A 57,389-nucleotide genomic window follows, 5' to 3' on the forward strand; every position below is an offset into this window, starting at 1 on the left:
GCGAAAGGTTTCCTGCTGCGGGACACCCGCCCGGAGGAGCTGCTCGCCGGCATCCGGGCCGTCGCCGCGGGGGACGCGGTGATCGCGCCGGCACTGACCCGGCGGCTGCTCGACGAGTTCGCCGACCAGCTCGGCGACGACCTCGGCGTGCCCGCGCGGGAGGATCCCCGGCTGAAGTTCCTGACCGGCCGCGAGCGCGAGATCCTCGTCGCCATCGGCCAGGGCCTCACCAACGGCGAGATCGCGCGCCGGTTCACGCTGTCGGAGTCGACGGTGAAGACCCACGTCGGTCGGGTCCTCGCCAAGATCGGCGCACGGGACCGGGTCCAGGCCGTCATCCTCGCCTACGACCTGAGGCTCACCCGGCCGGTCTAGCGCTTCGGCTCGCGCGTCCGTCCGGGGGCGTGACCGTGGTTCCCGGCCGCACCGCTCCGGGCGGATCGGTGCGGCCGGGCTGGGTCCGGCTATGCGGTGGTGACCTGCCCGTCGATGACGTGCACCGGCACCTTGACCAGGGGTTTCGTCGCCGGCCCTGCGGTGACCTGGCCGTTGCCGTCGAAGGCGGAGCCGTGACACGGGCAGCTGAAGCCGGAGTCCGCGGGCGTGACGGGGCAGCCTTGGTGCGTGCAGGCGGCCAGGTATGCCAGGAACGTGTCGGTCGAGGGCCGCAACAGGTAGGCGGCGGACCCGTCCGGTGTGGTGAAGCTCGTGGACGAACCGACGGCGACGGCAGCGACCTCAGCGATCACTGTCGGGGAGCTCGTTCCTGAGGCAGTTGGCCGGCCGGGTCTCGGGTCGGTGGTGGTGCGCCGGGTCAGGGCGACGACGGCGGCGCCGAGGGTAGCGGTCGCGGCGGCGATCAGGCCGCCCCGGAGCACGGTGCGTCGTTCGGCACCGGTCCCTTGCTCGGGGGCGGGGTTCGGCCGGCGACTGCGTATCGCGCCGCGCAGGAGGGTCGTCGTGGAGAACAGGCCCGCGTCGCCGGCGATCAGCAGCGGGGTCCAGGCGGCCGCGAAGACGATGTCGGCGCCGACGTAGTACGGGTGGGTCGTCCAGCTGACGGTGAGGAAGAAGCTCAGTGCGAGGAGATACCCGCCGAGTGCGGCGATCCGGGTGAACAGCCCGAGCAGGGTACCCAGCCCGACGGCGACCTCGCCGAGGGCGATGGCAAGGCCGGTGACGGTTGGTTGCTCGGCCGCGAACGACACCAGCGGGCCGATCGGCGAGGTCGCCGCGGCGTGCAGCATCTGAGCCTGCACCCCGAGGGGTGAGGCGTGGTCCAGGTAGTTGGCGTCGAGAAGCTTGGAGAGGCCCGCGTAGAGGAACGTGCCGCCGAGGAAGACGCGGAGCGGCAGGAGCGCCCAGACCGGTATCCGTGGTGGCGCATCAGCCGGGATCCCGGTCATGACGTGCGGGGGGAGACCGTCATGATGCCGATGCACATCTCGTCGCCGGTGCCGTCGCCCCACACCACGTAGCGCGGCGGCAGCTTGCTCAGCTGCGGCATCTGCTTGCGCAGGCCCGCGTCGTGCGTGCACGTCACCCGCAGCGTGTCCCCGGGATCGACCTCCACCGGCGACGGCAGCTTCTCCATCCGCTGGTTGTCGAAGTCGAACTGCGGCACGTCCAGCAGGATCTGGGCCTTCGGCGTGCCCGGGTTGAGCTCGACCCTGATCGACCGCCCGAGCATGTGCATGTGGCCGAAACCGGCGAACACCGTCACCGGCTCCTCCACCTCGTGGTCGCAGGTCTGGGTGTCACCGGGCTTCGGCACGCCGCCCTCGTTGCACTCCTCCACCTGCTCGTCCGCGAACTCGCCGACCTCTGACCCGAAGCGCTTCGTCACGTCGGCGATCGAGGCCGCCCGGTCACAGAGCGGACCCGACTCGTCGGCGGTGCAGGGCAGGTCGGTGGGCGCGCCGAGCGACCACGTCTCGAGCTCCCGGGTCCGCGGTGTGCCGTCCGTCAGCCGCAGCCGCACCGCCGAGCGGTCCGACCCGGCCGCCTTGCCGTCGGTCGCGAGCAGGTTGTAGTGCATCTGGAAGACGATCAGGCTGCCCGGCTCCAGCGTGAAGCCTGCGTCCTGGTCGAGCAGCGTCTCCGCCGCGCCCGGCGCCCAGGTGTCGACCCACGCCGCGCCCGGGTCGGTGCTCTCCTCGTCGTCGTCCTCCACGTCGGCGCCCTCCACGCCGGTCCCGCCGAAACACTGCCACCCGGGGCCGGGAGTCTTCGCGTCGTGCTCGCGCACCGCCGCGGCGTCGCCCGGCTGCACCGCGTACACGATGCCGTGGTGCGCGATGGCGACGTTCTCCGGCATGACCTGCGTCCCGGTCAGGAAGGCCTTCTCGGTCAGGCCCGGGTCGAGCACCTGGCACCGGTACTCGTCCACGGCGCCCTCGGGCGGCGCGGGCGTGTAGGCCTCGGTCATCGTCAGGTCGACGAACCGCTCGCCGTCGCGCAGCGGCTGCGGTGGAGCCGACGACGCGCCCGCGTGCGCGCCGTGCGAGCCGGCTGCGGTGGGCGTCGCACCGTCGTCGGCGGCGTTGTCTGTGGGCGGCCCGCAGGCCGCGACAGCCAGCACCGTCGCCAGCGCGATGGCGGCCGCTCCGAATTTCCGCAGTGGACTCTCAGGTTTTGTCATGGCCTGAACGCTAGGCAGGATCATGTCCTGTTTCGTCGTACCGCGGTCGTCACTTCTGGGAGACGGGTGGTACCACGGTACGTCTCGCCGGAGCGTCGTCCGGGGCTGGTGAACCCGCAGCCGGAAGCTCCACCCGAAGCAGCGCGCCACCGCGCGCGGACCGGGCGACGGTGACCCGGCCGCCGTGGGCGTCGACGACCCGCTGCACGATCGACAGCCCCAGACCCGACCCCGGCAACGCCCGGGCGCTGTCGGCACGGTAGAACCGGTCGAACACCCGCGGCACGTCGTCGGCGTCGATGCCCGGCCCGGCGTCGTCGACCTCGAGTACCGCCGACGCGCCCTCGGCGCGGAGCCGGACCTGGACCGGCTGGTCCGGGGGAGACCACTTGCCGGCGTTGTCGATGAGGTTGAGCACCGCCCGTTGGAGGCCGGCGGGACGCCCGCTCACCCACACGGAGGTCACGTCGAGCGCTACCTCGATGTCGGGCACCCGGGAACGCGCCCGGGTCGCGGCGGCCCCCACGACGTCGGCGAGGTCGAGCACCTCGGTGCTCTCGTCGCTGACGTCACCGCGCGCCAGGTCGGTCAGCTCGGCTGCAAGGGTGCTCAGCTCGGCCACCTGGGCGCCGAGATCGTCGAGCAGCCGGGTCCGGCTTGCCGCCGGCAGTGCGCTGTCCAGGGTGCCGCGGCGATCGAGCCGGATCAGGAGCTCGACGTTGAGGCGCAGGCTGGTGAGCGGGGTCCTGAGCTCGTGGGCGGCGTCCTCGGCGAGCAGCCGCTGGGCCTGGCGGGAGTCCCGGAGCGCGGCGAGCATGTCGTTGATCGACTGGATCAGCCGCCGGATCTCCCCACCGCCCTCGTCCGGGATGTCGGCGTCGAGATCCCGGGTGTGCGCGACCCGGACCGCTGCGGCGGTCAGCCGGTCGATCGGTGCCAGCCCGGTCCGCGCCACGGCCCGCCCGACGAGGGCGCCGCCGACCACGCAGAGCAGCCCGATCAGCAGCATGCCCAGCCCGAACTGGTTGACCGGGCCGTCGTCGGCGGCGCGGGCCACCTGGACCGCGCCGCCGCCCGCCCGCAGCGTGTAGACGAGGTAGCCGCCGTCGTCGATGTCGCCCGACTCCATCAGGTCGGTCGACGCGCCCCGAGCCACCCGCCCGGCGTGGTCGCTGACCGGGGGCAGCGCGGGCTGGCCGTCCGGCGTCCGGGTCGAGCCGTCGGGCAGGACGACCCGCACCAGCCGGCCGGATCCGGGATACGGCGGTAGCCGGACCTGCGCCAGTCCGGCGCGTTCCGCGTCCGTCGCCAGGACGCGGGAGTCGGCGCGCAGCTGGTCCTCCGCGGCGTCCTGCAGCTCCGATTCGAGCAGCTGGCTGGCTACCTGGAAGGCCAGGAACACGCAGACCGCGATGGCCGTCGCCGCGATCACCGTCAGCCTGGTCCGCAGGGACCGCAGGCGCCACCAACGGGTCAGCCGGCGCGAGCCCCGGCCGGCGGTCCTGCTCACGGAGGAGTCTCCCGCAGCGTGTACCCCAAGCCGCGCAGCGTGTAGATCAACCGCGGCTCGCCCTCGGCCTCGAGCTTGCGGCGCAGATAGCTCACGTACACCTGGAGGTTGTTGGCGGTGACGCTCATGTCGAATCCCCAGATCGCCTCGAACAGCGCGTCCCGGGTCAGCACCCTGGTCGCGTTGCGCACGAGGACCTGGAGCAGGGAGAACTCGGTGCGGGTCAGGCGGAGCGGCCGCTCGCCTCGCCACGCCTCGAACCTGTCGGGATCGACCCGGACGTCGGCGAAGACGAGGATCTGCGACTCGTCGCCGCCCGGCGCGCGGCGGCGCAGCAGGGCCCGCACCCGCGCCAGCAGCTCCTCGGTGGCGAACGGCTTGGGCAGGTAGTCGTCGGCGCCCGCGTCCAGCCCCGCGACCCGGTCGAAGACCTGGTCCCGGGCGGTCAGCATCAGCACCGGCAGATCCTGGCCCGCCGCCCGCAACCGCCGGCACGTCTCCAACCCGCCGAGGCGGGGCATCATCACGTCGAGGATCAGCAGGTCCGGCGCGTCGCCACGGACCCCGTCGAGCACGGCGAGTCCGTTGGCGACGGTATTGGTGTCGTAACCCTCGACCTGGAGCACCCGCTCCAGCGACTCGCGGATGGCCGCCTCGTCGTCCGCGATCATGATCCGCACGCCGGCCGCCTCTCCAGTCGTGGCTTGTGCCGCTCAGTGTCTCCGATCAACCTGAGACCAGGATTAAACGTCGCCGCTCAGGGTCGGTCGGTTTGCCGCACAAGTCAGCGAGCGGGCGGCAGGACACTCCCACGGGCGACGACCTGCGGCGGCGGATCGCTGATGACGCCGAGCTGCGTGGGGGCGCCGGCGAGCAGGGCCGAGACCTGCTCCACCGCCCTCACCCCTAGTGCTCGCATCGGCAGCCGGACCGTGGTCAGTCGCGGTCGGACCAGCTCAGCGACCTCGGCGTCATGAATTCCTACCACCGAGAGCTGCTCGGGTACCGCGATGCCCGCGTCGGCCGCAGCCCCGAGCAGGCCGACCGCCGACATCACGTTGTTCACCACGATCGCCGTCGGCATGGATTCGCCCGCGCGGAGCATCGCCAGCCCGGTTGCGCCGGCCTGAGCGCCGAAGCCGGTGAACAGCGGGGGGCGCGGTTCCAGGTGCGCCTGCTGCATCGCGCTCAGGTAGCCCTGATGCCGCGGGTTCGCGGGCTGGGTGTCGAAGCCTCCGACGAAGGCGACCTCGGTGTGCCCGGCCTCGATGAGGTGGCCGGTGGCCGCGCGTCCCGCGGCGACATCGTCCACGGAGACCCACGGATCGTGGTCGTCCGACTGGTACTCCACGAGCATGACCGGGGTCGGACGGGAGCGCAGCACGCCCAGCACCTCCTCGTCCATCAGGCCGCCGTGCCGCAGCACGATGGCATCGACGAGCCCTTGGCCCAGGAGCCGCGCAAGGAAGGGGCTGCCGGACCGCATCCACATCGTGTCACCCACCACCACCGCCAGGCCACGCTCCTCGGCAGCTTCGTAGATGCCGCGGAACAGCTCCTGGTACACCGGGTTCTCGAGGTTCTCCACGACGACCGCGATGGTGCCGGCCTGTTGACGGCGAAGGGCGCGGGCGGCGGTGTTGGGTATGTAGCCCAGCTCGGCGATCGCGGCCTCGACACGGGCGCGAGTCGCCTCACCCATGCGCGTGTGCTTGGTGCCGTTGAGAACGGCAGCGACGGTCGACGGCGAAACGCCCGCGACGCGCGCAATATCCTTCTGTGTCGCCATCCGGCCCACCCTAATCATCGTTCGGTCATCACGTGGCTGCCGCCTCGAGGCCCCGGCCAATTCGGCTACTTCAGACCGGTCGTTGCGATACCCCGGACGAGGTAGCGCTGGCCCAGCAGGAAGATCAGGAACAAGGGGACGAGGGAGACGATCGACATCGCGAACATGGCGCCCCAGGACGACTGGCCCGTGGAGTCGAGGAACGCGCGCAAGGCGATCGGCACCGTGTACAGGTCTGGCTCGGTCAGGAAGATGAGCTGCGAGAAGAAGTCGTTCCAGGTCCAGATGAACGTGAAGATCGCCGTCGTGGCCAGGGCAGGTACTGCCAGCGGCAGCATGATCTGCACGAAGATCCGTGCGTGACCCGCGCCGTCGATGCGTGCGGCCTCGTCGAGATCCCTGGGGACCCCGCGGAAGAACTGGACCATGAGGAAGACGAAGAACGCATCGGTCGCCAGCAGCTTGGGAACGATGAGCGGAAGAAAAGTGTTGAGCCAGCCCAGCTCGGAGAAGAGCACGTACTGCGGAACGATGATCACGTGGATCGGCAGCATGATCGACATCAGCATGATCGCGAACCACAGGCGCCGGAACCGGAAGTTCAGCCTCGCGAAGGCGTAGGCAGCGAGCGAACAGGACGCCAGGTTCCCCACCACGGAGCCGGCCACCACCATGAAGGAGTTCATCAGGTAGTGGGTGAACGGGTGGCTGAGCGCATTCCAGCCCAGAGAGTAGTTCTCGGTCGTGAAGTCGGTGGGGATCAGGCCGGGTTCCCTGAAGATGAGCGCATCGGGCTTGAACGACGAGGCCAGCATCCACAGCAGCGGGTAGATCATGACGATCCCGACCGCGATCAGGACGATATGTCTGGCCAGCCCGCGTACTCGCACTCGCCGGGGCTCAGTCATCGTAGAAGACCCAGTACTTCGAGGCGAAGAAGTTGATGGCGGTCATCGCGCCGATGATCGACAAGAGCAGCCAGGCCATGGCCGAGGCGTATCCCATGTTGAAGTTGCCGAAGCCTTGCTGGTAGAGGTAGAGCGTGTAGAACAATGTCGAATCGACCGGCCCGCCTGTTCCGCCCGAGACGATGAATGCCTGCGTGAAGGTCTGGAACGCGTTGATGACCTGAAGCACGAGGTTGAAGAAGATCACCGGGGTCAGCATGGGCAAGGTGATGCTGGTGAACTGCCGCAGCTTCGAGGCGCCGTCCAGGCTGGATGCCTCGTAGTACATCTCCGGGATCTGCCGCAGTCCCGCGAGGAAGATGACCATGGGTGAGCCGAACGTCCAGACGTTCAGGAGCATCAGGGTGCTCAGCGCGTGGTCGGGATGTGACACCCACCCCTCGGTGCCCACCTGGATCAATGGCTGGACGCCGTTGAACCATTCGATGCCTCGATTGATCAGCCCCTCCGCGCCGAACAGCTGCCGCCACAGGATCGCGACGGCCACCGAGGCCCCGAGCAGGGACGGCAGGTAGAAGACCGAACGATAGAAGGCCAGTCCGCGCACGCCTTTGTCCAGCACCATGGCCAGGCCCAGGGCGGCGGCGAGCTGCAGCGGCACGGACACGAAGACGTAGGTGAAGGTCACCGCGAGCGACTGAGCCAGTCGCGGATCCTCGAACAGCTTCCGGTAGTTCTCCAGTCCGGCGAACACCGGATCCGAGAACAGGTCGTAGTCGGTGAAGGAGAGGTAGAGCGACGCGAGCAGGGGGCCCGCCACGATCAGGAGCAGGCCGAGGAACCAGGGAAGCAGGAAGACCATCGCCGCTCTGCCGTCGCCGCGCTCGGACGGAGCCCTGGAAGCGGGTCTGGCTACCTTGCGGAGTCTTGAGAGTTCACCAGCAACGGCCATGGCGCGCCTCCGTAGGTGTCGGTCCGCCGGCGCGCCAAGGCTCGCCGGCGGACCGTGAGGACTAGTTGGTGGCGGAGATGCTCTGGTCGAGCTCGTTCGCGAACCCCTCCGCGGCCTCTTCGGGCGTGATCCGCTTGAAGAGCATCTGCTCGGCATAGCGTTGCAGCATCTGCTCCGCCGTGTCGGCGCCCGGCGGCGGGGGCATCGGCGGGGCCTCGGGTGCGGTCGCTTCGACGACGGCGACAAAGTCCGCCATCAGCTGCTGCTCGGGGGAGAGGCCGTCCCTGATGTGCTGCACGACGTCCTGGTTCGCCGGGATGCCGCGCTCGGCCTGCAGGATCTCGGCCGCGTCCAGGTTGCCCTGGAGGCAGTCCAGCAGCTGTGCCGCCTCGGCCGGGTGCTCAGTGGCTGAGGTGATCGCCCAGCTCATCGGCCGGAAGCTCTGCCCCGTCTCGCCGTCCTCGTGGACCGGGAGCTGCAGCAGAGCGAACTCTGAGCCGGTGCCTGCCTGCAGGGCGGTGATCTCGTTGATCGGCCGGACCGCCAGCAGTGCGCCACCGGTACCGATCATCGTCTGCTCGATCCCCACGCCCTGATGCTCGATCGAGATCGAGGCGGGTGCGGACCCGTCGGACTCCTGCAGGTCGAGGCCGTACCGCAGGAACGAGGCGATGACGTCGGTGTCCAGCCCGACCCCGGTCTCCGTGTAGAGACCGTCGAGGTGGCCGAGCTGCCGGGCCCAGATGTTCAGCAGGCGGATGTCCTCGCTGGGCTGCTGCAGCCCCCAGACCTCTCCGCCGGATGCTTCGTACACGCTGCCGGCGTAGTCGAACAGGTCGTCCCAGGTCCAGTTCTCGTCGTCAGGACGCTCAAGTCCGTACTCCTCCATCATCGTGACGTTGAGGATGAGCCCGGACGCGTTGGTGGTGATCGGAACCGCGTAGTTCTTACCGTCCACAGCGTCCGCGTTCATCACCACGGGCGAGATGGCGGAGGTGTCGATGTGCTCCTCGACGGTGGCGATGTCCAGCAGGCCGCCGCGCTGGCCGTAGGAGCTGATTGCTCCGCTGACCACCTGGATGACGTCGGGCGGGTCACCGGCAGCGAACTGGGTGGCCAGCTTCTCGTCATATCCGTCGTTGACGAATTCCGCGGAGGTGGTGATGTTTCCGACGGCGGCTTCGCAGACCGCCAAGGCCTCCTGCGTCTGTTCATGACGGACTTCGGCGCCCCACCATGCCACGCGGAGCTCCACGGCATCCCCGGGCGCCGCCGCCTCGTCGCCGTCCAGGTTATCTGCCTGACCACACGCTCCCAGGCCCAGCAATGCCACCGCGCTCATCGCGACGAGTGTGGCGCTGCGGCGTGGGAGTCCTGCCCGGCCTCGCGATCTTGTGCTTCTCATTGTGAACCTCCAGTTGGCTCGCCGTTGAGCGCTGCCTCATCGGGCGTGCAGATTCTCCGTACAGGATGGTGGCGGCCATCTGCCGCAGCCGTCTGCGAGCAACGGCATTCACCCGTGACGACAAGCCGCTCCACCGCTGCGGGTCCTCGATGATGCTGATGACGGCATCTTGGGCCGCCGTCTCGGCGCCCGGACCGACCTCGATGATCACGTCCGGTCCGCCGAGGTCGTCGTACATGCGCCCCTTGACGGTCTCGGTGGGCAGGCGCAGGTAGAGGGTGGGTACTGCATGGGCTGTCGCGATGATCGGCGAATGGCATTCCATGCTGATCACGGCGCGGCTGACGGAGTAGATCGCGCTGGCCTCTGCGAGAGACCAGAACCGATCCAGTATCCGGACGTGCGGTGCGACATCCGGGGGGAGCAGCGGGAGCAGATGCTCGCGTGCGTAGGCGGGCGCGTAGGACATCTCCGGGACGACGACGGCCGGCGCCTTCGTCTGTCGTACCCACGTCGCGATGGCGGTCACCAGTGCCGCGAGGTCGGACCGGTGGGTCGCCGCGTTGATCGCGTCTCTGCGCAGGCTCTCCGGTGTCGGTTCCCGCCCGTGGATCTTCGCGTAGGGGGCGTAGCGGAGCCTCGGCACGAAGCACGCGAAGTTGTCGCGGCGAAGGTCCATCTCTTCCAGGAACGGCTCGATCGTCGCGGCGTCGGCAAAGACATAGGTGAAGGTGCCGTCCGGCCCGAAGCCCAGCGTCTTCGCCCGGATCTGCTGGCGGCGTAGGTACTTCAGCGAGATCGAGTCCCTGCAGAAGATGAACTCAGCGGAGTCGAGCGGTTCCCGCGCTTCCGCCCCGAGGAACTCTGGCGGGAGGAAGGCCGCCATCGCCTCCAGCTCGGCCAGCGTGCCCCAGGTGGGCGGGCAGACCGGATCGGCGGTCACGCCGGCGTATCCATGAGGCTTCCCCGTCGTGCGGGACCAGTGCAGGAACTCGGCGTGGCGATTCTCGACGTCGGCTGCCGAGCCGTGCACCAGTATCTCTGCGGAGCTCCAGGCGCTCGCGAGCTCGGGCGTCGTCGGTTGGCCGTCGTCGCTCAGCTCGCCGCGCACGATCGCCACCTGCGGCAGGAACTGGCGCATCAGCGCCTCTTCACGCTCGCCGAGGGCCACGGGCCAGAGCGTGAGCTCGGCATCCGGATCCAGGTCCAGCAGTGCGGAGAGCAGTCCGGGGGAGTGAGCGACGTCGCCGATGTTGACGTCCTGCCAGGACGAACGAAGCAGCACTCGCCGCGACTTCGGGGAGCTCATCTGTACCTCTCCAACGCGGCGTCGTCGCCGCAGAGCCGGGAACCATCTGGCCGAGGTGAAGTTTCGTTGCGTCTGCCGTGACGCGTCGTTGCGTCAAACTAACATCCGGCTCTGAAGACCGTCAATCATGCGGCCCCGAGCGGCAAAGCGCTGGGCGGACAGGTTCAGGGGCCGGGTGATTCCCAGAACGCACCGGAACCGGAATACTTCGCAGGTGATCCGGATCCTGCGCTCCCTGTCGGTCGGCTTCCTCCTCGGCTGGCTCCTGCTCGCCGGCCTCGGGCTGGACGGCGGCGTGCCGGGCTGGTGGCTGCCCACGGCGCTGGCGATCGGCGTCCTGACGGTCATCCTCTCGACCATGGTGATGAGCCTGTCGACCGCCGCCGGGAGCGTGCTGCGCCCTGCGCCGTCGGACGACGCGATCGCCACCGCCGAGCGGGAGGGGCGTCTGCACCTGGCCAGGGTCGTGGACATCTCGTCGACCGGGACCCGGATCAACGACAACCCGGTGGCTGAGCTGCAGCTCGTCGTGGCGACGTCGTCCCGTTCGCCGTACTCGACGCGGACGCGGGCACTGATCGACGAGGTGCGCCTGCCGCAGTTCCAGCCGGGCAACGTGGTCGTGGTGCTGCAGGAGAAGGCCGACCAGCCCGCGGTCACGCTCCTCCAGTCGCCCCCGCAGAGCTGGCGCGACAAGGCCGCGGATGACACCCGTGTGAGCAGGATGGACCACGCACCCGAGTGGGCGCAGGAGCCGACCAAGGCCCGCGACGCCCGCGGGATCCTGCGGATCCCGGCCGTGGTGCTCGTGCTGCTGCTCGTCGTCGGCTTCGCCGCCCGCCTCTATCCGGTGCGCTCGGAGCTCGCCGAGATCCTCGCCGGCGCGGCGCCGTCCGAGGTCGCCGACGCCCGGACGCTCCGCCTCGAGCGGGCGGAGAGCACCCTCGACCCGGCGCGCGCTCAGGAGGTGATCGACGACCTCGTCGCCGAGGCGGGACACAACCGCTTCACGGAGGTCCACCTCGGCTCGACGACCGCGTCGGGCACCGTCCCGACCGCACCTGACGCCGACACGACGGACGACATCGACTGGCGGGACGGCAAGGTCACGGCCCGGGAGCCGTCGCTCATCCAGCCGAGCGGCGACGAGCTGCCCCTGGAGACCTTCGACGCCGCCGACGTCGACTGGGCCGGACTCCAGGGTCTCGCCGACCGCCTGCCGGAGCAGGGCGGCTTCGAGCTCGATGAAGCGCCGTCCGTCACCGTCAGCGTGCCGTCGCGTACGTTCGACGAGGACGACGTCCCGTACCAGATCAGCATCTGGGGCTCAGGGGCGTACCACGACGCGTCGGTCACGTACGACCCGGACGGGAACGTCATCAGCATGAACGGGGGCGCGTCCGGATCCGAGATCGCGGCCTGGGTGGCCGAGCGGCAGGGCTGAGGCCGGGGCCTGACCGCCGACCCGATGTCGGACGTCTGCAAGGCCAGGCCCGCACCGGACACATTCCGGAAGAGCGCCGCTGGCGATGCGGCCCTACCCGGAGGAGCCGACATGATGCGACGGAGCGGGCTGATACAGGGCGGGGCGGTCGCCCTGGGGATGCTGGTCAGTGGTTGTGCCCAGGCGGGTGCTGCCGGCGGGTCACCCGTCGGCGACGCGTCGGTGGAAGAGAGCGCGTATCTCTGCCAGGGCACGCCGGTCCCGGCGTCGGTACTGACAGACGGCGCCACCGCCGACCAGCTCGGCGAGGAAGCGGCCGCGGCGCTGGACGGGGCAAGCGTTCCAGACATCGACCCGGAACAGTGGCGCGTGCTGACCGAGACCGACACGAAGGTCTACCTCGTCCGAGAGCTGCCGGAGCCGCGGGACAGCGACGGCGAGCAGCGCACGCACGAGGTCATGGGCATCGAGTGGGTCGATGAGACCGAGGAGGGCGGCGAGGGCTGGCAGCTCTGGCGGCACGGCGACTGCGCGCTGCGGTACGACCTGGGTGACCTCGGCGACGCGATGGTGGCGCTCGACCCCGACAACCCGCCGGACCCCGACTCCTCGCAGGTGCACCTGCTCGTCACCGAGTTCGCGTGCGCGAGCGGCGAGCTGGCCGACGGCCGGGTCACGCTGGAGCGCCTGGTCGAGCACGAGGACCGGGTCGAGCTCGTGGTCGGCGTAGAGCCCCCGCCGGGCATTCAGACCTGCCAGTCCCACCCGCCGACACCGTTCATCGTCGAGCTGGACGAGCCGCTCGGGTCCCGGACCTTGGTGGACGCGGCGGTCTATCCGGAGCGGGAGCTGGCAGCCCCCTAGCCGTACCCGCACCCGCCGCCGTCGGGCTCGAGGGCTGTCCCCTTCTCCCGGCGGCGCGGGTCGACCTGCTGCGCCGGTCCGGCCGAACGGCGCTATCCGGTCAGCCGCCTCGACGAGCTGTGACCGGCGTGCTCCGTGCGTGCGAAGGCGAAGAGAAGTGCGGCCAGGAGGGTGATGCCGCCGGATATCACAAGGGTTGCGGTGTACCCGAGGTACTGATTCGAGACCCCGGCGAGGGCGCCGCTGAGCAGGGCTCCGCCGGTGGACGCGTTAGCGAAGAGGGTCGTGGCTCGCCCGACGGCGGCGATGCCGACACCGCGGGCGAGCTGGCTCAGCGAGTGCGAGTGCGGCAACGACTTCGACGATCGCGCAGGCACTGTAGAGCAGGCCGACGTCGCTCGCTGGACGGTGCACATCGGTCGTGACATATAGCGGAAGCGCCACCGAGCCCGCGTACATCGCCGTGAAGAAGAGCACGATGCTGGTGGTGAACGTGAGCGGCACCGGCGCGGCAGGCAGGACCGCCGAGGTGGCCGGCGCGGTATCGGCGTCTCGCGGGTGAGGTCGTGGCGGCCTCGGCGCGGCGAGGATCGTGATCGCCGTGACCGCAAGGAGCGCGGCACTCGTGGTCAACAAGACGACGTAGCTGCCGTGCGCGATGATCGCGGCGCCGAGTAGTGGTCCCGCGGCCCACGCGAGTGACCAGCCCGAGCTGCGCCGCTCATCGCCGCGAGCACGGCGTAGATCCGTCGTGGGTGCCGATCAATCCTCCTGCCCGCGGAAGCTCACGACGATGCTCCCGACCGGCGGTGCCGACATGAAGATGCCCGTCTGCAACGGGCTCAACCCGACCTCGTCAGATGCGTAGAGGACCAAGTAGGAGCCGACCATCGAATCGGCGATGCCCAGCAGCAGCACTCCGGCCGCGAGCGGGCCGAATGCGCGCATGGTGGGCATCCGCTCTTTCGCCTCGCGCATGCGACCCAGGCTCGTTCCCCTCTTCGTCGTCGGGATGTTTCCACTCTGCGCAGCTGGTGCGCACGGAGTCAGCCGGCGTCGAACCGGTCCTCACCGTCACGGTCGGGGTTGTCCTCGGGGTCCTCGCCGGGTATCGCCTTCTCGTCCGCGGGGTGAGTCTTCGTGCCATCCGAGGCCGGGTCCTGTCCGCGGACGGCTTCCGCCTGACGCTTGGCCAGGTCGGCGAACTCGGCGTCGTCCCGCGAGGTGTCGCTCTCGCTCATCGCTGGTCCCTCCAGAGCTGTTGGTCGCCACGGGGTCACGTGACTGCGTCTCGACGCTAAGGGGACCGCGCTGTGCTCGCACCCAGACTCCAGGCCCCGGGCCGGGAACCGCAGGCTGTGAGCGCGTTCCGAGCTCCTCGGACGCCCGACCGAGGGCCGCGACGGTCTGTCATCGATCGACGACCTCGATGCTCACCTCGCCGCTCGCGAGCCGGTCGAGCTGGTCGCTGCCGGCTTCGTAGGTCCCGAGGTGCAGGGTCTGGTCGGAGTGCTCGATGCCGTCGGCGTCGTAGTAGAAGCCGATGTTGCCCCACGGGGTGAAGTAGATGAGGTCGCCGTCCTCGGGATCCGAGCCGGGCGTGCCGTCCACGTCCAGCTCCCGGGGCGGGTAGCCGATCTTCTCGCGGCCGTTGAGCTCCTCCAGCTCCATCGTGAGGGGCAGCAGCGAGAGGAAGTCGCGCGTCGTCGGGGTGTCGGCGCCGATCGTGACGTCCACGGACGTGCCCCCGCCGGTGAACCGCACCACGGTGCCCTCGACGGGTGCGGGGTCGGTCGGGGAGGCGGACGGGGACGGCGACGGTGACGTGGTCGGCGTCGTCGGCGCTGCCGTCGGTGTCGGCGACGTCGGCGACGTCGGCGCCGCCGTGTCTCCGCACGCGGCCAGCAGGGCGACCGCTACCACGGAGGCGAACAGCGGGAGTGGGCGTCGCACGGAAGGCTCCTCGGGTGTTGGTGCTGATAGTGGGCAGGCCCGGCGCTGGTTCGCGCGGGCCACGGGCTCGGCACGCTCAGCCGAGCCGGTGTCCCGCCGCGGCGAGGACGTCGATGATCCGCGCCGGTTCGGCGATGTCGCGCGCGAAGACGTAGGCGACGGTGTAACCGAGCTCGCGCAGCTCCTCGGCTCTGCGCACGAGGTCGTCGGCGTCGTCCTGCGGGTCGAGGGTGAGCATCGCCGTCTTCTCGATCTGCTCGTAGTCGCGACCGACGGCGTCGCAGTGGGCGCGCAGCACGTCGAGCTTGCGGCCCGCCTCGGGCCCCGCGGCGATGTTGCAGGCGTCCGCGTACTGCGCCACCAGGCGCAGGGTGCGCTTCTCTCCGCCACCGCCGATCATCAGGTACGGACGCCGCAGCGGTCCCGGCGAGTCCAGGGTGCGTCCGAGCTGGTAGTGCGTCCCCTCGAACGGCTCCTCGGAGCCGGACCACATCTGCAGGCAGATCTGGATGGCCTCCTCCAGCCGGTCGAACCGCTCCTTGACCGGCGGGAACGGGAACCCGAGGCCCTCGGACTCCTCGCCGTTCCAGGCCGCTCCGATGCCCAGCCCGGCCCGTCCTCCGGAGAGGGCGTCAAGGGTGGTGATGGCCTTGGCCAGCAGTGCGGGCTCGCGGTAGATGACGCCCGTGACGAGCGTGTGCAGCAGCGCCTTCTCGGTGTGCGCGGCGATGAACCCGAGCGCCGTGTATGCCTCGTACATCTCGTGCTCGACCGGACCGACGCCTTGGATCTGCCAGAAGTGGTCCATCACGGTGATGCGCGTGATGCCGGCCTGCTCGGCACCGCGAACGTGCCGCGCGAGGGTCGGGCCGAGTGCGGGCGCCCCACCGGTCCAGCTGAAGTCGGCGATGTGCAGGCCAAGTTCCACGGTGCAGTCCTTTCCTTGCCCGCCATGAAGGGTCCGTGACGGCGCGGCGGCGATCAGTCGTTCTGTCGGTACCCATCACAACGCCTGGCAGCCCCGGTGTGGGAGGCCTGGAGAGAACCCCCCAAGGCGTTGGTCAGCCGGATGACGACGACGCCGGCCGAACGACCAGAACCAGGGGGGTGATATTGCTAGTCCGTGAAGTATCTTCATCGCGATATTCTTTCCGCCGCAGGTTCGGCCCCCTCCCAGCAGGGCAGGAGCCGCGACAGCCAGCATCGGAGGAGGACCCCGTGAACCCCGCCCCCAGGCCCAGTCAGACGCCGTCCGCGAGCGACATCGAGGAAGCACTCGTCAGCGGCGCCCGGCCTCCCGTCGGTCGATACCGGCTCGACCTGGCGACGGGGGAGTGGGCCTGGTCGGACGAGGTGTACGTGATGCACGGCTTCCAGCCGGGCGAGGTGGTGCCGACGACGCCGCTGATGCTGTCGCACAAGCATCCGGACGACCGCGGCCGGGTGGACGGCTTGCTCCAGCGCGCGGCGGAGACGGGGCAGCCGTTCAGCTCGGTGCACCGCATCGTGGATGCCGCAGGAAAGACCCGCACGCTGGCCGTCACCGGTCAGGGTCGGCGTGACCCTGCCACCGGCCGGATGACGGAGCTGTTCGGGTACTTCATCGACGTGACCAAGGCGCAGCGTGAGGCGGCGGCTCGCGAGGCGTCGGCCTCGATCCAGGCGTCCTCGGAGCGGCGGTCGGTGATCGAGCAGGCCAAGGGCGTGCTCATGGTCATCCACGGCATCGAGGAGGACGAGGCGATGAGCCGGCTGCGCGAGGCGTCCAACCAGACGAACGTCGCCCTGCGGGACATCGCCTACTCGCTGGTGCAGCTGTTCTCCGGGCCGGACGTCACGGAGTTTCCGACGAGCGAGGCGATCGACAGGTTCCTTGCCGCCCCGGTCCTGTCGGACGACCTCTGACGCACCACAGGCGACGAAGTCACCTGCTTCACCGAGAGGGCCCTCCGGCTCGCGGAGGGTCAGGAACCCCGCGACCCTTACGCTGCTGCGATGACCTTTCGGCTCGCTGCCTACGCCGTCTGCATCGATGCCGGGCGCGTGCTCCTCGTCCATCACCGTGCCACTGGACACTGGACGTTGCCCGGCGGCGGCGTCGAGCATGGCGAGGACCCGATCGAGACCCCGGTGCGTGAGCTGTTGGAGGAGACCGGCTACCGCGGTGCGGTCGAACGGCTGCTCGGCGTGGACTCCCGGATCATCCCGGGCGCAGAACGACTCCAGCCGGGTCCCGAGCACCAGAACGTCGGCATCTACTACCGGGTCTCGATCACCGGCGGCGACCTGCGCGCAGAGCCCGACCCCGAGATCGTCGCGGCGGCCTGGGTCCCGGTCGACGACGTCGCGAACCTCAGGCGTTCGTCCCTCGTCGCGATCGGGCTCGGCCTCAACGAGCACACGCCCGCCGACGGCCACGTCGCACCGGTTCCGATCGGTGGCCTCGTCGAGCACTGACAGCACCGTGCTCGCTGAGTGCTGGGTATTTGTGGCGCAGCGGCCTTCTGTCCCACAAATACCCAGCACTCAACGAACGTCCGGGTCGTGCTTACTGACCTAGGACACCTTGAACTGCCTGGGCCAGGGCTTCGGGGCTGGTGAGCTCGAGCTTTTCGCCGTCCAGGAAGAACGTGGGCGTGCCGCCGACGCCGAGCGCTCGGCCCTCGTCGAAGTCGGACTGCACTCGTTCGGTGGTCGCCGGGTCCGCGACGGCGGCGTCGTAGGCGTTCATGTCCAGGCCGAGCTCCTGCGCGAAGCCGCGAAAGACGTCCGCCCTGGAGTCTTGCGCCTCGCCCCACTCGGCCTGCGTCTCGTACATCCGCTGGTACATCGGTTCGAGCTGACCCTGTGCCGCCGCGGCCTCGACGGCGACGGCGGCGTTGGTGGAGTTGGTGTGCGCCGGGATCGGGAAGTAGCGCATGACGACGGTGAGCTCGTCGCCGTGCTGCTCACGCAGCTGCTCGACGGTGGGGTAATAGGCCCGGCAGACCTCGCACTCGAAGTCGAGGAACTCCACGAGCACCGCCTTCTCGTCGGGCGCCTGGTTCAGGACGTGACTGTCCTCGCGGACGACGTCGGCGGCGGCCGCGTCGCGTTCCGGGGTGGCCAGGATGTACGCGACCAGGAGGCCGACCAGGCCGAGCATCCCGATCAGGAGCACGAGCTGGAGCAGGCGGCGTGAGGTCAGACGCTGGGCGGTTGGGCGCTGAGTGGTCGGGCGCTGGGTGGTTGAGCGCTGTGCAGACATGGGTTTCCTTTGGGCGGAGGCCGAAGCCGGATGGGGATCTTCGAGACGGAGCAGGACCACGCGGCGCGCACCCGAGGTCGGGGCGCGCCGATGCCGCCGAGACCAGAGGCGTCGGCGGGGCGGAGGTGGTCTACGTCCGGGAGATCCCGAGAGCGTGCAGCGACGGTGCGGTCGCGTCAGCCGTCGTGGCGGGAACCGGGGTGTCGTCGTGCACCACGGCGGTCACGAGCCCGCCCGTCGAGGGTTCCAGCAGCGCTGCCGGACCGGAGGAGGAGACGGGCGGGAGCACGTCGCACTGTGCCGACTGCCGGTGGTCGTCGGAACAGTATCGGGCGTCGTCGCGGGTCGGCCCGGAGGCGATCTCCACGGCCGTCGCCTCGTGATAAGCGCCGCATACCACACCCGCGCTGACCACGGCGAGCACGAGGAACATCGCCGTCAGGACGCTCGTCAGCCCGCGCCGAACACCGGCGAGGCGGGGTCGAGTGCGACGAGTCACGTCCATGGCGAGCCCAACAGTAGTCGAGCCCGCCCGGAGTATGAGATGCCGACGTGGGGTCTTGACGAGATGGCGCTCCGCATGAGTGCGTAGCCCTCCGTCCACCCTACGGAGCTCTCATGACAGCCATCGACGCCTCTCCGGTCGTTACCCGACCGACCGAGACCGCCTCCGCACCCGCCCTCCGGCCCGTCCAGGAACCGGACCAGACCACCCGCACCACCCGCACCGCACGGGCGCTGAAGCCCGACCCCGGGCCGCGGGAACACCCCGGCCGGCTCGCCGCCGCACGCACCCAGGTCGCCGCACGCTACGGCGTGACCGCCCGGCACGCGGACCTCGCAGCGCCGCAGGTCTCCGGGACCCTCGCCGCTGCGGCCGACCTGCCCCGCTCGGTGCTCGAGGTCCAGCTCGGCCACCGCTCCGTCCGGCGGTTCCTGCCCGGGCCGCTCGCACCCTCCGTGCTGCCCACCCTGGTCGCGGCCGCGCAGTCCGCACCGACGTCGTCCAACCTGCAGCTCTGGAGCGTCGTCGCCGTCACCGACCCGGCACGCCTCGCACGCATCGCCACGCTGTCCGGCGAGCAGGACCACGTGCGAGACGCACCCCTCCTGCTCGTCTGGATCGCGGACCTCGCCCGCGTCCGCGCGCTCGCCGCCAGCCGGAGCACGGCGGTGCACGCCACCGGCTACCTCGAGACCACCATGACCGCGTTCCTCGACGCGGCGCTCGCCGCCCAGAACGCAGTCGTCGCCGCCGAGTCCATCGGCCTGGGCACCGTCTACCTCGGCGGGGTACGGGACGACCCTGAGGCGCTCGCGGCCGAGCTGAAGCTGCCCCGGGGGACCGCACCGGTCGTGGGGCTGGTCGTGGGCCGCCCGGACCCCGCATGCCCCGGACGGGTCAAGCCCCGTCTGCCGCAGGCCGTCGTCCTGCACCACGAGACCTACGACATGGCGCGGCAGCTCCGGTCGCTGGGCGCGTACGAACGGCGCATGACCGCGTTCTATCGCGACGAGGGCTTCACGGGCGGATGGATCGGGCGCGTCCTGACCCGCATGCGTGGCAACGGGTCGCTGCGCGGACGGGAACGGCTGCGCTCGGCGCTGGCCGCGCTGGGCATGCCGTCGTGGTGACGGCCCCGGAGGTGCACGGTTCGGGGTGCACAGTTCCCGGACACACCTGACCGATAGCGACGAATCATTTAAGTAGGTGCTACTCGTTGACACCGGGCAAACGCTTACCTTACCGTCGACGACGCCGATTAGATCGATTCAAGTTCGGTGGTGGACGACGTCGTGGCGATGGAGCCCCGTCGTCGTCACCGCACCTCGCCAGCCCTCAGCCCGTGCCCGAAACGGCCGAGCCACCTCAACGATGAGCCACCTCACAGGGGAGCGAAACAATGTCGGAAACAAGATCGAGGCGAAGAAGTACCAGAGCGGCGCTCGTGGCCGGGCTCTCCGGTCTCGCCGTCGTCGCGTCGAGCGTCGTCGCGCTGAACACCGCCCACGCTGCCACCGTCCGCCACGAGGCGGAGACCGCCCCCACCGTCTGCGGTGGTCTGGTCGAGGCCAACCACGCCGGGCACTCGGGCAGCGGGTTCTGCAACTCCGACAATGCCGTCGGCGCCGCAGTCGAGTTCCGGGTCAACGCCGCCGCGGCGGGCCCGGCCACCCTGACGTTCGGCTATGCCAACGGCGCGACGGAGAGCAGGCCGGGCGAGGTGCTCGTGAACGGCACCGTGGTGGGGACCTCGCAGTTCGGTGCCACCGGAGCCTGGACGAGCTGGGCGAGCCAGACCGTCACCGCGCAGCTCAACGCTGGTACGAACACCGTCCGCCTGCGGGCCACCGGCGCGGGCGGCCTGGCGAACGTCGACTACCTGGACGCCACGACCGGCGGCTCCGAGGAGCCCGGCGGCGGGAACGGCGCCTACGAGGTCGAGGCCCTCACCCGCGGCGTGACCGTCGTGCCCTCGGGCAGCGGCAACCTCGTCAGCTGGCGCCTGCTGGGCACCGACGCCCAGAACGTGGCCTTCAACGTCTACCGCGACGGCACGCGGCTCAACTCGACGCCGATCACCGGCGCGACGAACTACCTCGACACCGGCAACGGGACCTACACCGTCGCGGCCGTCAACGGCGGCACCGAGGGCACGCGCGTGGGAGCCGAGGCCAGGTTCGGCTCGGGCGGCTACCTCGACATCCCGATCAGCCGGCCCTCGAGCATCTACGACGCCAACGATGCCAGCGTCGCCGACCTGGACGGCGACGGTGACTACGAGTATGTCGTCAAGTGGTCCCCGAACAACTCCAAGGACAACTCCCAGACCGGTGTCACCGACAACACCATCGTCGACGCGTACACCCTCCAGGGAACCCGCCTGTGGCGGATCGACCTGGGGCGCAACATCCGGTCCGGGGCCCACTACACCCAGTTCCAGGTGTACGACTACGACGGTGACGGCGACGCCGAGATCGCGATGAAGACCGCCGACGGCACGCGCGACGGCCGTGGCGTCGTCATCGGCAACGCCAGCGCCGACCACCGCAACAGCGGCGGCTACATCCTGACGGGCCCGGAGTTCCTGACGATCTTCGACGGCCGGACGGGCGGCGCGATCGACTCCGTCAGCTACCAGCCCGCACGCGGCAACGTGGCGGACTGGGGCGACGGCTACGGCAACCGGGTCGACCGCTTCCTGGCCGGCACCGCGTACCTCGACGGGTCCACGCCGTCGATGATCTTCGCGCGCGGCTACTACACGCGCTCGGTGATCTGGGCGGTCGACTTCAACGGACAGGACCTCACGACCCGCTGGATCTTCGACTCCAACACCCGGGGCGCGCAGTACGAGGGCCAGGGCGCGCACAGCCTGTCGATCGCCGACCTGAACGGCGACGGACGGCAGGACGTGGTCTACGGGGCGATGGCGGTCGGGTCGGACGGCAACCCGCTGTGGAACTCCCGCATGGGCCACGGCGACGCGCAGCACGTCTCGGACTTCGTGCCCAGCCGTGCGGGTCAGGAGGTGTTCATGGTGCACGAGAGCGGCACCGCGCCGTCGTCCAGCCTCCTCGGATCGAACGGCGCGGTCCTGTTCCAGACCAGCCCCAGCGGCGACAACGGCCGCGGCGTGGCCGCGAACGTCACCCCCGGCAACGCCGGGGGCGAGTACTGGTCCTCGAACGTGACGGACCTGCGGAACTCCGCGGGGAGCTCCGTCGGCGCCAAGCCGAGCTCGATCAACTTCCTCGCCTGGTGGGACGGCGACGGGGAGCGGGAGCTGCTCGACAACACCGCCATCGACGACTACCAGAACGGCCGGCTGCTGACCGGCTCGAACGTCGCGTCGAACAACGGCACCAAGGCGACGCCGTCGCTCTCGGCGGACCTGTTCGGCGACTGGCGCGAAGAGGTCGTCTGGCGGACCGCTGACAACACGGCGCTGCGCATCTACGCCACGCCGCACAGGACGACCTTGCGCATCGCGACGCTGATGCACGACCCCCAGTACCGCGTGGCGATCGCCTGGCAGAACACCGCCTACAACCAGCCGCCGCACCCGAGCTTCCACATCGGCAGCGAGGTCACCAGCTACCCCTGGCCCAACATCCACACCCCGTAGCCGAACGACGGCTCCGGATCAGGGGCGGGCGGACCGTGCGGTCCGCCCGCCTCTGGCGCGTCGGTGCGGTCCACTACCGTTGCCGGGTGATCGACGGAGCTCAGACCCGCCATGGCGCCGCAGGCCTGCGGCGTACCTACCTGAGCCTCGGCACGGGGGAGCTGGCCGCGGTGGTCGTCTTCGTCGCCGTGCAGCCGATGGTGGCAGGCCGGTTCGACGCCGCCGGCGGGCGGGCGCTCTGGTGGGCCATGGCGCCGTTGCTGGTCATCTTGCTCCAGGGCGGTGCGTACTGGCTTCTCGCACGCACCTGGCTGCCGGGTGCGGGGCGCTCGGGGATGCCGCGCGGTGTCGCGCTGCTGTACCGGGCGTTCCGGCTGCTCGACCCCGTCCTGCTCGCCGGATGCCTCGCCGGGCTGCTGCTGACCGGAGCGGGCTCGGGCGCCCTGGTGCTGGGCCTGCTCGTCTGGGTGTTCGGGCTCCTCGAGTACGTGAACTACTTTGTCGTGCGGCTGTCCTATCCGATGACGCAGTGGTTCACCCTCGTGGGCCGGCGGCGCACGCCCGCTGTCGTCCGGGACGTCGCCCGGGCGTTGTCATGACCGGTTGCGCACGAGAGCGCGCGTGACCGCGGTGACCACCGTGCCGCCCACGAGCGTGCCGAACAGGACGAGGATCGCGCCGACCGCCCAGAGCCCCGAGTCGTCGGTCGACGAGGCGTGGAGCGTCCAGGCGGCAGTGAAGGGCAGGCTGACGGCGAGCACCGCGAGCCACGCCGGGAGCACCAGGGCGCCGACCACCACCAGGCCGACGAGCACCACCACGCACGCGATCACCTGAGGCGCCTCGTAGGGCCCGGTGACGGCGCCGGTGGCGGCATCGACCTCATGGGTCGTGTCCCGGCCCAGGGTCCACCACGTGGCGGTCGTCAGCGCGGCGATGACGAAGGTGAACAGAGCGACCAGGGAGCTGTTCTGCGGCATGGACCCCATAGTGCACTTTTCCGGGGCGGGTCCGCCCCTCGCTGACCCAGGCCTTCCGCACTTGACGCAATCTTGACCAACCTCGCAGATGATGGCAAACTCCCCAAATGGTGGCGCTAACATCGCAGTTCGCACCCCCCCGGGGCAGCCATCGCCCGGCCGGAGCCCAACACAGACAGTCAAGGACGACAGTCGAGAAAAAGGGGAACACCATGCCGATCAGCGCTGCTCACCGCCGTCCTGTGCCAGCCCGTCCCGGCCCGTTGCGCGCGGTGTACGCGACCGCTGCCGCCGCGGTCCTGCTGCTCGCCGGCGGGTCGGTCCCCGCCGCGTCGGCGCCGACCGGGCCTGCCGACGAGAACGCGCCGGCGGAGGCCGGGGCGATGGCCTGGGAGACCCTGATCGACGGGAACTCGTTCGCCAGCCGTGCCGCGCTGGAGTCGGAGTGGAACTACCTGTACCCGTGGGGGTCGGACCACAACGGCACCGCCCGCATGTACGCCAGCTCCACCGACAGCAACCACCTGTTCCTGTCGCCCGCCGGGCAGCTCAACATCAAGGCGACCCGGATCACCTGGGACGAGGGCGTCAGCAACAAGGACCCGCACCTGCCCATCAAGTACCACTCGGCGGCGATCCACGCGAAGAACCAGATAGTCGTCAACGACAGGTACCCGAGCTACGAGATCCGCGGCGAGTTCCAGGCACCGTCGGCCCGGGGCACGTGGCCCGCTTTCTGGATCACGGGGGCGAACAGCTGGCCGCCGGAGAGCGACATCCTCGAGTTCAAGGGTGACGCCCGGAACTGGTTCAACACCTACGACGGCGGCTGGGACAACACGATCGTCCCGGTCGGCTCGCCGGGGAGCTGGCACGAGTACCGCATCTGGATGAACAAGATCAACGCCACCGACGTCGAGATCCACTACTACCTCGACGACGTGTGGAAGGCCAGGCACGTCGGGTCCAACTTCGTGGGCAAGCCGATGAACCTGATCATCAACCTGCAGATGGAGGGGGCGTCGGGCTCACCGGGGCCCACCGCCGAGACCCACTTCCGGGCCCGCAACGTCTACGTGGGCCGTACCGCCAACTGATCGGTCCGCAGGGCCGACCGGTCAGCCGCAACGACGCGTGAGGATCCACCAGCCATGAGTATTCGACGTACCTCGCGCGGACTGGCGGCAGCCGCCACGGTCCTCGCCCTCGCGGCCGGCGCGGCCGGTGTCGCCGCGCCGGCCGCGGCCGACGTGCCGACCGTCCCCGAGCCGATCGAGTACGACGCCTATCCGGCCGTGGCCGACCCCGGTGCGTTGTCCGGCAGCTACTTCCGGCCGCACTGGTACGACACCGACGGGCGCCACATCCAGGCGCACGGCGGCCAGATCGTCACGCGCACCTCCGACGAGCTCGGCGTCGAGGCGAGCGAGACCACCGCCGTCGACCAGGACGGCACCACCGTCTACCACTGGTACGGCGAGGACCGGTCCAACGGCTACTACGAGAGCCCCGGCGTCTCGCTGTACACGTCGACCGACACCTACAACTGGACCAACGAGGGCGTCGTGCTGCGCTCGGTCACGTCGCGCGCGGAGCTGGAGTCCGAGTACTTCGACGAGCTCTACGACACGGTGGCCGACGACGGCACGCCGGACGCCGAGCGCATCGACGAGCTGTTCTACCACCTCAACGTCAAGGCGACGACGGAGGCGGGCGTGGCGCAGCTCAACGCGATCTTCGAGCGGCCGAAGGTGCTGCACAACGAGCGCACCGGCAAGTGGGTGATGTGGTGGCACTCCGACGGGAGCATCACGCCCGGCGGCAGCAACTACGCCCGGTCGCTGGCGGCGGTCGCCGTCGCCGACTCGCCGGCCGGCCCGTTCGAGCTCCAGGGCGCGTACCGCCTCTACAACGAGCCGACGTACCAGACGGCCTGCGATATGCCGAGCGCCGTGCCGGGCCAGGCCCGCGACATGACCGTGTTCCAGGACACCGACGGCACCGCCTACGTCGTCTACTCCTCCGAGGAGAACCGCAGCCTCTACATCGCGAAGCTCGATGACGAGTACACGAACGTCGAGAAGACGACCACCGAGGACGAGGTGGGCATCCAGTTCTCGGCCGACGGCAGGTACCCGCGCATCTGGGCCGACGGCACCGAGGGCGCACCCGTCGCCGGTGCGGACTACGGCATCGTGCGGCGCTGCGGCATCCTGGAGGCGCCCGCGGTCTTCGTGCACGACGGCAAGTACTACACGGTGGCCTCGGGCGCGACCGGCTGGTCGCCCAACCCGGAGACGTACTACACCGCCGACTCGATGCTCGGCACGTGGATCCGCGGCGTCGACCCGGACGACAGGTACGAGAACGTCGCCTACAACACGATCCCCGAGGGCGGCGACGGGCTGCTGTCGGTCGGCGACTCGCGCCGGACGAGCTTCGGGTCGCAGTCCACGAACGTGTTCCCGCTCGACGCGGCGACCGGCAGGTTCGTCTACATGGGCGACCGCTGGAACGCCGGCGCCGCCGACTCCACGTACGTCTGGCTGCCGATCACCATCGGTGAGCGCGGGAGCCTCGAGATGCGCAACCCCGCGGTCGAGGACGCCCGCTGGGCGGACGGGTGGACCGGGGAGTACTGGGACGACAAGGGCGCGGGCCGGTACATCTGGGAGGTCACCGACGACCGCCTCCCGGAGAGCGTCCGCACCAACGACGACCTCACGGAGGCGCTGCCCGGCACGGTGGAGGTCACGGCGAACAACGTCGCCACGGACGTCGCCGTCACGTGGAGCCCGGACGTGATCCGGTCGGCGGGTCCGCAGACGATCACGGGCACCCTTGCCGGTGACGACGAGTTCACGGCCGGACGGACGTTCCGGCGCACCGTTGAGGTGGTCGCGCACGGCGTGCACAACCTCGCGCCGTCGGCCACGGTCACGGCGTCGGTCCGGCAGGAGCTCGCGGCGAGCACCACGGACGGGAGGCTCGGCAAGGGCTGGGACGACTGGGCGGCGGGGGGCAGCTATCCGCGCAACAGCACCCTCGACTACACGTGGTCCGAGCCGCGCGCGCCGCGGGAGATCGTGGCCCACCTGTACCAGGACGGCACCACCGCGACCTGGCCCTCACGGATCGCCGTGGAGTACGTCGACACCAACGGCGACTGGCAGACGACGGAGGTCGCGGCAGACGTCGCCCAGGACGCCTCCGGACCCGCGCCGGTGGTCCGGCTGGACACGTCGTCCGTGCCGCCCACCACCGCCGTCCGCCTGCGGCTGACGACCGAGGCAGCGACGTGGCAGGCGGTCGCGGAGGTGGAGATCCTCGGGCTCGCGCCGACGTCGGCCACCGATCTCGCGACCCTCGCGGTCGACGGCGATGACGTGGACGGCTTCGACCCCGCGGACTGGGACCAGACGGTGGTCACCACCGGTTCCGAGCCGGTCATCACGGGGACCGCGACTGATCCCGTCGCGACCGTCACCGTGGACCAGCCCACCGCCGAGCGCCCCTGGGCGCACGTGACGGTGACGGCAAAGGAGGACGACGCCGCGGTCGCCGAACGGATCTACCTCGTCCGCGTCCTCAACCCCCGCAGCGACGCCCGGCTCACGGGCCTCGCGGTCGACGGCGACGCCGTCCCCGGGTTCGACGCCGCCACGCTCGACTACCGGGTGGATCCCGGGCCGTGGGGACCCGTCCCCGAGGTGACCGCCGACCCCGTCCAGGACGACGCGACGGTCGCCGTCCGCGCCGACCAGGCGGCCGCACGCGTGACGGTCACGGCGCCCGACGGCCGCACGACGCGGACGTACACGGTCGCGTTCGCCGCCACGGGGTGCGTCGACGACACGGTGAGCGCCCCGTGGCAGTTCGCCACGCTGGCGACCCGTCCGGGGTCTGCCTGCGAGGGGGAGGGGGCGGCGTTCCGCGTCGCCGACTCCGACGACGGCCTGTGGACGAACAAGGACAACCTCAGCGTCGTCTACCAGCCGGGCCGGCTGCCCGTCGGCGGGTCCGTGCAGACCTACGTGGCGGGCCTGGACAGGGGAGCCAGCGCCGACCCGCGCGCGGGCCTCGTCGTCCGCAACGACCTGTCGGCGGCCGGCAAGGGGAGTGCCGACGGCTACGTCGACCTGGTGACCAGCCCCTCGGGCACCTACCTGCAGTGGGACTCCAACGGCGACGGCTGGCTCGACAGCGAGGGCGGCAAGGTCGCGCTCGCGACGGCGCCCGTGGAGCTCCGCCTCGAGCGGACGAGCGAGAGCACGATGACGGGGTACTACCGCACGTCGCCCGAGCGGCCGTGGTCGCAGGTCGGGACCGCGCCGCTGACCGGTGCCGACGCCGAGCTCGACGCGGGCATCACCGCCACGGCGAACAGCACCCGGGCGACGTCGACGGCGACCTTCCTGCGCACGCGGTTCTGGGACGAGCCGGAGAGCGTCGACGCGGTCGGCGTCGGCACGGTGGCCCGCAGGGCGCCGGCGCTGCCGGAGACGGTGGGCGTGACGCTCGCCGGGGGCGGCCGGACGACGTCCGCCGTCGACTGGGAGCCCGTCGGGGAGACCGCGTATGCAGTGGCCGGGACGTTCACCGTGCGGGGTGCGGTAGAGGGCACCGGGCTGGTCGCGGTCGCCACGGTGACCGTCGCGCCGTGGCCGGTGCACGGCGCCGTCGGACGGGAGGTCACGTTCACCGCGGGCGGCTTCGCACCCGGCGAGGCGGTGTCCGTCGCGCTGCGGACCCACCGTTCCCTGCCCCTGGGTGAGGTGACGGCGACGGACGGCGGCACGGTCACCCCGCGCTTCGTGGTCCCGCGGGTACGCCCGGGCGGCTACGACCTCGTGCTGCGTGGTGCGAGCTCGGGCACGAAGCTCGTCCTGCGGCTGGTGGTCAGGCCCGGGCACGGAAGCTGAGGGTCCGGGTGACCAGAGTGACCTGTACCACGAAGCTCGTTTCACCCACGTCTTGACGCGGCCCCCCGAACGATTAAGTTAGGTCAGGCAAACCTAAGTACTGCCACGCCGCCCCTTCCGGGCGGCGTGGCAGTACTACGCCGGTACCTTCCCCATCCCTTTTTCGAGGAGCCTTCCGCATGCCCTCACGCCTGCCCGCAGCGACGCAGCCAGCGACCACGACGCCCGTCCCGGGCGCGAGCCACGACACGACAGCACTGTTGCGCGGGGCCACCGCGAGCGTCTATGCGGACACGATCCGCGAGGTCGCCGACGACGTCGCCGCCCGGCTCGCCGCCGTCACGCAGCCGTTCTCCGGCGCCAGCCGCTCCGAGCTGCGCGCCCTGGTGGACGCCGTGGACCTGGACGGCCCGCCGTCCGGCACCCGGGAGGCGCTGCGCGAGGCCGGCGACCTGTACGCGCAGCACGCGATCTGGTTCCACGAGCCCACGTACACGGCGCACCTGAACTGCCCGGTGGCGCTGCCCGCGATCGGGGCCGAGACGATGCTCGCTGCCATCAACACCTCGGTCGACACCTACGACCAGTCCACCGTCGCCACCTTCATGGAGCGCCGCCTGGTCGAGTGGACCGCCGGCCGCATCGGCTTCGCGGTGGGCGCGGAGGACGACGCGGCGGTCGCCGACGGCATCTTCACGTCCGGCGGCACCCAGTCCAACTTCCAGGCCCTGTTCCTGGCGCGCGAGAAGTCTCGCCGCAACGGGACCCGGCTGGAGTCCATGCGCATCCTCGCCACCGCGGTCAGCCACTTCAGCATCGCCAAGTCCGCCCTGCTGCTCGGCCTGCCGGACTCCGCTGTGGTCACCGTCGGCACCGACTCCGATGGCCGCATGAGCCCGGACGCCCTGGCCCAGACCCTCGTCGACATCGAGCGCACCGGCGACACGGTGATCGCCGTCGTCGCGACCGCCGGGACCACCGACCGCGGCTGCATCGACCCCCTCGACCCGATCGCCGACCTGTGCGACGCCGTCGGCACCTGGCTGCACGTCGACGCCGCGTACGGCTGCGGGCTGCTGGTGAGCCCGCGCCGCCGTCACCTGCTGGACGGCATCGAGCGCGCCCGTAGCGTCACCGTCGACTTCCACAAGTCGTTCTTCCAGCCCGTGTCCTCCAGCGCGCTCGTCGTCCGGGAGCGGGCCGACCTCGCCCCCGTCGCCTGGCACGCCGACTACCTCAACCCGGAGGAGAACGCGGAGCCCAACCAGGTCGACAAGTCCCTGCAGACGACCCGCCGGTTCGACGCGCTCAAGCTCTGGGTCACGCTGCGCGCCCTGGGCGCGGACGGCGTCGGCGCGATGGTCGACGCCGTGTGCGACCTGGCCGCCGCTGTGCACCAGGACCTCGCGACCGACCACGACTTCCGGGTCGTCGGGACCACCCAGCTCTCCACCGTCCTGTTCCGCTACCAGCCCGAGGGGCTCGACGCCGCACGCGCGGACGCCCTGGTGCCGCAGGTGCGGCGCGTGCTGTTCGACTCGGGCCGCGCCCTGGTCGCCAAGACCGTCATCGACGGCCGCCCCTGCCTCAAGCTCACGCTGCTCAACCCCGACGCGACGCTCGCCGACATCCGCGGCGTGCTCGAGCTCGTCCGCTCGGCCGCGCACGGACTGCTCGCGGGGGAGGCGCTGCTGGATGCAGACGAGCCGCCGTGCCGCGACGTGCACCCGCGACTGGCCCGTACCGACCTGCATGCCGACGGAGAACAGCGATGACCGCCGCCCCGACCACCACCTATGACCTGCTCGGGATCGGGATCGGCCCGTTCGGCCTCGGCCTCGCGGCGCTCGCGGACCCCCTCGACGACGTCGAGGCGGTGTTCCTCGACCAGCGCGACGGGTTCTCCTGGCACGCCGGGATGCTCATCGAGGGCACGACGCTGCAGGTGCCGTTCCTGGCCGACCTGGTGACGATGGCGGACCCGACGTCGCCGTACTCGTTCCTGGCGTGGCTCAAGGCGACGGGGCGGCTGTACCAGTTCTACATCCGTGAGTCGTTCTACCCGCTGCGGGCCGAGTACGACCAGTACTGCCGCTGGGTCGCGGAGCAGCTGCCGGCGCTGCGCTGGGGGCGGCGCGTCACGAGCGTCGTCCGGGTCGCGGACCCGGCATCGGCGGACGGCGGCTACGTGTTCGAGGTGACTGCCGAGACCGGCCACGGGGTCGAGAGGCATGTCGAGAAATACTGTGCCAAGCACATCGTGCTCGGCACCGGGACGCAGCCGCGCCTGCCCGCTCACCTCCAGGGCCTGGAGGGCGCGGGGCCCGTGGTGCACACCAGCGACTACCTGCCGCACCGCGCTCAGCTGGCGGCGTCCGGCTCCGTGACGGTCGTCGGCAGCGGGCAGTCCGCCGCCGAGGTGTACCGCGACCTGCTGGACGGCTGCGGCACCGGGGCGGGGGAGCACCGCGTGGACTGGGTGACCCGCTCACCGCGGTTCTTCCCGATGGAGTACACGAAGCTGACGCTCGAGATGACGTCTCCCGAGTACACCGACCACTACGTGTCCCTGCCCATCGAGCAGCGCGACGTCCTGGCGCGCGAGCAGCGCAACCTCTACAAGGGGATCAGCGGCGACCTGATCGACGACATCTACGACACCCTCTACCGCAAGTCCGCGCTCGGTGCCGAGGTGCCGACCACGCTGCTGTCCGACACCGAGGTGACCGCCGCCCGGTTCGACGCCGACGGCGCGGGCGGGGCCGGCGAGTACGTCCTGACCCTGCGGCACGCCCAGCTCGGCACGACGGCGGAGCACCGCACCCGGGCGCTCGTCGTCGCCACCGGCTACGCCCCGACGGCGCCCGGCTTCCTGGCGCCCGGCCTGGGCAACCTCGACCACCGCGGCCGGTTTGCCGTCGCCCGCGACTACACGGTCGACGACGACCGGCGGATCCATGTCGTGGGCGGCGAGGAGCACACCCACGGCGTCACCGCACCCGACCTCGGGTTCGGACCCTGGCGCAACTCCGTGATCCTCGCTAACGTCACGGGCCGCGAGCCGTACGCGACGGAGCGCCGGATCGCGTTCCAGCAGTTCGGCCTGCCGGTCTCCGCCGATCCCAGGGCCGAGACGACCGCCAGCCAGCCCGACGAGATGGAGGCCGCCCGGTGACCGCCCCGACGACCGTGCACACGTTCACCACGACCACCCGGCTCGGCGAGATCACCATCGAGCCGATAGTCCCGGACCGCGACGCCGAGCTCGTCCAGGGCTGGCTCGCGCACCCCGCCGCGTCGTACTGGCAGATGGCAGAGCTGCGCGTCGACGAGGTGCGCGAATACCTCGCCGGCGTCCAGGCCGGCCCGCACGAGGCCGCCTGGCTCGGCCGCCTCGACGGCGAGCCCGTCTTCATGACCGAGACGTACGACCCCGCGCACGTCCTGCTCGCGGACGTCCACGACGCCCTGCCCGGCGACCTCGGCATGCACCTGCTGGTGGCCCCGCCCGTCAACCCGCGCCACGGCATGACCGACGCCGTCATGACGGCGGTCATGCGGTTCTGCCTCACCGACGCCTCGCCCGACGGGGGTGGCCAGGGGGCCACCCGCGTCGTCGTCGAGCCCGACGTCGGCAACCGGAAGATCGCCGACAAGAACGCCGCCGCGGGCTTCCGCGTCCTGCGCGAGCTGGACCTCGGCCGCGGCGCGCACGCCAAGCGCGCCGCGCTGAGCGTCGCCACCCGGGCCGACTTCGCGGCGTCCGCCCTGGGCGACGGCCCGCTCCCCGGCTCGGACCTGCTCGCCAGCCACCTCACCGCCGACCACATGGAGCACGCCCACCGGCACCTCGCGGCCAAGGCGCTCGCCGAGCTCGCGCACGAGCGGCTGTTCCAGCCGGAGCCCGACGACGCCCCCGGCGCCCCGGCGGACGGCTTCCGCCTCGCGCTGGACGGCGTCACCTACCGGTACACCGCCCGCCGGTACGCCCTGGAGCACTGGGTGGTCGACCCGGCGTCGATCCGCCGTACGGCCACCGCGGGGATGCGCGGCGACGTCGAGCTGCCCGTCGACGCGCTCGAGCTGGTCGCCGAGCTGCAGCCCCTCCTGCAGGTGCCCGACGCCATGCTCGCGACCTACCTCGAAGAGCTCTCCTCCACCCTGGCCAGCGCGGCCGCGAAGCGGGAGCGCGAGCTCGACGGGCACACCCCGTCGGTGAGCGGCCTGCTCGAGGCGATGCGGACGGCGTCCGGCACCCGGTCCGCCGCCGAGGCCTTCCAGCAGGTCGAGGCAGCCATGTCCGAGGGCCACCCCGGCTTCGTCGCGAACAACGGCCGCATCGGCTTCTCCCTGAGCGACTACCGCGCCTACGCCCCCGAACGCGGCGCCCGCATGCGCATGCTGTGGCTCGCCGCCCGCCGCGAGCACACCCACCTCGCGCTCGCCGCCGACCAGAGCGAGCAGGGCCACTACGGCGCCGAGCTGTCCGACGCCGAGCGCACGGCCTTCGCCGACCGGCTCGCCGCGCGCGGCCTGGACCCCGCGGACTACCTGTACCTGCCCGTGCACCCCTGGCAGTGGGAGCACCGCGTCGCGATCACCTTCGCCGCCGACGTCGCCCGCGGCGACCTCGTGCCGCTCGGCCCCGGCTCGGACGAGTACCAGCCGCAGCAGTCGATCCGCACCATGTTCAACCGCACGCGCCCCGAACGGCACTACGTCAAGGTCGCGCTCGCCATCCAGAACATGGGGTTCCTGCGCGGCCTGTCGCCCGCCTACATGCGCGCCACGCCGTCGATCAACGACTGGGTGGCCGACCTGGTCACGAATGACGCGACCCTGCAGAGCGCCGGGTTCAGCGTCCTGCGCGAGGTCGCGTCCATCGGCTACACGGGCGACGTCTACCACCGCACGCCCCAGCCCAACGCGCACCGCAAGATGCTCGCCGCCCTCTGGCGCGAGTCGCCCGTACCGCGCCTCGCCGCCGGCGAGCGGCTGGTGACCATGGCGAGCCTGCTGCACCGGGACGCGAGCGGCACGGCGTTCGCCACCGCCCTGGTCCGCGAGTCGGGCATCGCGCCGGAGCAGTGGCTGCGCGCCTACCTCGACGCCTACCTGTACCCGCTCGTGCACTGCCTGGTGACCTACGAGCTGGCGTTCATGCCCCACGGCGAGAACCTCATCCTCGTCCTGCACGACGGCGTGGTCCGCCGCGCCGTCATGAAGGACATCGGCGAGGAGGTGGTGGTCCTCGGCGACCAGCCCCTGCCCGACCGGATCGAACGCATCCGCGAGGTGGTCGACGACGAGGAGAAGGCGCTCGCGATCTTCACCGACGTGTTCGACGGCGTGCTGCGCCACCTGTCCGGCATCCTCGCCGAGGACGGCGTGCTGGGCGAGGACCGCTTCTGGGCGCTCGTCGCCGAGACCATCGACCGGCACGCCGCGGAGCACCCGGCCGTGGCCGTTCCCGGGGGTGGCCGCGGGCCGGGGCTCGGGATCGACCTGCGGGCCGCGCGCTTCGCGCACTCGTGCCTCAACCGGCTGCAGCTGCGCAACACCCTCCAGATGGTCGACCTGACCAACCAGTCGGAGTCGCTGATCTATGCGGGCACCCTGGCCAACCCGGCGGGCCGTCAAGCAGAACGAAGAACCGAGAGATGATGGGGAACGTGGAGTTTGACCTGTTCCGTGACGACCTCGGCATCCCGCACGTGCGGGCCGCCTCCGAGACCGCGCTGGCCTACGGCCAGGGCTGGGTGACCGCACAGGACCGCGGCCTGCAGGTCGAGGCCGACCGGATGCGGGCCGAGGAGCGGTACGCAGAGATCGCCGGCGCGGCGGGCGACGCCTGGGACCGGTTCGCGGCCCGGGAGCGCCTGGCCGCCACGGCCCGCGAGATCTACGACGCCCTGGACCGGCCCGAGCAGGAGTGGCTCACCGCGTACGCCGACGGCGTGAGCGCCGGCCTGCTCGCCGGCGGGCGGGACGTGCCGGAGCTGGTCGGCGTGCCGCACGAGCCCTGGCAGCCGTGGACGCCGATCGGGGTGTTCCTCACGGCGCACGTGCTGTTCAACGGGTTCCCGAGCATCCTGTGGCGCGAGCACGTCGCCAGGCACCTGCACGTGCCGGGCGTGCCGCTGGAGCAGGTGCTCGGCCTGTTCGCGGCGGACGCCGGGCCGAGCTCCGGCTCGAACGCATGGGCGGTGCACGGCTCGAACACCTCGTCGGGCAGCCCGCTCGTCGCGGGGGACCCGCACCGCACGCTCGAGCTCCCCGGCCCCTACCAGCAGGTCCGGCTCGCCTGCACCGACCCGGCCGCGCCGTACGACGTGCTCGGGTTCGCCTTCCCCGGGGTGCCCGGCATCCCGCACTTCGGGCACGCCGGCACCGTCGCGTGGGGCATCACCAACGCCATCGCGCACCATGTCGAGGTCGTCGCCGACGGCGCGGACAGCGCCGGCGCCGACGGCTGGCACCTGCACTGGCCGGCTCGCGAGCTGGCCGACGCCGGCGTCGCGTCCTGGCGCGCCCTGCTGCACGCCCGCACCGCTCACGACGTCGCCGAGGCGTTCAGCGGCTGGGTGGACCCGGTCAACCGGGTCCTCGCCGCGGACAGCACCGGCGAGGTGCTCAGCATGACGGCGGGCAAGGTCCCCGCCGCCGCCGACCGCGCGCTGTCCGCCGCCAAGCCCGCCGACGGGTACGTGGAGCTGCCCGCGCCGGTAGCGGTGACCCAGGTCGCCGTCGACGCGAACGAGCGGCCGGTCACCCAGCCGCCCGCCGAGCTGGACGGCCGCCCGGGTCTCGGCCCGCGGGACGTCCGGCCCGGCCGCGAGGCGCACGACCTCGGCTGGTCGTACGCGCCGCACCGGGCGGAGCGGATCCGGCAGCTGCTCGCCGCGGCGACCGTCCCGGAGTCGCCGGCGACTCAGGCGCGGATCCACGGCGACACCCGCGACCTGGGCGCGCCCGGACTCGTCGCGCACCTCGCCGACGACGCCTCGCCGGCCGCCGTCCGCATGCGCGCCTGGGTCGCTGACGGCGCCCACGTCGACGCCGGCTCGACCGACGCCGCCCTGTACATGCGGTGGCGGGACACCCTGACGCACCGCCTCGCCCGGCACCCCGTGCTCGCGCCACTGCACGAGCCGCACGGGCAGGACCCGTCCTTCGCCCCGGTGCTCGGCGGTGTCTTCGACGTGCCGACGGCGGTCGGGGCCGGGCTCGCCAACATCCTCGGCGCCGACTGGCTGCGGATCGACTCCGCGGCCGAAGCGCGCGCGGCGCTGGCCGAGGTGGCCGCCGAGGGGGCGTTTTCCGCTGTCGGGCAGACCAGCGAGCCCACCTGGGGCGAGCTGCACGTCCCCGCCCCGCTGCACCCGGTACCTGGCCCGGGTGACCCGGCGGCCGGCGTGACCCCGGCGCCCGTCTCCGGGAACAACGACACGGTCCGCTGCACCGGCGGATCGCCGGGCGTGGCGGCCACCGCCTACCGCGGCTCCGTCGCGCGCTACGTCTGGGACCTGGCGGACCGCGCCAACAGCCGCTGGGGAGTGCCCTTCGGCGCCGACGGCCGCCCCGGCAGCCCCCACTTCGACGACCAGCACGCCACCTGGGCCGACGCCGTCACCTCCCCCGTCGTCACCGACTGGGACCGGCTGCACCCCGCGGACACGACGCTGCGGCTGCTGAACGGTCCGCGCGGGGCGGAGGTGTGGCGCCGCGACTTCGGTGCGGCCGGCCTCGTCACCGTGCACATGCTCGATCCCGAAGCCGACGCCGACATGCTGCACGGCTGGTTCACCCAGCCGCGGGCCGGTTTCTGGGGCATGGGCGACCACACGCGGGACGAGGTGCGGGACACCTACGCGTTCGTCGAGTCCCTGCCGACGCATCACGCCTACCTGGTGCGGTGGGACGGCGAGCCCGTGGTGCTCCTGCAGGCGTACCTCCCCGAGTACGACCCGATCGCCACCGCGTACGACGTCCAGCCGGGCGACCTCGGCATGCACTTCTTCCTCGGGAGCCGCGGGCCCGACGCGCGGCACGGCCGGCCCGACAACCCGTGGACCGTGCTCGGGCCGGCCCTGCACGAGTTCCTCTTCGCCGGGCCGGGTACCCGACGGCTGGTCGGCGAGCCCGACGCGAACAACGAGAAGGCTTTTCGTCGGATGATCGCCATGGGTTTCACCGCGGGCGAGCGGGTGTCGTACGAGTCGCCGCAGGGTCCCAAGGTGGCCCGGATGGCGTACCTGAGGCGCGAGGACGCGGCCGGGGGGGCGGGTGGTCCGCTAACGTCGCCGAATGGCGAACGAACCGACCACTGAACAGACCGCCGCTGAGCAGAGTGCTGCCGGGCCGGCCGGGCGCCCCCGGCGCACCCTGCTCGTCCGCCCGCCGTCGGCCCGCCTGGCCGACGGCGAGCTCACCCACCTGGAACGCGTCCCCGTCGATGCGGACCTGGCGGCCGCGCAGTGGCAGCGGTACGTGGAGGTGTTCCGCGGGTACGGCTGGGACGTGCGCGCGGTGCCGGCGGCCGAGGCGCACCCCGACGGGGTCTTCGTGGAGGACGCGGTGGTCGTGTTCGACGACCTGGCGGTCCTGACCCGGCCGGGGGCGCTGACCCGGCGCGACGAGGTGGCGTCGGTGCGGCCCGCGGTCGAGGCGGTGGTGACGGAGCTCGCGCAGATCACGGACCCGGGCACGCTGGAGGGCGGCGACGTCCTCAAGGTGGGCCGCACCGCGTACGTCGGCCGCACGGCGCGCACGAACGCCGAAGGGGCCGCCCAGCTCCGGGCGCTGCTCGAGCCGCGCGGGTGGCGCGTGGTCGAGGTGCCCGTGACCCGGGCGCTGCACCTGAAGTCCGCGGTGACCGCGCTGCCCGACGGCACGGTCATCGGGTACGCGCCCCTCGTCGAGGACCCCGGCGTGTTCGACGCGTTCGTGCCGGTTCCCGAGGCGGAGGGGAGCGCCGTCGTCGTGCTGGACGAGTCCACGGTGCTGATGTCCGCGGCCGCGCCCGCCACCACCGAGCTGCTGCGGGGGCGCGGGCTGACGGTGCTCACCACGCCCGTCACGGAGTTCGAGAAGCTCGAGGGGTGCGTGACCTGCCTGTCGGTGCGGGTGCGCTGAGGGTCGTTGAGAGAGCGTGACGCAGGTCACACTCCAACAAGGTGCTTACCCAAACTAACAACTTGCGGGCGGCGGGATAATGGATCCGATGCCTCAAACAGCCGATAGTTCGAATCGATCCGATCCATCGTCCGAGCGCAGCACCTTCGCCTCGATCCGTCGTCTCCACCCCTACGTCCGCACCGCCCTGCCCCGCCTGGCCGGCGGGCTGGTCGCGTCGCTCGGCGCCAGCCTCATGGCGCTCGCCATCCCCGCCGTGCTCCGGTGGGTCACCGACGGCCCGCTCACCGAGGGCGTGCGTGAGCACGACTGGTCGGGCCTGGCCTGGTCCGTCGTCCTCATCGCCGTGCTCGGCGTGGGGGAGGCCGGGCTCATCCTGCTGCGCCGCACCCTGGTGATGTTCCCGGGTACGCGGGTCGAGGCCGGGATGCGGATGGCCCTCTTCACGCACCTGCAGGACCTGCCCATCGCGTTCCACGACCGCTGGCCCGGCGGACAGCTGCTGAGCCGCATCATGGGCGACCTCGGCCTGCTCCGCCGCTGGCTCGTGTTCGGCATCCTGCAGCTCGTGGTCAGCGTCGTGACCATCATCGTGGGTGTCGCCCTGCTCGTCGCCACGGGCGGCTGGCTCGGCATCATCTTCCTGTGCGGGTCGATCCCGGTGACCATCCTGGCCTTCCGGTTCTCCAGCAGGTACCGCAAGATCTCGCGGCTCTCCCAGGACCAGTCCGGCGACCTCGCCACCACCGTCGAGGAGTCCGTGCACGGCATCCGCGTGCTCAAGGCCTTCGGCCGCGGGCCGGACGCGCTGGACCAGTTCACCGACCAGGCGGAGGGGCTGCGCGAGACCGAGATCCGCAAGGCCACGACCGACGCCGGCCTGACCACCGCCCTGCGCACCATCCCGGAGGTCACGCAGGCCGTGGCGCTCGTGGTGGGCGCCTACCTGGTGGCCCAGGGCGACATGACGCTCGGCGCCCTGGTCGCGTTCTTCGCCACGGCCCAGGTCATCAACGGCCCCGTCGTCGACCTCGGGATGACCCTGTCGATGACGCTCAACGCGCGCACCGCCGTCGACCGGTACTTCGAGGTCATGGAGACCGAGAACCCGCTGACCGACCCGGCGACGCCCGCCGACCTCCCCGCGGTCACCCCCGGCGTGGCCGGGCAGGCCGGCGGCCACGTCGTGTTCCGCGACGTCACCTTCCGGTACGACGACGCCGTCCGCCCCGTGCTCGACCACGTCGACCTGGAGCTGCCGCCCGGCACCACCACCGCCCTGGTCGGGCTGACCGGATCCGGCAAGTCGACGCTCGCGATGCTCCCGCCCCGGCTCTTCGACGTGACCGACGGCGTGGTCGAGGTCGACGGCGTCGACGTCCGGGACCTGACCCGCGCACAGGTGCGCGAACGGGTCGCCGTCGCGTTCGAGGACCCCACGCTGTTCTCGGCGTCCGTGCGCGAGAACGTGCTGCTCGGCGTCCCCGACACCCTGTCGGCGGCCGAGCGCGAGGCGCTCCTGACCCAGGCGCTGGAGGTGGCGCAGGCGCAGTTCGTCGCCGAGCTGCCCGAGGGCGTCGACACGCGCATCGGCGAGGAGGGTCTGTCGCTGTCCGGGGGCCAGCGGCAGCGACTGGCGCTGGCCCGCGCCATCGCCGCCCGGCCGCGGGTGCTCGTGCTCGACGACCCGCTCTCCGCGCTCGACGTCACCACCGAGGAAGCGGTCACGGCCCGCCTGAGGGACGTGCTCGACGCCACGACGACGCTCGTCATCGCGCACCGGCCGTCGACGGTCGCCCTCGCCGACCGGGTGGCCGTGCTCCAGGGCGGCCGGGTCACCGCCGTCGGGACGCACCACGACCTGCTCGCGAGCGACCCGCACTACCGCTACATCATCTCGAGCCTCGAGGACGACTACGTGGCGAACGATCCGCACTGCCCGGCCCCGGGAAGCTCCGACCAGCACACCTCCGACCAGAGCCAGGAGGCGCTGTCATGACCGCCGCCACCGAGCCGACCACCACCCGCCGTCGGCCCACCGACGCCGCTGCGGACGACGAGACCCGCCTCAACAAGGAGACCTCGCGCAGCGTCCGGCGCCGGTCGATGCGCCTGCTGGGCGACCTGCTGCGCCCGCACAAGAAGGCCCTGGCCTGGGCCGCCGTACTGGTCGTGGCATCGACGCTCGGCGTGGTCGCGGGGCCGTGGCTCGTGGCCGAGGCGATCGACCGAGCGGTACCCGCACTCCGCGACGGTTCGGCGACGCCGCTGGTCCTCATCGGCGCCGGCTACCTCGTCGCGGCCGTGCTGGGCGGCGTCGCGGCGGGCGCCTACATCCGGGCGGCGGCCCGCATCGCCCAGGCGGTGCTGCTCGACCTGCGCCGCCGCGTGTTCCGCCAGACCCAGCGCCTGTCGCTGGAGTTCCACGAGTCGTACACGTCGGGCCGGATCATCTCCCGGCAGACCTCCGACCTGGAGGCGCTGCGCGAGCTGCTCGACGGCGGCCTGACCGGCGTCGTCTCCTCCCTGCTGCTCATGCTGTTCACCTTCGTGAGCCTGCTGCTCATCGACTGGCGGTCCGGCCTGGTGCTCGCCGTCGCGTTCGTCCCCGCCTGGCTGCTCACCCGCTGGTTCCAGCGCATGTCGCAGCGGTTCTACCGGGAGCAGCGGACGGCGTCGGCCCGGCTCATCGTGAAGTTCGTCGAGACGATGACGGGCATGCGCGCCGTGCAGGCGTTCCGCCGTGAGCCGACCACCGAGGCGGACTACCGCACGCTCGGCGAGGACTACCGCGACGCCAACCTGCAGATCTTCGGCGTCAACGGCCGGTTCCAGCCGGGACTCATCCTGATCGGCAACATGACGGTGGTGGCCGCGCTCGCGGTCGGCGGCTGGCGCGTCCTGGATGGCACGCTGGCCGTGGGTGCGCTGGCGGCCGTGCTGCTCTACTGCAAGCGGTTCTTCCAGCCGGTGCAGCAGCTCGGCATGTTCTACAACTCGTTCCAGTCGGCGACCGCGGCGCTCGAGAAGGTCTCTGGCCTGCTGTCCGAGGAGCCGACCGTCACCGAGCCCGCGCACCCGACGCCGCTGCCGCTGGCGGACGGCGGGCGGGCTCGGGGCGAGCTGCGCCTGGACCACGTGCGGTTCCGGTACGGGGACGGCCCGGTGGTGCTGCCCGACCTGGACCTCACGATCCCCGCCGGGCAGACCGTCGCGGTGGTCGGGACCACGGGGGCCGGCAAGTCGACGGTGGCCAAGCTGGTGACCAGGTTCTACGACGCGTCGGAGGGTGCGGTGCGCCTGGACGGCGTCGACGTGCGCGACCTGGCCTCGGCCGACCTGCGCCGCGCCGTCGTCATGGTGACCCAGGAGGCGTACCTGTTCAGCGGGTCGGTGCGGGAGAACATCGCGCTCGGCCGGCCGGACGCCACCCAGGAGGAGATAGAGGCCGCCGCCCGGGCGGTGGGCGCGCACGAGTTCGTGCTGGGCATGCCCGACGGGTACGACACCGACGTGAACAAGCGCGGCGGGCGGGTCTCGGCCGGTCAGCGGCAGCTGCTGTCGTTCGCCCGGGCGTTCCTGGCCGACCCGGCGGTGCTCGTGCTCGACGAGGCGACGTCCTCGCTCGACATGCCCGGCGAGCGGCTCGTGCAGCGCGGCCTGCAGACGCTGCTCGCGGACCGGACGGCCATCATCATCGCGCACCGGCTGTCCACGGTGGCGATCGCCGACCGGGTGCTGGTGATGGAGCACGGTCGGATCGTGGAGGACGGCAGCCCTGCCGAGCTCATCGCGGGCGACGGCCGGTACGCCCGGCTGCACGCGGCGTGGCGGGACTCGCTGGTCTGACGGGGCTTGCCGCGTCGACCGCCTCGACTCCCTCCTTCGAAGTCTGACGGTCTCCGTTCTGAGACGTTTCAGTACGGAGAACGTCAGACCTCAAAGGGGAGGCCCCCGTGGCTGCCCGCCCGCTGGCAGCGTCAGCACCTGGCCCGTCGGTCAGGCCGTTGATGATCGCCTCGAGCGCCCGGTCGAGCTCGGCGTCGGTCACCCCGCCGAAGCCGAGCACCAGCCCCGTCAGGCGGGCGCTGCGGCAGTAGTCGGCGAGGAGCGGGACGTCGAAGCCGGCGGCACGCCCTGCCGCGCGTGCCCGCTCGGCCGCCGCCGGGTCCGTGAGCCAGGTCGAGTACATCCCCGCCAGCGGGCCCGCGAGCTCGGCGTGCGACGCCATGGCGGACGCCACGCGCGGCGCCCGGTCCGCGTAGACCCGGCGGGCGGTGCGCACCACCTTGTCGGCCCAGCCGTCGCGCAGCAGGGTGAGCATGGCGCGCTGGGTGGGCCACGGCGGGGTGTCGTGGGTGACCGTACGGCGTCGGACCAGGCGTTCGTGGATCTCCGGCGGCGCGACGAGCCAGCCCAGCCGCAGGCTCGGGCTCACCGACTTCGAGGCGGTGCCCAGGTAGGCGACCCGCGACCGGTCGAGGGCCGCGAGGGCGGGCACGGGGGCGACGTCGTACCGGAACTCCGAGTCGTAGTCGTCCTCAACCACCACCGCGCGCGCCTCCCGGGCCGCCGCCAGCAGAGCGAGCCGGTCGGCGGCCGGCATGACCCGGCCCAGCGGGTGCTGGTGTGCGGGCGTGACGTAGGCGGCGGCGCAGCCGGCCAGGTCCGTGACGGGCTCGAGGCCAGGATGGTCGACGACGCCGCGCCCGGCCGCCCGGACCATCTCGACGGCCGCGCGGTACCCGGGGTCCTCGACGAGGACGTCCCCCGGCGGCAACGCCCCCAGGAGCTGCCGCAGGCCGTCGGTCGAGCCGGCGGTGACCAGGATCTCGTCGGGCTGTACCTGCACGCCGCGGGTGCGGGCGAGCCGCTCGGCGAGCGCTTCGCGGAGGTCGGGGAGGCCGCGCGGGTCGGGATAGCCCCGCGGCGCGGCCGCGACGGAGACCTCGCGCCAGGCGCGCCGCCAGCCGGCGAGGTGCCGGGGGTCGATCCAGGGCGTCCCGGCGTCGAGGCGGACGAGCTGCGGCTCGCGGGTGGCCGGCTGGGGCCGGGTTCCGGTTCCGGTTCGGGTTCTGGGCCGTGTTCTGGGACGGGTCGGGGGAGCGGAGGCGTGTGGCGCTGCCGGTTCGGGTGCGGGTGCGGGTGCGTGGGCAGATGCGCGTGCGTGCGTCGTGCTCACGGCCGGCGGAAGCGCCCCGCCGGACGCCACGTACGTACCCGACCCGCGGCGCGTCTCCACCCAGGCTTCGGCCAGGAGCTGGTCATACGCCTGCTCGACGACGGCGCGCGCCACGCCCAGGTCGGCCGCCAGGGCACGGCTGGAGGGCAGACGGTCACCCGCGGTGAGCGTGCCTCCGGTCACCAGCGCGCGGACGGCGCCGGCCAGCTGTGCGGGAAGCGGCTCGGGGCGGGCGCGGTCGAGACGGACGGGGAGCATGAGGTCTTCTCCGGCTGGGGCTGGGGCTGGGGCTGGGGCTGGGGCTGGGGCTGGGGCTGGGGCTGGGGCTGGGCGCGTGCAAGTGGCTTGTTTGAATCGCGGCAAACTGGCCCGTGTCCACCGGCCACTTCCGGGCCAGGCTAGCGGCATGACGACGCAGCAGCTCTCCCCGACCCCACGCACCACGCCGACCCGCGGCCGCAACCGCCAGGTCGAGGACCGGCGTCAGCTCATGGCGCTGCTCTCGGACGCGCTCGTGGCGCACCTGGGCGTCGTCGCCGGTGGGCATCCGGTGGTGCTGCCGACGGCCTTCGCCGTCGATGCAGCCGGGCCCGACGACGGTGGTTCGCTCTACCTGCACGGGTCGGTCGCCGCCGGCTGGCTCGCCCCGGCCCTGGAGCAGGACATCTGCGTGACCGTGACGGAGCTGGACGGCCTGGTCCTGGCGCGGACCGGATTCCACCACTCGATGAACTACCGGTCGGCGGTCGTGATCGGGCGACCCCGCCAGGTGACCGACCTGGAGGAACGGCGCCGGGCGCTCGACCTCGTCGTCGACCACATGATGCCCGGCCGGGCGGCGACCCTTCCGCCCGCGACGCGCAAGGAGCTCGCGGCGACGGCTGTCATCGCGCTGCCGCTGGCCGAGGCCTCGATGAAGCAGCGAACGGGCGGCGCCTCGCTCGAGCCGGGGGACCTGGACCTGACGGGCTGGGCAGGGCTCGTCCCCGTGCGCCGCGTCGCGTCGGCGCCCGTGACCGAGGACTACGTGTCCGACCCGGTGCCGGAGCTGGTCCTGCGCCGCGCGGCGGAGCTCGGCCAGGCGTGAAGTGCCCGCCGAGGCCCGTGCATGACGTCGACGCGCGACGGGGTCGGAGGCTCCTCCTCGGGGGCTGTTGGGCTTCTTCGCCTGACCGCCTTCTTCGCCTGACCGCCTGACCGCCCGACCGCCGCCTGCCCGCCGTGTGACGACTCGTCTGACTGGCCGCGCTCAGTGCCCAGGCGGACTGGTGGCGACCCCGAGCAGACAGCTGGCCTGCTGAGCAGCTGCCCGAGCGACCTTCCAGAGTGGGCTTGCAGATCTGCGGTGCCACACCTCAGAAGGGTGGCTCGTCGGGGAAGCGGCGCAGACGCTGCTCGGTAGTCGGTGGTTCGACCGACGACCGTTCAGTGGCCGACGCGGTGATCTCTGTGCTGTTCGACCCGTCAGTCGTCGATCCTGCGGTGGGTCGACGTTCGGTGGTGGGTCGCTGGGCAGTTGTCGATCCTGCGGTGGTGGGCTGCTCGGCGGTCGTCGACCTTGCGGTGGTGGGCCGTTCAGTTCTGGGTCGCTCGGTGGTCCTCGATCCTGCGGTGGCGGGTCGTTCAGCGATGGGTTGCTGGTTGGGTGGTGGTTGTCCGAGGCGTGCTCGGGTGTCGTCGGTCAGGCTGGTGATGTCGTTGCTGACCTGCCCGGTCTGGGTGGGCGGTCGGGTGTAGGTGTGTCCGGTGGGCGCGGTCCAGGTCGTGGTTCCGGTGGTGGGGTCGCGGACGGGGGTCCAGCCGTGGTGGGTCTTGGCGAGGTGGTGGGCGCGACACAGGGGTTGCAGGTTGGTGGCGCGCGTCTGCCCAGGAGTGCCGGGAGGCTGGTTGGTGGGATCGAGGTCGTGGTCGAAGGGCTGGATGTGGTCCAGGTCGGCCCAGCAGGCGGATCGCTCACACTGCAGGAAGGTGCAGCTCTGGTCGCGGGCGGTGACCGCTTGGCGCAGGACCTTGCCGGGTTGGTAGGTCGTGGTGGAGTAGTCCGTGAGGATCCCGGTGGTGGGATCGGTGAGCAGGCGCTGCCAGGTCGCGTCGGTCGCGATCCGGGCGGCGATGTCTGCGGGGATCGGCCCGTATCCCTCGAGGTGTCCGGGCGTGTTGTCCAGGCCCAGGAGCGTGGTGGCGGGGATCGTGATCCGGATCTGGGGCTTGACCTGGATGACTCGTATCGTCGTCCCGCCGCAGGTGCAGCCGCCGCAGGTGCACCCGGTGGCCGGCACGGTGGTCCGCGGCAGTGCCTCGTCGTTCAAGGTCTCCGCCTCGAAGGCTCCTGCAGCTACTACGGATCCTTCTGCTGTCCCTGCTGCCTCGATCCCCACTGCGTTGGCTGTGGTCGTGTCTGTGGTGGGGCTGCATTCGGGGTGGGGTGGGACGATCATGCGGCCCGTGGTGATCGCGACGAGGGCGTCGGCGCGGGCCTGGGCCAGGGTCCGGGTCGTGCCCGGGGTGCGGCGCAGGGTGTGGGCGGCTTGTTCGATCGCATCCCAGACGGCTGCGGCGTCGGGGGCGGGCAGGTTCGCGCTGATCCAGGCCATGGTGTTGTCAGCCGGGTCGAGGTAGACCGCGCGGCGGGCCATGGCGTGCTTGGTCGTCTCCAGCGTTCCCTTGAGGCGGTGGGCGAACTCGTTCATCTTGTTCCGCAGCCACCCACGGGTTCGGTCGGGTGCCTCTGGTAGGTAGCGGGTGATCGCTTCGTCGCGTTCCTCGTGAGTGAGGGGGTTGCCGGAGCGCAGGAGGATGTCGGCCTTAGCGGTGTCGATCAGCCCGTCGTGCAGGGCGTTCATGACCTGGGGGTGCTCGGCCAGGCCGGCGCCGCGGGCGAGGTGCTTGTTCGCCTCGCGTTGCGGGATCCGGAGGCGGGCGCTGATCTCGGCTGCGGCGGCGTTGTGTTCCTCGGTCCAGGAGCGGCGTCGTGCGATCTCGCCCAGGGCGCGTGACTGCATCGCGGTGGCCCAGGAGATCAGGTCCTGCCAGCGTGCCGCGGCATCGAGCAGGACATCGTCTGCCAGATCAGCGACCTCGATACCTGCCAGGGCCTCGACCAGAGCGGCGCCGACGGGCAGGTGGTCGAGCCCGACCGCAGCAGCATCACCACCGACCAGGCCGTCACCACCGACCAGACCACCGTCCTCAACGGGCACGTCGCGAGCGACGAGCCCGTCGTCGTCGACGGGCTCATTGACAGTAATCAGCTCGCGACCGCCGATCGGCTCGTCACCACGGACCGGTGAGCCCGAGCTCGCATCGTCTGGACCACCGCCAGCGGCCGACGTGCCCGGTGGGGCCACGGCGCTCGGCGTGCTCCGGACGTTCGTGGTTGGACCGTGGCCGTGGCCGGGCCAGGTGACGGTGGCGGTTGGTAGGTTGCCTTCGCCGTCGTGGCGGATCGCGTTCCAAGTCAGGGTGCATGTGGTCGTTGATGCGTCGAGAGGCAGGCCGACCGCAGAGGGCAGCGCATCGCGCAGCAGGTCCTCGACGACTGCGGCGGGACCAGCGGTGCTGTCCGTGTTTCGGCTCATCTCATTCACCCCCTCGTGCTATCAAGAACTCTCTTAGAATCGAATATATGTTCGATCATTTGGTTCCGCATCTCCAGATCCGAAGATGTGGATAACCCCTGCAGCAGCACGCGCGGGGTAGTCGAACGGTCGTGCCTCGCACCAATGAGCAAGTACCAACGACCCTACCGAGCGACACCGACACGCTCACCGACCCGGGGCGGCCGACCCGGCCCGGCCCCGCCGGACACCTCGGCGGACACTCCACCACCGCCCGGAGAAGCGCTGCTAACATCCCGATCGTGACTCCCACACGTTCCGTCCTGCCGCCCCCGGTCGTCTGACCGGAGCGGCACAACGACCGGCCCCCGCGGGCCGGTGCTGGGGCGTGCTCCGCGACGATTCCCTGCCCTCGGAATTCCCTCGGAACGGGCCGGACCCCGCGGGGGCCGGCCAGGAGCACACATGTCATCCACTCGTATCGGGCTGCTCTTCGTATGCCTCGCCGGAATCCTCTGGGGCACCGGCGGCCTCGCACTTGAGATCCTGCGCGACCACTCGCCGATGTCGGTCCTCACGGTCAGCGCCTACCGCATGCTCATCGCGGCCGTCGCGCTGCTCGTGGCCTCGCTCGCCCTGCGCAGGGGTCCGCACCTCGTGGCGCTCGTGCGGGCGCATCCGGTCCGTGCCGTCGTCGTCGGCCTGGGGACCGGCGCCTACCAGGCGCTGTACTTCGGGTCGGTGGCCACGGCCGGCGTCACCGTCGCGACGGTGGTCAGCCTGGGGCTGGCGCCGGTCCTCCTCGCGGTCGCCGACCTCGTCCGGGCCCGGCGCCGGACGGCGACCAGGAGCACCGTCCGGCTGACGCTCGTCGTGGGCTCCGCGCTGTCCGGCCTCGTGCTGGTGAGCATGGCGTCGGGTACAGCGTCGGGCGCGAACGCCGTCGGGCCACGGCCTGTGCTCGGCCTGCTGCTGGCGATCGCCTCTGGCTCCGTCTACGCGGCGACGACGGCGCTCGGCAGCACCCTGCTGGCGTCCGGCGACGTGGACCCGCTCGCCCTGACGACGGTCGCGACGACGGCGGGCGCCGTCGGCCTCGTCCCCGTGGCGCTGGCCGGCGGCGGACCGTTCGTCACGAGCGATCCGACGGCGCTCGGCACGCTCGCGTATCTCGGGATCTTCACGATGGCGCTGGCCTACGGCCTCTTCTACGCCGGACTGCGCACCACGCGCAGCGGAGCGGCGGTCGTCGCGACGCTGCTGGAGCCCGTGACGGCGGCTGTCGCGGCCGCGGTTCTGCTGGGGGAGCGGCTCGGGCCCCTGGGGGTCGTCGGGTCGGTGCTGATCCTGGCCGCCGTGGCGGGCCTGGAGGAGTAGCGGCTCAGGCGTACGACCAGCGTCCGTCCTGGTACGGCCCCTGCCGCGCCGGGACGGACGTGTGGTCGATGGCGGCCATCTGGCCGGTGTTGTACTGGTCGGCGATGTACTGGCTGAACTGCCCGGAGTCGGCGGTGTGGGAGTTGTCCACGTAGTCGTACCCGGCGTTCCCGCCCGGGGCGACGTAGCCGCCGGTGTAGTCCAGCTCCGACCCCGCGGCGTACTGGGGCTCGTAGCCGGCGTCCGCGTACTCGGGCTCCGGCGCGGGCCGGTAGACGGGGAAGGCGCCGGTAATCGCCTGCTGCGCGGCGGGCTGCCACCGGTCGGTCTGCGGGTTGGGCGCGTCGAACGTGGGCGCTGCGGCGACCCGCTGGGCGGGTACGGCGTGGGCCGCGGCCGCTCGCTGTGCGGCCGCCTGCTGCGCCGATCGGGCTGCGGCCGCCTCCTGGGCCGCCGCCGCGCGCTGCGCCGCCGCCCGTTGCGCAGCAGCCTCCTGTGCGGCCGCCTGTCGCGCCGCGGCCTGCCGGGCCACCGCTTCGCGAGCCACTGCCGCCCGCGAGGCAGCTTCCCTGGCCGCCTGGTCCCGGGCGGCGGCCTGCGCCGCAGCCGCCTGAGCCGCTGCTTGCTGGGCTGCGTACCGCTGGGCTGCGAAGAGGGCGGACGCGCCGGCGTCGGGCTGCACGCCGTTCAGCTCGCCGTGGATGCGGCCCGCGAGGTTCGCGGCGATGGCGAAGCGCAGCGGCGCCAGGGAGCTCACGGACATGGTGCCCGTCACCGCCGGGGGCGGCAGGAAGGCGAAGACCTCGTCCTCGCCCAGCCGCAGCCCTTGTGCGAGGGCCGCGTTCAACGTCTCCTCGAGGAGGTACTCGGCGCGGCCGTCGCTGCCCTGGAGCTCGGCGAACATGCCTTCCATGGAGTCCCAGCGGCGTTCGAGCGTGCCCTCCACCGTGTCGAGGAACCACCAGCCCTCGGGAGACTCCAGGAACATGTCGCCGAAGCAGGACGCGAAGCGGGGGGTCTTGTCACCGGTTCCGATCCACGACCAGGACGACAGCGCGAACTCGTAGGCGTCAGGTGCGAATTCTCGGATCAGGTGCACCTTGCGCATGTTGCCATGCTCACACTCCGAGCAAAAGAGGCGTACCGGACACGTAACGATTCGCCTAGGGTGAAAAAAGCAAGTGTTTTCCTGCCGGAAACACGTGGCGGGCGGTCACGGGGCGCCGCTACGGTCTCGCCATGGCGAGCGAGACGAACGGCAACGGACGGGACAGCGGGCAGCACGGCGGCCGGACCGGTCGGTATGCGACCGACCAGGGCGCTGTCGACACCCGGGTCCAGGAGTACTACTCCGGGCGCACGGGGTGGGACGAGCACGCCCGGCTGACGGTCGGCTCGGCGCAGGGGCGGGTGGAGCACACGAGGACCCAGGAGCTGATCCGGCAGCGCCTCGCGCCCGGTGCGCGGGTGCTCGACGTCGGCGGCGCCACCGGGGTGCATGCCGCACCGCTGGCGCAGGACGGCTACGACGTCCTGCTGGTCGACCCGGTCGCCGCCCAGGTCGCCCGCGCCGGGCAGCACGGCACGTTCGAGGCGCGCGTCGGCGACGCCAGGAACCTGGGCGGACCGGGCCTGGACCTCGCGGACGGCGAGTTCGACGCCGTGCTTCTCCTCGGTCCGCTCTACCACCTCGCGAGCCGAGAGGACCGGCTGCTCGCCCTGCGCGAGGCCGTGCGCGTGACCCGGCCCGGCGGCACCGTGGTCGCGGCAGCGATCACGCGGCTCGCGGCGCTGGTCGGCGGGGGCTACGAGCTCTTCCCGCCATCGACCTGGCAGGCGATCCTGGAGCACGGCCACGCCCCCGACGACATCGGGTTCCCCGCTGCCCACTTCCACGACGCCGCGGAGCTCGCCGCGGAGGCCGCCGAGGCGGGGCTGTCCGACGTCGTCGTGCACGGCATCGAGGGACCTGCCGGCGGGGCGCTGGAACGGGTGCGGCTCGACGCCCCCGAGGCTCCTGAGCTGATCGACGCCGCGCTCACGCTCGCCCGCGCGCTGTCGACGACGCCCGGGGTCACCGACATGAGCCAGCACGTCCTGGCGATCGGTACTGTCGCGCCATGAGCATCTCCCAGCCGGACGCCGAGGCCAGCGCCGTCCCGAGGACCGACCCGCCGATCGTCGGCGACGAGCTGACGATCGTGCGGTCGTTCATCGACTTCTACCGCGCGACGATCCGCCGCCAGTGCGAGGGCCTGACGGTCGAGCAGCTGCGTACGCCGCACCCGCCGTCGACCATGACGCTCGCGGGGATGCTCAAGCACCTGGCATACGTCGAGGACGTCTGGTTCAACGTGCGGCTGGCCGGCAACGAGCCGGCCCCGCCCTGGGACACGGTGGACTGGGCGGCCGACTCCGACTGGGACTGGCACAGCGCCCTCGAGGACACCCCCGAGCAGCTCACCGCGCTGTTCGACGACGCCGTCGCGGCCTCCGAGCGGATCCTCGACGAGGTGCTGGCCGAGACGCCGCCGCCCGGCGCGGGCGTCCTCGACCGGACGACCGCGCGGCCCGGGCGCAACGGGCACATCTCCCTGCGCTGGATCCTCGTGCACATGGTGGAGGAGTACTCCCGGCACGCGGGCCACGCCGACCTGCTCCGCGAGGCCCTGGACGGCGCGACGGACCTCTGACCGCGCAGCGCGGAACGACTCAGAGCGGAACGACTCAGAGCAGGAGCCACGCGTAGTCGGCGGCCTCGAGCACTATCCAGAACCTGAAGAACCGGCCGACCAGGCCGGTGCTGATGAACAGCCACAGCCGCACGCGCAGCACGCCCGCGACGACCGACATCACCATGAACGGCGGGAGGCCCGCGAACGCGGAGGCGAGCAGCACCAGGCCCATGTAGACGGGGCGCCCGTCGGTGCGGTCGCGCCAGCGGGCCATCGCGGCGGCGGCCTTCGGGGACTCCAGCTTGCGGCGCAGCCACGGCAGGCGGGTGGTCCCGGCGCCGGCCCAGTACCAGAGCAGCTTGCCGGCGATCTGCCCGGTCGCGGCCACGGCCGCCAGCAGCACGCTCGGATAGGTGTCGTTGGTCGCGGCCACCGCCAGGTACGCCTCGAGCGCCATGAACGCCGCCACGGCGGAGCCCGCGGAGTAGAAGAAGGTGGACAGCAGGAGCATCGGGCCTTGTCTGTCCTCAGCTGACGGGGTGCGGGGCGGTGACGGCGGTCACAGTCGATGTCACAGAGGGACGTTAGCGCCTGCCGCGACGAGCTGCCGAATCAGGGCCGCGGCGGGTGGCGCGGGCGGGCCGACCGTGAGGGCCATGACCCGGCGCACGGCGCCCGGCAGGGGAGCGTTCGCGATCCCGGGGTTCCGGTGGGCGCGGAGCGTGAGCCCGGGCAGCAGGCTCACGCCCGCTCCTGCGGCCACGAGGGCCTGTACCGCCACGTAGTCGTCGGTCTCGAACGCGATGCGCGGGGCGAACCCCACGGCGGCACAGCGGGCCACCATGTCGGCGCGACATCGTTCGCAGCCGGCGATCCACTCCGCGTCGTCGAGCAGCTTCAGGTCCGGCACGAACCCCGGCACGGGGGCCGCGTCGAGGTCGACGGCCGTCACGAGGTGGACGGGGTCGTCGAGGATCGTCGTCGACTCGTAGCGCGACAGGTCGTCCATGGACCGCGCGTGGCGCACGTCCGTGTGCTCGAACACCAGCGCGACGTCGACGGCGCCCGACTGCAGGGCGGCGACGGCGTCCGGCGGCTCGTGCTCCACCAGGCCCACGGAGAGCCCCGGATGCTCCTGCTGGAGCCGGGCGACGGCGTCGGGCACCACGGTGGCCAGCGCGGAGGGGAAGGCGGCGAGGCGGGCGCGGCCCGCACGCAGGCCGGCGAGCGCGTCGAGCTCGCGGCGCGCGCCCTCGACGCGGCCCAGGATCTCCTCGGCGCGCGTAGCCAGCAGGCGGCCGGCCTCGGTGAGGCGGACGCCGCGGCCGTGGCGCTGGAGCAGCGGGATCCCCGCGTCGGCCTCCAGGCGGGACAGGTGGTGACTCACCGACGGCTGCGCGTAGTGCAGCTCCTTCGCTGCCGCCGTGACGGACCCCGTACGGGCCACCGCCGCGAGGACACGCAGCCGGGTCAGGTCGAGCTCTGCGGTCATGACCCCAGGCTAACCCAGAAAGATAGGTGTTATCGATCGAAAGTCTTCGTAACAGGTATTGGACCTATGGGTCATGCTGGGGTCACGCTGGAACCATGACGCTCGCGACCCTCCCGCCCCGGCTCTCGGCACCGGCCCCGCCGACCATCGCCGACGTCCTCGCCGCGCAGGCCCGCCTGGAGGGCGTCGTCGTCCGCACCCCCGTGGGGCAGTACGCCGAGCTCGACCGGGCCACCGACGCCGCCGTAGTCGTCAAGCACGAGAACCAGCAACGCACCGGAGCCTTCAAGGCCCGCGGCGCCAGCAACCTCATGCTCTCCATGTCCGACGCCGAACGCGCCCGCGGCGTCGTCGCCTACTCCACCGGCAACCACGCCCAGGGCGTCGCCTACGCCGCCCGCCTCACCGGCACCGCCTGCACCATCGTCATGCCCGACGACCCCAACCCGGTCAAGCTCCGGGCAGTCCTCGACCTCGGCGCCGACGTGCTGCTGCACGGCGCCAACTTCGACGACGCCCGCGCCCAGGCCACCGCGCTCGCCGAGAGCTCTGGCGCCCGCCTCGTCGGCGCGGCCAACGAACCCGGCATCATCGCCGGCGTCGGCACCCTCTACCTCGAGCTCTTCCAGCAGGCACCCGGCCTCGACGTCCTCGTCGTACCCGTCGGAGGCGGGTCCGGCGCCGCCGCCGCGAGCCTGGTCGCCGCCGCCGTCGCCCCGGGCACCGCGGTGATCGGCGTCCAGTCCGCCGCATCCCCCGCGGCCCACGACTCCTGGCACGCCGGAGCACTCGTCGAGCGCGCCAACACCACCCGCGCCGAAGGCCTCGCCGTCGGCTGCGGGTTCGAGGTCACCCAGGCCCTGATGCGCCGGCACCTCACCGACTTCGTGCTCGTCACCGACGACCAGATCACCGCCGCTCAGCACCTGTACCTCACCGGCGCGCACACCGTCGCCGAGGGCGCGGGCGCCGCGGCGCTCGCAGCGGTCCTCGCGGACCCGGAGCGCTTCGCGGGCCGGAACGTCGGGGTCGTGTGCACCGGCGGGAACGCCAGCGGGGACGAGCTGCGGCGGGCCCTGTCTGTCTTGTGAGACTGTCTTGTGAGTCCGCCTTGTAGGAGCGGTCGCCTGAGCGCTGCGTACGGACCTGGGCCCGACTAGGCTCGGCGGCATGGCCCGCTACTTCGACGTCCACCCCGTCGACCCCCAGCCGCGCAGCATCGCGCAGGTCGTCGCCATGCTGCGCGACGACGCCCTGGTCGCCTACCCGACCGACTCCTCGTACGCGCTGGGCTGCCGCATGGACTACCACGACGGCGCGGACCGCATCCGCAGCATCCGCAGGCTCGACGACAAGCACCACTTCACGCTGGTGTGCTCGGACTTCGCGCAGCTGGGGCAGCTCGTGAAGCTCGACAACTCGGCGTTCCGCGCGATCAAGTCCGCCACGCCGGGGCCGTACACGTTCATCCTCCCGGCCACCGCCGAGGTGCCGCGCCGGCTCGCCCACCCCAAGAAGAAGACGGTGGGCGTGCGCATCCCCGACTCCGCCGTCACGCAGGCGCTGCTGCGCGAGCTGGGGGAGCCCTTGCTCTCGTCCACGCTGATCCTCCCGGACCAGGCCGAGCCGATGACGGACGGCTGGACCATCAAGGAAGAGCTCGACCACCTGCTGGACGCCGTGGTCGACGGCGGGGACGCCGGGACCGAGCCCACGACCGTCGTCGACTGGTCCGACGGGTTCCCCGACGTCGTGCGCATAGGAGCCGGGGACCCCACTCGTTTTGAGTGACCGCTCCGAGTGAGCCCGCGCTCCGGGCTGCTCGCGCTGAGTGTCACCGGCGTCGCATAACCTGTGCCCCATGACGGACCTCACCGGGCTCGAGCAGGCCCGTACCAAGATGACCGAGGCAGGCGTGGCGCCCGCCGCCATCGAGACGTTCACGCGGTTCTACCACCTGCTGCAGTCGGGTGCGAGCGGCATGATCCGCGAGGACGACATCGACCCGCTGGTCGACATCCCGAACCGCGCCGAGCTGAGCATCGGTGACGACGAAGCGGCCGCGGCCCTCGCGAAGACAGCGATGCTCAAGCTCAACGGCGGGCTCGGCACGTCCATGGGCATGGACAAGGCGAAGTCGCTGCTGCCGGTGCGGGTCGCGCCGGCCTCGTCCGACGACGGTCCGGCCGGCGAGCCCGAGATGCTCACGTTCCTCGACATCATCGTCGGCCAGGTGCGCGCGGCCCGGGAGGCCACCGGCGCCCGCCTCCCGCTGCTGTTCATGAACTCGTTCCGCACCCGCGACGACTCGCTCGCGGCGCTGGAACGCTATCCCGACCTCGCGGTGGACGGGCTGCCCGTCGACTTCCTGCAGAACCGCGAGCCCAAGCTGCTCGCCGAGGACCTCACGCCGGTCACCTGGGAGAAGGACCCCGACCTCGAGTGGTGCCCGCCCGGCCACGGCGACCTGTACCCGGCGCTGCACGCGTCCGGCGTCGTCGTCGCACTGCTGGAGGCCGGCTTCCGGTACATGTGCGTCTCCAACTCGGACAACCTCGGCGCCACGCCGGACGCCACGATCGCCGGCTGGTTCGCCGCATCGGGTGCCCCGTACGCCGCCGAGCTGTGCCGCAAGACGCCCGCCGACGTCAAGGGCGGCCAGCTCGTCATCCGCAAGGCCGACGGCCAGATGGTCCAGCGCGAGACCGCGCAGACCCACCCCGACGACGTCGCTGCGTCCCTGGACGCCACGCGCCACCCGTTCTTCCACACCAACAACCTCTGGTTCAACCTCGAGGCGCTGGCCGCCGAGCTCGAGCGGACGTCGGGCGTGCTGGAGCTCCCGCTGATCCGCAACGACAAGACCGTCGACCCGTCGGACCCGTCGTCGCCCAAGGTCGTGCAGATCGAGTCCGCGATGGGCGCGGCTGTCGCCGTCTTCGAGGGTGCGACGGCGATCGAGGTGGAGCGCTCGCGGTTCCTGCCGGTCAAGACGACCAACGACCTGCTCGTGCTGCGGTCGGACGTCTACGACCTGACGCCCGACTACCGGCTCGAGGCGCAGGCCCTCGCGCCGCTCGTGGACCTCGACAAGGACCACTACAAGCTCATCGACGACTTCACGCAGCGGTTCGCCGCGGGTGCGCCGTCGCTGCGCGACGCCGACTCGCTGACGGTCCGCGGCGACTGGACCTTCGGGTCCGGCGTGCGCGTGGAGGGCAAGGCGCAGCTCACGGGCGACGGCGGCACGGTGCCCGACGGCGCGACGGTGGGCCCGGAAGGGTTCTGAGCGTACGGCTCGGCGCGGTCGGTAGAACGTCAGGTGGTCGGCACCTCGGAATGCCGACCACCTGACGTTCTACCGACCGCCAGACGTTCTACCGACTATCGCGTGGTTGCGCGCCAGGTCTCCTCGATCTCCACTATGCGTTTCCGCAGCGGGGTTGGGTCGGTGTCCGGCGGGACCGGGCCGTGCGCGGCGGCGTCGGCCAGCCAGTCTGCCCAGGCCTGCCAGCGCGGCAGGTAGAGCTCCCGGACCAGGCCCTGCCAGTGCCTGCCCGAGTAGTCGTGCAGGCCGTTGTGCTGCCCGCCCCAGACGCTGACCAGGCTCCGCGCCTCGCGTTCCATGGCGTCCCGTTCGGCGTCGGTGTCGCCCCAGGCGCGCGCGCCGTCGACCCACGTGGAGACCCGGGTCTCGGGGCGGGCTCCGGCCAGGTCGTCGAGCCGCAGCAGGTCGGCGCGCAGGCGGCGCATGTGGGCGCGGACGCCGTCCGGGTCGCCCGCGCGTGCCGCCGTCAGGATGCCGCGCACGTGCGCCCGGGTGCCCTGTGCGAGGACGTGGCCCGCCAGCTCGGCGATGTCGGCGCTGAGGAGGTCGCGCGCCGGGTTCGGCAGAGAGGCCGGGAGGGTCTCCGGGAGCCTGTCGCGGACCACTGTCAGCTCCCGGACGGCCTGGTCGAGGCGGGGGAGCGCGGTTGCGACGGCGGGGTCGTTCTCGGCGTCGATGTTGGACGACGGTGTCGGCGGCGCGTTGCCGATCGCCTCGCCCGCGCTGCGCTGGGCGGGGAACGGCAGCCCTGCGGCCCAGGGGCGAGCGATGACGGGCGTCGGGACGGAACGGGTACGGCCCTCGCCGTAGAGAGTTGAATAAATAGTGTGCCAAGCACGTAGCACCACTTGTGCCAGGTCCGCACGTACCTCACCGCTCAGCCCGGACGGGACCGGTCCTCTACCCGATTCAGTACCCGATTCGATATTCGATTCTGTGCCCGATCCTGTGCCCGACTCCCTGACCGGATGCGGCTCCGACAGCCCGTACCGGTCCAGCACGAACCGCTCCAGCCAGCGGTCGAGCTCCGCGGGGGAGCGGGGGGCGTCGTCCCAGGCGAGGTCGGTCGCGAGCTCGTAGAAGACCTCGTTGTTCTCGATGGCCTCGGGGGCGAGGCCGATGCCGCGCAGGTGGGGTACGCCGTCGGGCAGGGCCTGGACGTCCCGGACGAGGCCGCGCAGGTCGCCGAACAGCGCCGGCCGGCCACCGAAGTTGTGCAGCGCGCACCAGACCCACGGGCGCCCGGCGAGCGGGGCGCCGTCGGCGAGGAGGGCCTGGTGCAGCGGCACGTGCTCGCCCCAGAGGTCCAGGACGAGCGTGCGGTCGACGGGGACGTCGCGCAGGTAGGCGGCCACGCGGTCGGGCGTCCAGAACGCGCCCTTGTAGTGGAAGGGCCAGCCCTGGAGCACCCAGACGGCCTCCGGGTCCGCGGCGGCTAGGGCCCGGTAGGTGCCGCGGCCTGCGGCGCGCAGGTACTCGACGTCGCCCGACGGCGGGACCGACTCGATGTACGGGTCGACGGCGTAGTGCCCGGATCCCGGGCCGAGCAGCTCGCGCTGGACCTGCGCGAAGGTCGCGAACAGCTCCTGGAAGCGACGCGACTCCGGATGGAGGAGCGGGATGTGCCAGCCTTGCCACTCGATCTCGCCGGCTGGGTGGTCGCCGGCTGTGTGGTCGCCGTCCGGGGCGTCACCGTCGGGAGCAGGGCCCGCGAGGGCCGGCGGGACGTGCCCACCGAACGCGGGGAGCACGGGCGTCATGCCGAGCTCGCGCATCCGGACCAGGACGCGCCGGGCCAGGTCGACCCGGCGCTCGGCCCAGCGCGCGGGCAGCGGACCGCCGAACGAGTGCATGCCGCCCATGAACGTCCACGGGAAGTGCGCGGCGCCGCCCAGCCAACGCGCGGCCTCGGTGTCGGGCAGACCGGCCCGGCGGAACGTCTCGGCCAGCACCGCCTCGTGCGCCACGAGCATGAGCGGGTGCGTGATGCCGTGCAGCGCCATCCAGTCGATCTCGCGCTCCCACCGGGCCCAGCCCCAGAACGGCGTCGAGTACCCGAAGGTCACGACGTTCAGGTAGTACCGCACCTCGTGCGGCGACGAGACGATGGTGCGCGGCGCGTCCGGCAGCGGGCTCGGACTGGTCGTGCTCGGACTGGTCGTGCTCGTGATACGCGGCTGCTGCCAGGTCAGCCGCGTGCCCAGGTGGTCGCGGACGTACCGTGCCAGCGCGACGGACGCTGCCACCGCGTCGGTCGCCCGGATCATCAGGTGGCCGGCCTCGGCCCGGTACTCGGCGGTGTCGTGCCGGGCAGCGTCGGGTCGGTCGGCGTCGAACCCGGTGGGCTCGACGGTGACCCGCCGCGGGTCGAGGCCGGCCCGCTCGGCGACGCCGCGGACGGCGTCCGCCCACGGGCTCGCCGTGCTCACCGCACCCTCCGGACGGTGCCGTCCTGAGGTGTGCTGTCCTGGCCGGGGCTCATGCCCGCAGAACCCAGCGCGGCCCCGGACCACCGCCCGAAGTCCACCACGCCGGCACCCGAACGCGACCACTCCGCGGCGAACGCCATGAGGTGGCTGTCCAGCGCTG

General features: G+C 71.7%; 49 protein-coding genes (2 of these 49 cut by a window edge). 24 read left to right on the forward strand and 25 right to left on the reverse strand.

Annotated elements, in window-relative coordinates; genetic code table 11:
* Positions 1 to 375 carry the 3' portion of a response regulator gene (locus tag ACFO6V_RS00290; protein WP_377130962.1) on the forward strand. The gene continues 291 nt to the left of window position 1, outside the view, so only the last 375 of its 666 coding nucleotides appear in the window; its start codon lies beyond the left edge, outside the window; the stop codon is at positions 373 to 375.
* Positions 376 to 464: 89 nt separating this feature from the next.
* Here the strand turns inward: ACFO6V_RS00290 and ACFO6V_RS00295 are convergent, their stop codons facing one another.
* From ACFO6V_RS00295 to ACFO6V_RS00335, 9 genes are all read right to left on the reverse strand, one after another.
* Complete coding sequence (locus ACFO6V_RS00295; protein ID WP_377130964.1) at positions 465 to 1,406, reverse strand: Rieske 2Fe-2S domain-containing protein; 942 nt, start codon at positions 1,404 to 1,406, stop codon at positions 465 to 467.
* Positions 1,403 to 2,641 carry a monooxygenase gene (locus tag ACFO6V_RS00300; RefSeq protein ID WP_377130966.1) on the reverse strand — a complete coding sequence of 413 codons (1,239 nt, stop codon included), beginning with the start codon at positions 2,639 to 2,641 and terminating at the stop codon, positions 1,403 to 1,405. The genes ACFO6V_RS00295 and ACFO6V_RS00300 overlap by 4 nt, the downstream gene beginning before the upstream one ends.
* A 49-nt stretch (positions 2,642 to 2,690) precedes the next feature.
* Positions 2,691 to 4,151 (reverse strand): HAMP domain-containing sensor histidine kinase, encoded by a 1,461-nt coding sequence (locus ACFO6V_RS00305; RefSeq protein WP_377130968.1) that lies wholly within the window; start codon positions 4,149 to 4,151, stop codon positions 2,691 to 2,693.
* Positions 4,148 to 4,822: a response regulator transcription factor gene (locus ACFO6V_RS00310; RefSeq protein WP_377132111.1), complete on the reverse strand. Its 675-nt coding sequence runs from the start codon at positions 4,820 to 4,822 to the stop codon at positions 4,148 to 4,150. The genes ACFO6V_RS00305 and ACFO6V_RS00310 overlap by 4 nt, the downstream gene beginning before the upstream one ends.
* Positions 4,823 to 4,935: 113 nt before the next feature.
* The gene (locus ACFO6V_RS00315) at positions 4,936 to 5,940 is read right to left on the reverse strand and encodes a LacI family DNA-binding transcriptional regulator (protein WP_377130970.1); all 1,005 of its coding nucleotides are present in this window, start codon (positions 5,938 to 5,940) and stop codon (positions 4,936 to 4,938) included.
* Between the two features lie 65 nt (positions 5,941 to 6,005).
* Entirely contained in the window at positions 6,006 to 6,848 is an 843-nt protein-coding gene (locus ACFO6V_RS00320) for a carbohydrate ABC transporter permease (RefSeq protein ID WP_377130973.1), read from the reverse strand.
* Complete coding sequence (locus ACFO6V_RS00325) at positions 6,841 to 7,800, reverse strand: carbohydrate ABC transporter permease (protein WP_377130975.1); 960 nt, start codon at positions 7,798 to 7,800, stop codon at positions 6,841 to 6,843. Before ACFO6V_RS00325 ends, ACFO6V_RS00320 begins: the two co-directional genes overlap by 8 nt.
* Positions 7,801 to 7,861: 61 nt before the next feature.
* Positions 7,862 to 9,142, reverse strand: a complete 1,281-nt coding sequence (locus ACFO6V_RS00330; protein WP_377130977.1) for an ABC transporter substrate-binding protein — start codon at positions 9,140 to 9,142, stop codon at positions 7,862 to 7,864.
* Complete coding sequence (locus ACFO6V_RS00335; protein WP_377130980.1) at positions 9,093 to 10,376, reverse strand: hypothetical protein; 1,284 nt, start codon at positions 10,374 to 10,376, stop codon at positions 9,093 to 9,095. Before ACFO6V_RS00335 ends, ACFO6V_RS00330 begins: the two co-directional genes overlap by 50 nt.
* A gap of 352 nt (positions 10,377 to 10,728) precedes the next feature.
* Here ACFO6V_RS00335 and ACFO6V_RS00340 point away from each other — a divergent pair, with 352 nt between their 5' ends.
* Positions 10,729 to 11,958: a hypothetical protein gene (locus tag ACFO6V_RS00340; protein ID WP_377130982.1), complete on the forward strand. Its 1,230-nt coding sequence runs from the start codon at positions 10,729 to 10,731 to the stop codon at positions 11,956 to 11,958.
* Positions 11,959 to 12,069: 111 nt separating this feature from the next.
* The gene (locus ACFO6V_RS00345) at positions 12,070 to 12,822 is read left to right on the forward strand and encodes a hypothetical protein (protein ID WP_377130984.1); all 753 of its coding nucleotides are present in this window, start codon (positions 12,070 to 12,072) and stop codon (positions 12,820 to 12,822) included.
* A gap of 92 nt (positions 12,823 to 12,914) precedes the next feature.
* Here the strand turns inward: ACFO6V_RS00345 and ACFO6V_RS00350 are convergent, their stop codons facing one another.
* The 6 genes from ACFO6V_RS00350 to ACFO6V_RS00375 form a co-directional block, all read right to left on the reverse strand.
* Positions 12,915 to 13,175 carry a hypothetical protein gene (locus ACFO6V_RS00350; RefSeq protein ID WP_377130986.1) on the reverse strand — a complete coding sequence of 87 codons (261 nt, stop codon included), beginning with the start codon at positions 13,173 to 13,175 and terminating at the stop codon, positions 12,915 to 12,917.
* Positions 13,093 to 13,485 carry an MFS transporter gene (locus ACFO6V_RS00355; RefSeq protein ID WP_377132113.1) on the reverse strand — a complete coding sequence of 131 codons (393 nt, stop codon included), beginning with the start codon at positions 13,483 to 13,485 and terminating at the stop codon, positions 13,093 to 13,095. Before ACFO6V_RS00355 ends, ACFO6V_RS00350 begins: the two co-directional genes overlap by 83 nt.
* Before the next feature lie 99 nt (positions 13,486 to 13,584).
* The gene (locus ACFO6V_RS00360) at positions 13,585 to 13,800 is read right to left on the reverse strand and encodes a hypothetical protein (protein ID WP_377130988.1); all 216 of its coding nucleotides are present in this window, start codon (positions 13,798 to 13,800) and stop codon (positions 13,585 to 13,587) included.
* A 68-nt stretch (positions 13,801 to 13,868) separates the two neighbouring features.
* Positions 13,869 to 14,063 (reverse strand): hypothetical protein, encoded by a 195-nt coding sequence (locus tag ACFO6V_RS00365; RefSeq protein ID WP_377130990.1) that lies wholly within the window; start codon positions 14,061 to 14,063, stop codon positions 13,869 to 13,871.
* Between the two features lie 169 nt (positions 14,064 to 14,232).
* Positions 14,233 to 14,775, reverse strand: a complete 543-nt coding sequence (locus ACFO6V_RS00370; protein WP_377130992.1) for a cyclophilin-like fold protein — start codon at positions 14,773 to 14,775, stop codon at positions 14,233 to 14,235.
* 76 nt (positions 14,776 to 14,851) lie between these two features.
* Positions 14,852 to 15,703, reverse strand: a complete 852-nt coding sequence (locus ACFO6V_RS00375; protein ID WP_377130994.1) for an LLM class F420-dependent oxidoreductase — start codon at positions 15,701 to 15,703, stop codon at positions 14,852 to 14,854.
* Between the two features lie 290 nt (positions 15,704 to 15,993).
* On the opposite strand from ACFO6V_RS00375, the gene ACFO6V_RS00380 reads away from it, so the two are divergent.
* Both ACFO6V_RS00380 and ACFO6V_RS00385 read left to right on the forward strand, forming a co-directional pair.
* Positions 15,994 to 16,680, forward strand: coding sequence for a PAS and ANTAR domain-containing protein (locus ACFO6V_RS00380; RefSeq protein WP_377130996.1), 687 nt, complete (start codon positions 15,994 to 15,996; stop codon positions 16,678 to 16,680).
* A 90-nt stretch (positions 16,681 to 16,770) separates the two neighbouring features.
* Positions 16,771 to 17,232: an NUDIX hydrolase gene (locus tag ACFO6V_RS00385; RefSeq protein ID WP_377130998.1), complete on the forward strand. Its 462-nt coding sequence runs from the start codon at positions 16,771 to 16,773 to the stop codon at positions 17,230 to 17,232.
* 91 nt (positions 17,233 to 17,323) lie between these two features.
* Here ACFO6V_RS00385 and ACFO6V_RS00390 read toward each other — a convergent pair whose 3' ends face one another.
* Both ACFO6V_RS00390 and ACFO6V_RS00395 read right to left on the reverse strand, forming a co-directional pair.
* Complete coding sequence (locus tag ACFO6V_RS00390) at positions 17,324 to 18,022, reverse strand: DsbA family protein (RefSeq protein WP_377131000.1); 699 nt, start codon at positions 18,020 to 18,022, stop codon at positions 17,324 to 17,326.
* Between the two features lie 130 nt (positions 18,023 to 18,152).
* On the reverse strand, positions 18,153 to 18,527 hold the full coding sequence (locus tag ACFO6V_RS00395; protein ID WP_377131002.1) for a hypothetical protein: 375 nt from the start codon (positions 18,525 to 18,527) through the stop codon (positions 18,153 to 18,155).
* A gap of 113 nt (positions 18,528 to 18,640) precedes the next feature.
* On the opposite strand from ACFO6V_RS00395, the gene ACFO6V_RS00400 reads away from it, so the two are divergent.
* From ACFO6V_RS00400 to ACFO6V_RS00410, 3 genes are all read left to right on the forward strand, one after another.
* Positions 18,641 to 19,657: an NADPH-dependent oxidoreductase gene (locus ACFO6V_RS00400; protein ID WP_377131004.1), complete on the forward strand. Its 1,017-nt coding sequence runs from the start codon at positions 18,641 to 18,643 to the stop codon at positions 19,655 to 19,657.
* A 314-nt stretch (positions 19,658 to 19,971) separates the two neighbouring features.
* Positions 19,972 to 22,152, forward strand: a complete 2,181-nt coding sequence (locus ACFO6V_RS00405; protein ID WP_377131007.1) for a rhamnogalacturonan lyase family protein — start codon at positions 19,972 to 19,974, stop codon at positions 22,150 to 22,152.
* A gap of 86 nt (positions 22,153 to 22,238) precedes the next feature.
* Positions 22,239 to 22,751 (forward strand): hypothetical protein, encoded by a 513-nt coding sequence (locus ACFO6V_RS00410; protein ID WP_377131009.1) that lies wholly within the window; start codon positions 22,239 to 22,241, stop codon positions 22,749 to 22,751.
* On the opposite strand, the gene ACFO6V_RS00415 is transcribed toward ACFO6V_RS00410, so the two are convergent.
* Entirely contained in the window at positions 22,746 to 23,132 is a 387-nt protein-coding gene (locus tag ACFO6V_RS00415) for a hypothetical protein (protein WP_377131011.1), read from the reverse strand. The two genes, ACFO6V_RS00410 and ACFO6V_RS00415, sit on opposite strands and share 6 nt — an antisense overlap.
* Before the next feature lie 212 nt (positions 23,133 to 23,344).
* Here ACFO6V_RS00415 and ACFO6V_RS00420 point away from each other — a divergent pair, with 212 nt between their 5' ends.
* The 9 genes from ACFO6V_RS00420 (at position 23,345) to ACFO6V_RS00460 (ending at position 41,038) form a co-directional block, all read left to right on the forward strand.
* Complete coding sequence (locus tag ACFO6V_RS00420) at positions 23,345 to 24,229, forward strand: glycoside hydrolase family 16 protein (protein WP_377131013.1); 885 nt, start codon at positions 23,345 to 23,347, stop codon at positions 24,227 to 24,229.
* A gap of 54 nt (positions 24,230 to 24,283) precedes the next feature.
* Positions 24,284 to 28,054, forward strand: a complete 3,771-nt coding sequence (locus ACFO6V_RS00425) for an Ig-like domain-containing protein (RefSeq protein WP_377131015.1) — start codon at positions 24,284 to 24,286, stop codon at positions 28,052 to 28,054.
* Between the two features lie 179 nt (positions 28,055 to 28,233).
* Positions 28,234 to 29,829 (forward strand): pyridoxal phosphate-dependent decarboxylase family protein, encoded by a 1,596-nt coding sequence (locus ACFO6V_RS00430; protein WP_377131017.1) that lies wholly within the window; start codon positions 28,234 to 28,236, stop codon positions 29,827 to 29,829.
* A complete protein-coding gene (locus tag ACFO6V_RS00435) occupies positions 29,826 to 31,229 on the forward strand; it encodes a lysine N(6)-hydroxylase/L-ornithine N(5)-oxygenase family protein (protein WP_377131019.1) in 1,404 nt (467 codons plus the stop codon). Before ACFO6V_RS00430 ends, ACFO6V_RS00435 begins: the two co-directional genes overlap by 4 nt.
* Entirely contained in the window at positions 31,226 to 33,718 is a 2,493-nt protein-coding gene (locus ACFO6V_RS00440) for a GNAT family N-acetyltransferase (protein WP_377131021.1), read from the forward strand. Before ACFO6V_RS00435 ends, ACFO6V_RS00440 begins: the two co-directional genes overlap by 4 nt.
* 8 nt (positions 33,719 to 33,726) lie before the next feature.
* Positions 33,727 to 36,384 (forward strand): GNAT family N-acetyltransferase, encoded by a 2,658-nt coding sequence (locus ACFO6V_RS00445; RefSeq protein WP_377131023.1) that lies wholly within the window; start codon positions 33,727 to 33,729, stop codon positions 36,382 to 36,384.
* Positions 36,362 to 37,189 (forward strand): dimethylargininase, encoded by an 828-nt coding sequence (gene ddaH, locus ACFO6V_RS00450; RefSeq protein WP_377131025.1) that lies wholly within the window; start codon positions 36,362 to 36,364, stop codon positions 37,187 to 37,189. The genes ACFO6V_RS00445 and ddaH overlap by 23 nt, the downstream gene beginning before the upstream one ends.
* 88 nt (positions 37,190 to 37,277) lie before the next feature.
* Entirely contained in the window at positions 37,278 to 39,188 is a 1,911-nt protein-coding gene (locus ACFO6V_RS00455; RefSeq protein WP_377131027.1) for an ABC transporter ATP-binding protein, read from the forward strand.
* The gene (locus tag ACFO6V_RS00460) at positions 39,185 to 41,038 is read left to right on the forward strand and encodes an ABC transporter ATP-binding protein (protein WP_377131029.1); all 1,854 of its coding nucleotides are present in this window, start codon (positions 39,185 to 39,187) and stop codon (positions 41,036 to 41,038) included. The genes ACFO6V_RS00455 and ACFO6V_RS00460 overlap by 4 nt, the downstream gene beginning before the upstream one ends.
* On the opposite strand, the gene pdxR is transcribed toward ACFO6V_RS00460, so the two are convergent.
* Positions 40,977 to 42,629, reverse strand: a complete 1,653-nt coding sequence (gene pdxR, locus ACFO6V_RS00465) for a MocR-like pyridoxine biosynthesis transcription factor PdxR (RefSeq protein WP_377131031.1) — start codon at positions 42,627 to 42,629, stop codon at positions 40,977 to 40,979. The genes ACFO6V_RS00460 and pdxR overlap by 62 nt on opposite strands.
* Before the next feature lie 148 nt (positions 42,630 to 42,777).
* Between pdxR and ACFO6V_RS00470 the strand changes: the two genes are divergently transcribed.
* The gene (locus tag ACFO6V_RS00470; protein ID WP_377131033.1) at positions 42,778 to 43,458 is read left to right on the forward strand and encodes a pyridoxamine 5'-phosphate oxidase family protein; all 681 of its coding nucleotides are present in this window, start codon (positions 42,778 to 42,780) and stop codon (positions 43,456 to 43,458) included.
* 268 nt (positions 43,459 to 43,726) lie between these two features.
* On the opposite strand, the gene ACFO6V_RS00475 is transcribed toward ACFO6V_RS00470, so the two are convergent.
* Positions 43,727 to 45,949, reverse strand: coding sequence for an HNH endonuclease (locus ACFO6V_RS00475; RefSeq protein WP_377131036.1), 2,223 nt, complete (start codon positions 45,947 to 45,949; stop codon positions 43,727 to 43,729).
* Positions 45,950 to 46,393: 444 nt separating this feature from the next.
* Between ACFO6V_RS00475 and ACFO6V_RS00480 the strand changes: the two genes are divergently transcribed.
* The gene (locus tag ACFO6V_RS00480; protein WP_377131038.1) at positions 46,394 to 47,305 is read left to right on the forward strand and encodes a DMT family transporter; all 912 of its coding nucleotides are present in this window, start codon (positions 46,394 to 46,396) and stop codon (positions 47,303 to 47,305) included.
* 4 nt (positions 47,306 to 47,309) lie between these two features.
* On the opposite strand, the gene ACFO6V_RS00485 is transcribed toward ACFO6V_RS00480, so the two are convergent.
* Positions 47,310 to 48,413, reverse strand: coding sequence for a hypothetical protein (locus ACFO6V_RS00485; RefSeq protein ID WP_377131040.1), 1,104 nt, complete (start codon positions 48,411 to 48,413; stop codon positions 47,310 to 47,312).
* A 131-nt stretch (positions 48,414 to 48,544) separates the two neighbouring features.
* On the opposite strand from ACFO6V_RS00485, the gene ACFO6V_RS00490 reads away from it, so the two are divergent.
* Both ACFO6V_RS00490 and ACFO6V_RS00495 read left to right on the forward strand, forming a co-directional pair.
* On the forward strand, positions 48,545 to 49,429 hold the full coding sequence (locus ACFO6V_RS00490) for a class I SAM-dependent methyltransferase (protein WP_377131042.1): 885 nt from the start codon (positions 48,545 to 48,547) through the stop codon (positions 49,427 to 49,429).
* A complete protein-coding gene (locus ACFO6V_RS00495; protein WP_377131044.1) occupies positions 49,426 to 49,998 on the forward strand; it encodes a DinB family protein in 573 nt (190 codons plus the stop codon). The genes ACFO6V_RS00490 and ACFO6V_RS00495 overlap by 4 nt, the downstream gene beginning before the upstream one ends.
* A 34-nt stretch (positions 49,999 to 50,032) precedes the next feature.
* Here ACFO6V_RS00495 and ACFO6V_RS00500 read toward each other — a convergent pair whose 3' ends face one another.
* A complete protein-coding gene (locus ACFO6V_RS00500; protein ID WP_377131046.1) occupies positions 50,033 to 50,491 on the reverse strand; it encodes a VTT domain-containing protein in 459 nt (152 codons plus the stop codon).
* 60 nt (positions 50,492 to 50,551) lie between these two features.
* Entirely contained in the window at positions 50,552 to 51,472 is a 921-nt protein-coding gene (locus tag ACFO6V_RS00505) for a LysR family transcriptional regulator (RefSeq protein ID WP_377131048.1), read from the reverse strand.
* A gap of 95 nt (positions 51,473 to 51,567) precedes the next feature.
* On the opposite strand from ACFO6V_RS00505, the gene ACFO6V_RS00510 reads away from it, so the two are divergent.
* The 3 genes from ACFO6V_RS00510 to ACFO6V_RS00520 all read left to right on the forward strand — a co-directional run bounded on the left by ACFO6V_RS00510 (position 51,568) and on the right by ACFO6V_RS00520 (position 54,761).
* Positions 51,568 to 52,563, forward strand: coding sequence for a threonine ammonia-lyase (locus ACFO6V_RS00510; protein ID WP_377131050.1), 996 nt, complete (start codon positions 51,568 to 51,570; stop codon positions 52,561 to 52,563).
* A 79-nt stretch (positions 52,564 to 52,642) separates the two neighbouring features.
* Positions 52,643 to 53,263: an L-threonylcarbamoyladenylate synthase gene (locus tag ACFO6V_RS00515; protein WP_377131052.1), complete on the forward strand. Its 621-nt coding sequence runs from the start codon at positions 52,643 to 52,645 to the stop codon at positions 53,261 to 53,263.
* 70 nt (positions 53,264 to 53,333) lie between these two features.
* Positions 53,334 to 54,761 (forward strand): UTP--glucose-1-phosphate uridylyltransferase, encoded by a 1,428-nt coding sequence (locus ACFO6V_RS00520; RefSeq protein WP_377131055.1) that lies wholly within the window; start codon positions 53,334 to 53,336, stop codon positions 54,759 to 54,761.
* Positions 54,762 to 54,856: 95 nt separating this feature from the next.
* On the opposite strand, the gene ACFO6V_RS00525 is transcribed toward ACFO6V_RS00520, so the two are convergent.
* Positions 54,857 to 57,229 (reverse strand): alpha-N-acetylglucosaminidase, encoded by a 2,373-nt coding sequence (locus ACFO6V_RS00525; RefSeq protein ID WP_377131058.1) that lies wholly within the window; start codon positions 57,227 to 57,229, stop codon positions 54,857 to 54,859.
* Positions 57,226 to 57,389 carry the 3' end of a Gfo/Idh/MocA family protein gene (locus ACFO6V_RS00530; protein ID WP_377131060.1) on the reverse strand. Its footprint extends 1,288 nt past the window's final position, so 164 of the gene's 1,452 nt are visible here — the last part of the coding sequence; its start codon lies off the right edge, out of view; it ends in the stop codon at positions 57,226 to 57,228. The genes ACFO6V_RS00525 and ACFO6V_RS00530 overlap by 4 nt, the downstream gene beginning before the upstream one ends.

The organism is Promicromonospora alba (assembly GCF_042654905.1).
Lineage (GTDB): Bacteria > Actinomycetota > Actinomycetes > Actinomycetales > Cellulomonadaceae > Promicromonospora > Promicromonospora alba.

Coding starts and splice junctions, on each gene's coding strand:
- ACFO6V_RS00295 (WP_377130964.1), bottom strand. CDS start 1,406: ATGACCGGGATCCCGGCTGATGCGCCACCACGGATACCGGTCTGGGCG.
- ACFO6V_RS00300 (WP_377130966.1), bottom strand. CDS start 2,641: ATGACAAAACCTGAGAGTCCACTGCGGAAATTCGGAGCGGCCGCCATC.
- ACFO6V_RS00310 (WP_377132111.1), bottom strand. CDS start 4,822: ATGATCGCGGACGACGAGGCGGCCATCCGCGAGTCGCTGGAGCGGGTG.
- ACFO6V_RS00315 (WP_377130970.1), bottom strand. CDS start 5,940: ATGGCGACACAGAAGGATATTGCGCGCGTCGCGGGCGTTTCGCCGTCG.
- ACFO6V_RS00320 (WP_377130973.1), bottom strand. CDS start 6,848: ATGACTGAGCCCCGGCGAGTGCGAGTACGCGGGCTGGCCAGACATATC.
- ACFO6V_RS00325 (WP_377130975.1), bottom strand. CDS start 7,800: ATGGCCGTTGCTGGTGAACTCTCAAGACTCCGCAAGGTAGCCAGACCC.
- ACFO6V_RS00330 (WP_377130977.1), bottom strand. CDS start 9,142: ATGAGCGCGGTGGCATTGCTGGGCCTGGGAGCGTGTGGTCAGGCAGAT.
- ACFO6V_RS00345 (WP_377130984.1), top strand. CDS start 12,070: ATGATGCGACGGAGCGGGCTGATACAGGGCGGGGCGGTCGCCCTGGGG.
- ACFO6V_RS00360 (WP_377130988.1), bottom strand. CDS start 13,800: ATGCGCGAGGCGAAAGAGCGGATGCCCACCATGCGCGCATTCGGCCCG.
- ACFO6V_RS00365 (WP_377130990.1), bottom strand. CDS start 14,063: ATGAGCGAGAGCGACACCTCGCGGGACGACGCCGAGTTCGCCGACCTG.
- ACFO6V_RS00385 (WP_377130998.1), top strand. CDS start 16,771: ATGACCTTTCGGCTCGCTGCCTACGCCGTCTGCATCGATGCCGGGCGC.
- ACFO6V_RS00390 (WP_377131000.1), bottom strand. CDS start 18,022: ATGTCTGCACAGCGCTCAACCACCCAGCGCCCGACCACTCAGCGCCCA.
- ACFO6V_RS00395 (WP_377131002.1), bottom strand. CDS start 18,527: ATGGACGTGACTCGTCGCACTCGACCCCGCCTCGCCGGTGTTCGGCGC.
- ACFO6V_RS00400 (WP_377131004.1), top strand. CDS start 18,641: ATGACAGCCATCGACGCCTCTCCGGTCGTTACCCGACCGACCGAGACC.
- ACFO6V_RS00415 (WP_377131011.1), bottom strand. CDS start 23,132: ATGCCGCAGAACAGCTCCCTGGTCGCTCTGTTCACCTTCGTCATCGCC.
- ACFO6V_RS00420 (WP_377131013.1), top strand. CDS start 23,345: ATGCCGATCAGCGCTGCTCACCGCCGTCCTGTGCCAGCCCGTCCCGGC.
- ACFO6V_RS00425 (WP_377131015.1), top strand. CDS start 24,284: ATGAGTATTCGACGTACCTCGCGCGGACTGGCGGCAGCCGCCACGGTC.
- ACFO6V_RS00430 (WP_377131017.1), top strand. CDS start 28,234: ATGCCCTCACGCCTGCCCGCAGCGACGCAGCCAGCGACCACGACGCCC.
- ACFO6V_RS00435 (WP_377131019.1), top strand. CDS start 29,826: ATGACCGCCGCCCCGACCACCACCTATGACCTGCTCGGGATCGGGATC.
- ddaH (WP_377131025.1), top strand. CDS start 36,362: ATGGCGAACGAACCGACCACTGAACAGACCGCCGCTGAGCAGAGTGCT.
- ACFO6V_RS00455 (WP_377131027.1), top strand. CDS start 37,278: ATGCCTCAAACAGCCGATAGTTCGAATCGATCCGATCCATCGTCCGAG.
- ACFO6V_RS00460 (WP_377131029.1), top strand. CDS start 39,185: ATGACCGCCGCCACCGAGCCGACCACCACCCGCCGTCGGCCCACCGAC.
- pdxR (WP_377131031.1), bottom strand. CDS start 42,629: ATGCTCCCCGTCCGTCTCGACCGCGCCCGCCCCGAGCCGCTTCCCGCA.
- ACFO6V_RS00470 (WP_377131033.1), top strand. CDS start 42,778: ATGACGACGCAGCAGCTCTCCCCGACCCCACGCACCACGCCGACCCGC.
- ACFO6V_RS00475 (WP_377131036.1), bottom strand. CDS start 45,949: ATGAGCCGAAACACGGACAGCACCGCTGGTCCCGCCGCAGTCGTCGAG.
- ACFO6V_RS00480 (WP_377131038.1), top strand. CDS start 46,394: ATGTCATCCACTCGTATCGGGCTGCTCTTCGTATGCCTCGCCGGAATC.
- ACFO6V_RS00485 (WP_377131040.1), bottom strand. CDS start 48,413: ATGCGCAAGGTGCACCTGATCCGAGAATTCGCACCTGACGCCTACGAG.
- ACFO6V_RS00490 (WP_377131042.1), top strand. CDS start 48,545: ATGGCGAGCGAGACGAACGGCAACGGACGGGACAGCGGGCAGCACGGC.
- ACFO6V_RS00495 (WP_377131044.1), top strand. CDS start 49,426: ATGAGCATCTCCCAGCCGGACGCCGAGGCCAGCGCCGTCCCGAGGACC.
- ACFO6V_RS00500 (WP_377131046.1), bottom strand. CDS start 50,491: ATGCTCCTGCTGTCCACCTTCTTCTACTCCGCGGGCTCCGCCGTGGCG.
- ACFO6V_RS00505 (WP_377131048.1), bottom strand. CDS start 51,472: ATGACCGCAGAGCTCGACCTGACCCGGCTGCGTGTCCTCGCGGCGGTG.
- ACFO6V_RS00510 (WP_377131050.1), top strand. CDS start 51,568: ATGACGCTCGCGACCCTCCCGCCCCGGCTCTCGGCACCGGCCCCGCCG.
- ACFO6V_RS00515 (WP_377131052.1), top strand. CDS start 52,643: ATGGCCCGCTACTTCGACGTCCACCCCGTCGACCCCCAGCCGCGCAGC.
- ACFO6V_RS00520 (WP_377131055.1), top strand. CDS start 53,334: ATGACGGACCTCACCGGGCTCGAGCAGGCCCGTACCAAGATGACCGAG.